Annotated in this window: 55 protein-coding genes and 1 riboswitch (1 of these 56 only partly in view); of the genes, 44 read left to right on the top strand and 11 right to left on the bottom strand. The window is 39.9% G+C overall.

Annotated features, from left to right (window positions below):
* The first annotated feature begins 86 nt into the window (after positions 1 to 86).
* From OMU_RS23820 to OMU_RS01720, 8 genes are all read left to right on the top strand, one after another.
* Positions 87 to 209: a hypothetical protein gene (locus OMU_RS23820; RefSeq protein ID WP_016178252.1), complete on the top strand. Its 123-nt coding sequence runs from the start codon at positions 87 to 89 to the stop codon at positions 207 to 209.
* 68 nt (positions 210 to 277) lie between these two features.
* Complete coding sequence (gene ltrA / locus OMU_RS01690) at positions 278 to 1,522, top strand: group II intron reverse transcriptase/maturase (protein WP_016178253.1); 1,245 nt, start codon at positions 278 to 280, stop codon at positions 1,520 to 1,522.
* A 118-nt stretch (positions 1,523 to 1,640) separates the two neighbouring features.
* Positions 1,641 to 2,195 (top strand): group II intron maturase-specific domain-containing protein, encoded by a 555-nt coding sequence (locus OMU_RS01695; RefSeq protein ID WP_016178254.1) that lies wholly within the window; start codon positions 1,641 to 1,643, stop codon positions 2,193 to 2,195.
* A 217-nt stretch (positions 2,196 to 2,412) separates the two neighbouring features.
* Positions 2,413 to 2,581, top strand: a riboswitch (M-box (ykoK) riboswitch).
* A gap of 112 nt (positions 2,582 to 2,693) precedes the next feature.
* Positions 2,694 to 3,842: an FtsW/RodA/SpoVE family cell cycle protein gene (locus tag OMU_RS01700; RefSeq protein WP_016178255.1), complete on the top strand. Its 1,149-nt coding sequence runs from the start codon at positions 2,694 to 2,696 to the stop codon at positions 3,840 to 3,842.
* Entirely contained in the window at positions 3,814 to 4,953 is a 1,140-nt protein-coding gene (locus OMU_RS01705) for an FtsW/RodA/SpoVE family cell cycle protein (protein WP_016178256.1), read from the top strand. The genes OMU_RS01700 and OMU_RS01705 overlap by 29 nt, the downstream gene beginning before the upstream one ends.
* A 14-nt stretch (positions 4,954 to 4,967) precedes the next feature.
* Positions 4,968 to 6,545, top strand: coding sequence for a phosphatase PAP2/LCP family protein (locus tag OMU_RS01710; RefSeq protein WP_016178257.1), 1,578 nt, complete (start codon positions 4,968 to 4,970; stop codon positions 6,543 to 6,545).
* 103 nt (positions 6,546 to 6,648) lie between these two features.
* Positions 6,649 to 7,497 (top strand): sulfite exporter TauE/SafE family protein, encoded by an 849-nt coding sequence (locus OMU_RS01715; RefSeq protein WP_016178258.1) that lies wholly within the window; start codon positions 6,649 to 6,651, stop codon positions 7,495 to 7,497.
* On the top strand, positions 7,497 to 7,853 hold the full coding sequence (locus tag OMU_RS01720) for a DUF1634 domain-containing protein (RefSeq protein WP_016178259.1): 357 nt from the start codon (positions 7,497 to 7,499) through the stop codon (positions 7,851 to 7,853). The genes OMU_RS01715 and OMU_RS01720 overlap by 1 nt, the downstream gene beginning before the upstream one ends.
* Positions 7,854 to 7,895: 42 nt before the next feature.
* Here the strand turns inward: OMU_RS01720 and OMU_RS01725 are convergent, their stop codons facing one another.
* From OMU_RS01725 to OMU_RS01740, 4 genes are all read right to left on the bottom strand, one after another.
* The gene (locus OMU_RS01725) at positions 7,896 to 8,882 is read right to left on the bottom strand and encodes a polyprenyl synthetase family protein (RefSeq protein ID WP_016178260.1); all 987 of its coding nucleotides are present in this window, start codon (positions 8,880 to 8,882) and stop codon (positions 7,896 to 7,898) included.
* Positions 8,883 to 8,895: 13 nt separating this feature from the next.
* Positions 8,896 to 9,444 carry a Gx transporter family protein gene (locus tag OMU_RS01730; RefSeq protein WP_016178261.1) on the bottom strand — a complete coding sequence of 183 codons (549 nt, stop codon included), beginning with the start codon at positions 9,442 to 9,444 and terminating at the stop codon, positions 8,896 to 8,898.
* Between the two features lie 11 nt (positions 9,445 to 9,455).
* On the bottom strand, positions 9,456 to 9,869 hold the full coding sequence (locus OMU_RS01735) for a NusG domain II-containing protein (protein ID WP_034875886.1): 414 nt from the start codon (positions 9,867 to 9,869) through the stop codon (positions 9,456 to 9,458).
* 139 nt (positions 9,870 to 10,008) lie between these two features.
* Positions 10,009 to 11,955 (bottom strand): FAD-dependent oxidoreductase, encoded by a 1,947-nt coding sequence (locus OMU_RS01740; RefSeq protein WP_016178263.1) that lies wholly within the window; start codon positions 11,953 to 11,955, stop codon positions 10,009 to 10,011.
* Between the two features lie 255 nt (positions 11,956 to 12,210).
* On the opposite strand from OMU_RS01740, the gene pplA reads away from it, so the two are divergent.
* The 4 genes from pplA to menA (OMU_RS01760) all read left to right on the top strand — a co-directional run bounded on the left by pplA (position 12,211) and on the right by menA (OMU_RS01760) (position 16,537).
* Entirely contained in the window at positions 12,211 to 13,107 is an 897-nt protein-coding gene (gene pplA, locus OMU_RS01745) for an extracellular electron transfer flavoprotein PplA (RefSeq protein WP_016178264.1), read from the top strand.
* 394 nt (positions 13,108 to 13,501) lie between these two features.
* Positions 13,502 to 14,527: an FAD:protein FMN transferase gene (locus tag OMU_RS01750; RefSeq protein WP_369906299.1), complete on the top strand. Its 1,026-nt coding sequence runs from the start codon at positions 13,502 to 13,504 to the stop codon at positions 14,525 to 14,527.
* A gap of 1 nt (position 14,528) precedes the next feature.
* Complete coding sequence (gene menA / locus OMU_RS01755) at positions 14,529 to 15,476, top strand: 1,4-dihydroxy-2-naphthoate polyprenyltransferase (RefSeq protein ID WP_016178266.1); 948 nt, start codon at positions 14,529 to 14,531, stop codon at positions 15,474 to 15,476.
* Positions 15,477 to 15,550: 74 nt separating this feature from the next.
* Positions 15,551 to 16,537, top strand: coding sequence for a 1,4-dihydroxy-2-naphthoate polyprenyltransferase (menA, locus tag OMU_RS01760; RefSeq protein ID WP_016178267.1), 987 nt, complete (start codon positions 15,551 to 15,553; stop codon positions 16,535 to 16,537).
* Positions 16,538 to 16,574: 37 nt separating this feature from the next.
* Here the strand turns inward: menA (OMU_RS01760) and OMU_RS01765 are convergent, their stop codons facing one another.
* Positions 16,575 to 18,005 (bottom strand): basic amino acid/polyamine antiporter, encoded by a 1,431-nt coding sequence (locus OMU_RS01765; protein ID WP_016178268.1) that lies wholly within the window; start codon positions 18,003 to 18,005, stop codon positions 16,575 to 16,577.
* Between the two features lie 435 nt (positions 18,006 to 18,440).
* On the opposite strand from OMU_RS01765, the gene OMU_RS01770 reads away from it, so the two are divergent.
* Positions 18,441 to 18,977: a GNAT family N-acetyltransferase gene (locus tag OMU_RS01770; RefSeq protein ID WP_016178269.1), complete on the top strand. Its 537-nt coding sequence runs from the start codon at positions 18,441 to 18,443 to the stop codon at positions 18,975 to 18,977.
* A gap of 101 nt (positions 18,978 to 19,078) precedes the next feature.
* Positions 19,079 to 20,779 carry a hypothetical protein gene (locus OMU_RS01775; protein ID WP_248620880.1) on the top strand — a complete coding sequence of 567 codons (1,701 nt, stop codon included), beginning with the start codon at positions 19,079 to 19,081 and terminating at the stop codon, positions 20,777 to 20,779.
* A gap of 346 nt (positions 20,780 to 21,125) precedes the next feature.
* Here OMU_RS01775 and OMU_RS01780 read toward each other — a convergent pair whose 3' ends face one another.
* Entirely contained in the window at positions 21,126 to 22,208 is a 1,083-nt protein-coding gene (locus OMU_RS01780; protein WP_016178271.1) for an iron-containing alcohol dehydrogenase family protein, read from the bottom strand.
* A gap of 140 nt (positions 22,209 to 22,348) precedes the next feature.
* Between OMU_RS01780 and OMU_RS01785 the strand changes: the two genes are divergently transcribed.
* The 10 genes from OMU_RS01785 (at position 22,349) to OMU_RS01830 (ending at position 31,191) form a co-directional block, all read left to right on the top strand.
* Positions 22,349 to 23,800, top strand: coding sequence for an ABC transporter substrate-binding protein/permease (locus OMU_RS01785; RefSeq protein WP_016178272.1), 1,452 nt, complete (start codon positions 22,349 to 22,351; stop codon positions 23,798 to 23,800).
* Complete coding sequence (locus tag OMU_RS01790) at positions 23,793 to 24,515, top strand: amino acid ABC transporter ATP-binding protein (protein WP_016178273.1); 723 nt, start codon at positions 23,793 to 23,795, stop codon at positions 24,513 to 24,515. The genes OMU_RS01785 and OMU_RS01790 overlap by 8 nt, the downstream gene beginning before the upstream one ends.
* Positions 24,516 to 24,535: 20 nt before the next feature.
* The gene (locus OMU_RS01795; RefSeq protein WP_016178274.1) at positions 24,536 to 25,687 is read left to right on the top strand and encodes a pyridoxal phosphate-dependent aminotransferase; all 1,152 of its coding nucleotides are present in this window, start codon (positions 24,536 to 24,538) and stop codon (positions 25,685 to 25,687) included.
* A gap of 73 nt (positions 25,688 to 25,760) precedes the next feature.
* Positions 25,761 to 26,612, top strand: coding sequence for an AraC family transcriptional regulator (locus tag OMU_RS01800; protein ID WP_016178275.1), 852 nt, complete (start codon positions 25,761 to 25,763; stop codon positions 26,610 to 26,612).
* Between the two features lie 84 nt (positions 26,613 to 26,696).
* Entirely contained in the window at positions 26,697 to 27,263 is a 567-nt protein-coding gene (locus OMU_RS01805) for an NUDIX hydrolase (protein ID WP_016178276.1), read from the top strand.
* 72 nt (positions 27,264 to 27,335) lie between these two features.
* Positions 27,336 to 28,220 carry a LysR family transcriptional regulator gene (locus tag OMU_RS01810; RefSeq protein WP_016178277.1) on the top strand — a complete coding sequence of 295 codons (885 nt, stop codon included), beginning with the start codon at positions 27,336 to 27,338 and terminating at the stop codon, positions 28,218 to 28,220.
* An 85-nt stretch (positions 28,221 to 28,305) separates the two neighbouring features.
* Positions 28,306 to 29,778 carry a UbiD family decarboxylase gene (locus OMU_RS01815; RefSeq protein WP_016178278.1) on the top strand — a complete coding sequence of 491 codons (1,473 nt, stop codon included), beginning with the start codon at positions 28,306 to 28,308 and terminating at the stop codon, positions 29,776 to 29,778.
* A 9-nt stretch (positions 29,779 to 29,787) separates the two neighbouring features.
* Positions 29,788 to 30,357: a UbiX family flavin prenyltransferase gene (locus tag OMU_RS01820; protein ID WP_016178279.1), complete on the top strand. Its 570-nt coding sequence runs from the start codon at positions 29,788 to 29,790 to the stop codon at positions 30,355 to 30,357.
* A complete protein-coding gene (gene lpdD / locus OMU_RS01825; protein WP_016178280.1) occupies positions 30,350 to 30,733 on the top strand; it encodes a prenylated flavin chaperone LpdD in 384 nt (127 codons plus the stop codon). The genes OMU_RS01820 and lpdD overlap by 8 nt, the downstream gene beginning before the upstream one ends.
* Positions 30,734 to 30,981: 248 nt before the next feature.
* Complete coding sequence (locus OMU_RS01830) at positions 30,982 to 31,191, top strand: hypothetical protein (protein WP_016178281.1); 210 nt, start codon at positions 30,982 to 30,984, stop codon at positions 31,189 to 31,191.
* A 2-nt stretch (positions 31,192 to 31,193) separates the two neighbouring features.
* Here OMU_RS01830 and OMU_RS01835 read toward each other — a convergent pair whose 3' ends face one another.
* Entirely contained in the window at positions 31,194 to 31,856 is a 663-nt protein-coding gene (locus OMU_RS01835; protein WP_016178282.1) for a Crp/Fnr family transcriptional regulator, read from the bottom strand.
* A gap of 154 nt (positions 31,857 to 32,010) precedes the next feature.
* On the opposite strand from OMU_RS01835, the gene OMU_RS01840 reads away from it, so the two are divergent.
* From OMU_RS01840 to yjeM, 5 genes are all read left to right on the top strand, one after another.
* Positions 32,011 to 32,484 (top strand): GyrI-like domain-containing protein, encoded by a 474-nt coding sequence (locus OMU_RS01840; RefSeq protein WP_016178283.1) that lies wholly within the window; start codon positions 32,011 to 32,013, stop codon positions 32,482 to 32,484.
* 100 nt (positions 32,485 to 32,584) lie between these two features.
* Entirely contained in the window at positions 32,585 to 33,073 is a 489-nt protein-coding gene (locus OMU_RS01845) for a prolyl-tRNA synthetase associated domain-containing protein (protein WP_016178284.1), read from the top strand.
* A 213-nt stretch (positions 33,074 to 33,286) separates the two neighbouring features.
* Positions 33,287 to 34,045, top strand: a complete 759-nt coding sequence (locus tag OMU_RS01850) for an ABC transporter ATP-binding protein (protein ID WP_016178285.1) — start codon at positions 33,287 to 33,289, stop codon at positions 34,043 to 34,045.
* Complete coding sequence (locus OMU_RS01855) at positions 34,038 to 35,636, top strand: hypothetical protein (protein WP_016178286.1); 1,599 nt, start codon at positions 34,038 to 34,040, stop codon at positions 35,634 to 35,636. The genes OMU_RS01850 and OMU_RS01855 overlap by 8 nt, the downstream gene beginning before the upstream one ends.
* A 651-nt stretch (positions 35,637 to 36,287) precedes the next feature.
* On the top strand, positions 36,288 to 37,775 hold the full coding sequence (gene yjeM / locus OMU_RS01860) for a glutamate/gamma-aminobutyrate family transporter YjeM (protein WP_016178287.1): 1,488 nt from the start codon (positions 36,288 to 36,290) through the stop codon (positions 37,773 to 37,775).
* 43 nt (positions 37,776 to 37,818) lie between these two features.
* On the opposite strand, the gene OMU_RS01865 is transcribed toward yjeM, so the two are convergent.
* Positions 37,819 to 40,071 (bottom strand): FtsX-like permease family protein, encoded by a 2,253-nt coding sequence (locus tag OMU_RS01865; protein WP_016178288.1) that lies wholly within the window; start codon positions 40,069 to 40,071, stop codon positions 37,819 to 37,821.
* Positions 40,071 to 40,772, bottom strand: a complete 702-nt coding sequence (locus OMU_RS01870; protein WP_016178289.1) for an ABC transporter ATP-binding protein — start codon at positions 40,770 to 40,772, stop codon at positions 40,071 to 40,073. The genes OMU_RS01865 and OMU_RS01870 overlap by 1 nt, the downstream gene beginning before the upstream one ends.
* A gap of 167 nt (positions 40,773 to 40,939) precedes the next feature.
* Here OMU_RS01870 and OMU_RS01875 point away from each other — a divergent pair, with 167 nt between their 5' ends.
* From OMU_RS01875 to OMU_RS01930, 14 genes are all read left to right on the top strand, one after another.
* On the top strand, positions 40,940 to 41,566 hold the full coding sequence (locus OMU_RS01875; RefSeq protein ID WP_016178290.1) for a TetR/AcrR family transcriptional regulator: 627 nt from the start codon (positions 40,940 to 40,942) through the stop codon (positions 41,564 to 41,566).
* Positions 41,567 to 41,710: 144 nt separating this feature from the next.
* A complete protein-coding gene (locus OMU_RS23515; RefSeq protein ID WP_208855694.1) occupies positions 41,711 to 41,884 on the top strand; it encodes a hypothetical protein in 174 nt (57 codons plus the stop codon).
* Between the two features lie 211 nt (positions 41,885 to 42,095).
* Entirely contained in the window at positions 42,096 to 42,332 is a 237-nt protein-coding gene (locus tag OMU_RS23520; protein WP_081638464.1) for a CPBP family intramembrane glutamic endopeptidase, read from the top strand.
* A gap of 142 nt (positions 42,333 to 42,474) precedes the next feature.
* On the top strand, positions 42,475 to 43,047 hold the full coding sequence (locus OMU_RS01880; RefSeq protein WP_016178291.1) for a helix-turn-helix domain-containing protein: 573 nt from the start codon (positions 42,475 to 42,477) through the stop codon (positions 43,045 to 43,047).
* Between the two features lie 374 nt (positions 43,048 to 43,421).
* Positions 43,422 to 44,357: a hypothetical protein gene (locus tag OMU_RS01885; RefSeq protein ID WP_016178292.1), complete on the top strand. Its 936-nt coding sequence runs from the start codon at positions 43,422 to 43,424 to the stop codon at positions 44,355 to 44,357.
* Positions 44,358 to 45,042: 685 nt separating this feature from the next.
* Positions 45,043 to 46,125 carry a 3-phosphoserine/phosphohydroxythreonine transaminase gene (serC, locus tag OMU_RS01890; RefSeq protein ID WP_016178293.1) on the top strand — a complete coding sequence of 361 codons (1,083 nt, stop codon included), beginning with the start codon at positions 45,043 to 45,045 and terminating at the stop codon, positions 46,123 to 46,125.
* Positions 46,126 to 47,313, top strand: coding sequence for a 3-phosphoglycerate dehydrogenase family protein (locus OMU_RS01895; protein WP_016178294.1), 1,188 nt, complete (start codon positions 46,126 to 46,128; stop codon positions 47,311 to 47,313).
* A complete protein-coding gene (locus tag OMU_RS01900; protein WP_016178295.1) occupies positions 47,313 to 48,539 on the top strand; it encodes a DUF1015 domain-containing protein in 1,227 nt (408 codons plus the stop codon). The genes OMU_RS01895 and OMU_RS01900 overlap by 1 nt, the downstream gene beginning before the upstream one ends.
* A 107-nt stretch (positions 48,540 to 48,646) precedes the next feature.
* A complete protein-coding gene (locus OMU_RS01905) occupies positions 48,647 to 48,982 on the top strand; it encodes a PadR family transcriptional regulator (RefSeq protein WP_016178296.1) in 336 nt (111 codons plus the stop codon).
* A gap of 2 nt (positions 48,983 to 48,984) precedes the next feature.
* The gene (locus tag OMU_RS01910) at positions 48,985 to 50,028 is read left to right on the top strand and encodes an HAAS signaling domain-containing protein (RefSeq protein ID WP_016178297.1); all 1,044 of its coding nucleotides are present in this window, start codon (positions 48,985 to 48,987) and stop codon (positions 50,026 to 50,028) included.
* Between the two features lie 278 nt (positions 50,029 to 50,306).
* Positions 50,307 to 51,446, top strand: a complete 1,140-nt coding sequence (gene tnpB / locus OMU_RS01915) for an IS200/IS605 family element RNA-guided endonuclease TnpB (protein ID WP_016178298.1) — start codon at positions 50,307 to 50,309, stop codon at positions 51,444 to 51,446.
* Between the two features lie 239 nt (positions 51,447 to 51,685).
* The gene (locus tag OMU_RS01920; RefSeq protein ID WP_016178299.1) at positions 51,686 to 52,786 is read left to right on the top strand and encodes an SLC13 family permease; all 1,101 of its coding nucleotides are present in this window, start codon (positions 51,686 to 51,688) and stop codon (positions 52,784 to 52,786) included.
* Positions 52,787 to 52,907: 121 nt separating this feature from the next.
* Positions 52,908 to 54,062, top strand: a complete 1,155-nt coding sequence (locus OMU_RS01925; protein WP_016178300.1) for a trans-sulfuration enzyme family protein — start codon at positions 52,908 to 52,910, stop codon at positions 54,060 to 54,062.
* 153 nt (positions 54,063 to 54,215) lie between these two features.
* Positions 54,216 to 54,674 carry a hypothetical protein gene (locus OMU_RS01930; protein WP_016178301.1) on the top strand — a complete coding sequence of 153 codons (459 nt, stop codon included), beginning with the start codon at positions 54,216 to 54,218 and terminating at the stop codon, positions 54,672 to 54,674.
* A 92-nt stretch (positions 54,675 to 54,766) separates the two neighbouring features.
* Here OMU_RS01930 and OMU_RS01935 read toward each other — a convergent pair whose 3' ends face one another.
* Both OMU_RS01935 and OMU_RS01940 read right to left on the bottom strand, forming a co-directional pair.
* Entirely contained in the window at positions 54,767 to 56,536 is a 1,770-nt protein-coding gene (locus tag OMU_RS01935) for a putative polysaccharide biosynthesis protein (RefSeq protein ID WP_016178302.1), read from the bottom strand.
* A gap of 77 nt (positions 56,537 to 56,613) precedes the next feature.
* On the bottom strand, positions 56,614 to 57,309 hold the full coding sequence (locus OMU_RS01940) for a TIGR00266 family protein (protein ID WP_016178303.1): 696 nt from the start codon (positions 57,307 to 57,309) through the stop codon (positions 56,614 to 56,616).
* A 105-nt stretch (positions 57,310 to 57,414) separates the two neighbouring features.
* On the opposite strand from OMU_RS01940, the gene OMU_RS01945 reads away from it, so the two are divergent.
* Positions 57,415 to 57,671: the beginning of an ABC transporter ATP-binding protein gene (locus OMU_RS01945; protein WP_016178304.1), read on the top strand. Its footprint extends 523 nt past the window's final position; 257 of the gene's 780 nt are visible here — the first part of the coding sequence; it begins with the start codon at positions 57,415 to 57,417; its stop codon lies beyond the right edge, outside the window.

A 57,671-nucleotide genomic window follows, 5' to 3' on the forward strand; every position in this document is an offset into this window, starting at 1 on the left:
GACCTAGGATGAGCTTGGAGGAAACCTGTTTACTGATCAGGCGGCGGGCGGCATAAAGGTGGCATGAACATAACATAGGCGTCTATATGGAACGTGGGAACCCACGGGCTGATGTCAAGGGAGTATTTCAAGCGGAAGCCCCGCAAGAAAAGAGTACCGATGCAGTCATGGGGGCAGATTGGGTTGTAGTAGTGAAGAAGCTCTTGTAACGAGAGTGGAGCGAAGAACCTGAGTTATCCAGTTTCAAGGATAAGTCAACTTTAAGGAGGAGGAACTTATGCAAGAAACAAAGTCATACAATATTTCAAAACAAGCAGTTTACCAAGCATTTCTAAAAGTAAAAGCCAATAAAGGAACTTTTGGAGTAGATGAAGAATCAATTGAGGCTTATGAATATAAGCTGAAAGATAATCTATACAAACTGTGGAATCGATTATCATCGGGAAGTTATTTCCCAAAACCGGTAAAGGCAGTATCCATTCCTAAAAAGAGTGGTGGGCTGAGAGTACTTGGGATTCCAACAGTTGAAGATAGGATTGCACAGATGGTAGCGAAGATGTATTTTGAACCTGTAGTAGAACGATTGTTTTATGAGGATTCTTATGGCTATCGGCCGAATAAGTCGGCAATCCAGGCAATAGAGAAAACAAGAGTTAGATGCTGGAAAAGAGATTGGGTACTGGAATTTGATATTAAAGGACTATTTGACAATATCAGACATGACTATCTAATTGAAATGGTAAAAAGGTACACTCAAGAGAAGTGGATTATCCTATATGTGGAAAGATGGTTAAAAGCACCTTTCCAGAGGGAAGATGGTTCGACTGTTTCGAGAAAAGCCGGGACACCGCAAGGTGGTGTAATCAGTCCAGTTCTAGCGAACTTGTTTCTTCATTATACGTTTGATGACTTCATGGAAAAAGAATTTCCTAATATACAGTGGGCTAGATATGCCGATGATGGTATTACTCATTGTGTATCCCTAAAGCAAGCGAAATATCTGAAGAAAAGATTGGAAGAACGGTTTAGAATCTTTGGTTTGGAGTTACATCCTGATAAGACAAAGATTGTTTACTGCAGAGATAGTGATAGGATGGGGAACTATCCGATAACGACATTCGATTTCCTGGGCTTTACGTTTAGACCTAGAGGCGCCAAGAATAAATATGGAAAATGCTTCACAAATTTTCTTCCGGCTGTATCAGATAAAGCGAAAAAGGCGATTCGCAAAGAGGTAAGGAATTGGCGATTACAATTAAAAGCGGACAAAAAGCTAGAGGATTTAGCGAATATGTTCAATAGTAAAATTCAAGGATGGATGAACTATTACATGAAATTCTATAAATCAGAAATGTACAGTCTACTGCGCTACATCAACCAATGTCTCGTGAAGTGGGTTCGTCGTAAATATAAAAAGCGACAAGCACGAAGAAAAGCGGAACATTGGTTAGGGGAAATCGCCAAGCGAGAAAGAAATTTATTCGCGCATTGGAAAATTGGAATATTACCATCGGCTGGATAATGGGAGCCGGATGAGCTGAGAGGTTCACGTCCGGTTCTGAGAGGGCCTAAGGGGGAGGTTCCCTTGGGCTACTTACTGCAATATCTATGTTAGAAGCAAACGAGCAGGACAGCGTGTGATGAAGAAATCCATTCAATTTCTCGAAGAACAACTAAAGTTGACGGTAAATCGAGAAAAGAGTGCGGTAGGAAGCCCATTGAAACGAAAGTTTCTTGGATTCTGCATTCTGCCAACAAAGAAAGGTATTAAAATTCGCCCTCACACAAAAGCAAAACAGCGTGTGAAAAGCAAGCTCAAACAACTCACTAAAAGAAACCGTGGAAGAAGTATCCAACTTATTTTAAAAGAAATCAAGCAACTAATGACTGGTTGGATCAACTACTATGGAATTGGTGAGATGAAAGAATTCATGAGGGAGTTAAACGGTTGGTTGAAGCGAAGAATCAGACAATATATTTGGAAACAATGGAAGAATCCAAGAACCAAAAGGAAAAATCTGATTCGTTTAGGGATCGATAAAGCGAAAGCGTATGAATGGTCAAATACAAGAAAAGGTATTTGGTCAATCTCCAAAAGTCATATTCTTCATCGATCATTAACAGACAAAGAACTGGCCCGCCAAGGATATGAGGACATCTCCTTGAAGTACCAGTTCGTACACTCAACTTATTGAACCGCCGTATATGGGTCCGTACGTACGGTGGTGTGAGAGGGGCGGAAGGTCAGTTGGCTTTCCCCTCTACTCGATTTGAATATCATAAAAAGAATATTTTTCCTAGTAAATTTTTAGTAAAGGATTTCATAAGCGATTTTAAAGATGACGTAAGGTATGACGATTTTTTTTGCTATTTACGTATAAAAAAAGTAGTATTCTTTGTGAAAGTAAATATAAGTAAACTTGTTAGGTGAGGCTCCTAAACAAATATAAGCTATTGCGCAGAAACGTCGAAAGACGCCAATGTGTAAAACAGGAATTGTCGGATTAAGGCTTTTCATAAAATAGCTAAGAAGGAATTCTTTACGTTGTTTAGTGCTAAAACTCAGACGATGAGATTGATTGTGTGAGACACCAGACTTGTTAGTTTTTTTGCTAACGTTTGGTGTTTTTTTTAGGTTATTTACTGTGGACTCTCTCGTCTCAAACAATTACTTGATGAAGGGAGAGCTATACATGATAAAAAAAAGAAAGATCGATTGGCTATTGTTGCTACCTTATTTGGGAGTTAGTCTAATCGGTCTTTTAATTGTCTTCAGTGCGAGTTCCTATCGCCTGATGGCTGAAGGAGAAAACCCGTTAACATTATTTAGTAAGCAAGCAATTTTTATTGGGCTGAGTTGGTTACTAATTGCGTTCATTTTTCATGTGAAAAGCAATGTTTTGACAAATGGAATACTAGCAAAAGGATTGCTAGTGATCGGGTTGGTTAGTCTGCTGCTGGCAAAAATAGCGGGCGTCAGCATTAATGGTGCACAGAGATGGGTGTCTATATTAGGAATCCAATTCCAGCCATCGGAAGTGACAAATGTGGCATTAATTCTTTATTTAGCTTACTTTTTCCGAGTGAAACGGACACGACATGAAATGTTGGTTCCTTGTGGCCTTGTCTTACTTAGTGGATTATTGATTTTACTCCAACCAAAGGTAACGGGTGCAATTATTATTTGGGGGATCGCATTAATAATCATAACTACTGCGCAATTACCGTATCAGTTATCGGTGATTCTCTTTCTAACGATTTTTATGGGGATTGTTGTGACAGGCGGCATGATTCTTTTTCTGGGTAGTCATCATCTATTGCCTGAATTGTTCGCTCATACTTATGATCGTATTCGATTAGTCAGAGATCCATTTTTAGATCCTTATGGAAAAGGATTTCAAATGAGCAATTCCTATTATGCTCTTTATAATGGCGGCTTCTTTGGTCGAGGTCTAGGAAATAGTATCACCAAAAAGGGCTACCTTCCAGTTGCCGAAACGGATTTTGTGTATTCGATTTTGGTTGAAGAGTTAGGCGTGATTGTTGGGTTATTCGTATTGGCGTTGCTTTTTTTGATTGCGCTTCGTCTATTTGTATTGGCATCGAAGGAAGGCAACCAGCAAGTTAGTTTGATTTATTTCGGTGTGGGAAGTTTGTTATTGTTCCAAACAAGCATCAATATCGCAAGTATTTTAGGCTTGATACCCATGACGGGTGTGCCTCTGCCTTTTATTAGTTATGGCGGAACTAGCTATTTGATTCTTTCTGCAGCTCTTGGTATCTGCTTAAAATTATCTTCGGAGGTCCAAACACATGATGAAACGTTTGAGCAACGAATTTAATTATTCTCTATTTTTACCGCTTTTCTTGTTTTATCTAATTAGTATCGGTATTCAATCATTGGCAGCTGAGCTGGATGGTGTCGATGTGAAAAGTGTAATGATGAAACAGATTCTTTTTTGCTTGCTTTCATTAGCGGCAATGGGGATAGTGAGTCGCATTACAACGTCTCATTTATTGAAATATGCCCCGCTTTTTTATGTTCTTTCATTGGGCTTGATGGCTCTTTTATATTGGTTTCATGACCCGGCTATGTTTGCGGTGACAAATACGAAACGGTGGCTGCGAATCGGTGGATTTTCTTTTCAGCCTTCAGAATTAATGAAGCTTAGTTTTATTCTTTTTATGGTTCGACTAACATTGATCGACGAAATGAACCAGCCGCAACGAAGCTTGAGAAATGATCTTGGCTATATAGGGAAAATCTTACTATATAGTTTACCGACGTTTTTACTGATGTTTATGCAGCGAGATTTTGGCACAAGTTTGGTCTTTATTGCGATCTTAGGGGCGTTATTTGTTATTTCTGGTGTTCACTGGAAAATTCTTGTTACGATCACTGGCGCAGCTGCAGCTTTAGGAAGTACGTTACTGATTTTAGTATTTAGCGAGTGGGGAAATAAACTGCTTTATTGGCTGCATTTTAAGACGTATCAATTAGACCGGGTTCGAGCGTGGGTCGATCCCTTTCAATATCGCGATTCCATCGCGTATCAACAAGTACAGAGTCTTTATGCGATTGGCTCTGGCGGATTATTTGGACGAGGGGAAGGACAAGCGTCAGTTTATGTTCCTGTTCGGGAATCGGATATGATTTTTACAGTCGTTGGAGAGAGCTTCGGCTTTATTGGAGGAACCTTGGTTATTTTTCTCTATTTCTATTTGTTTTATCAAATCCTTTACGCAGCAATCAATACGAATAATAAAGCGAACTTATATATTGCCGCCGCTTTTGTTTTTAGTTTACTGTTCCAAATTTTTGAAAATATCGGAGCGGCAATCGGCATACTGCCGTTAACGGGTATCCCATTGCCGATTTTGAGTCAAGGGGGAACATCCTTAATTGTTCTAGGTATAGGTTTTGGGATCATGATGGGGTTTAAGAAAAATTGAATGGAGAGACAAACATGAATATGCGAAAAACCTTTTTGCTAAGTAGCGTGAGTGCGTTGCTCATAGTATTTCTTTTTACCATGGCAGTTGTACTGAATGCGCAATGGCTGACTCATTTAGATCAGCTATTCATTCAATATCGATTGCCTGATATTTTGGCAGTAACAACTTTTGTGGGTGTGATTGCTAAATTCGCTACGATTGGTCCAATGCTTGTAGTTTTTAGCCTCATTAGTATTTTTTTACTGCGAAGCAATTTTAAAGCGTTGACTATTTGGTGTCTTGGAAATCTGATCCTTATAAGTGGAATAGGATACTTGCTGAAACAGCTCATTCAACGATCGCGGCCTGATCAAATACAATATATCTCACGCTCTTCGTATAGTTTTCCTAGTGGGCATTCGCTTTTGGTCATGACGTTCGTGTGTTCCGTATTACTGATTTATTTTTTTATAGAAAAGAAGCCGCCGTTAATAATAAAATCGTTATTAATCTTTTTACTGATAACTATTACAGGCGGCAGAATTTATTTGGGCGTACATTTCTTTAGCGATATTATTGCTGGACTCTTTCTTGGTGGAGGAATTACTTTTGGCACAGCCAGTCTTTTTTACCCCTATTTACGACAAAAGAGTTCAGTGGATCACAAAGCTAAATTTTTACCATGGCAAAAGGTGCTGTTAAGCATCTTGGCAATGTTAGTTGTACTTGCTGCGGGTGTAAGTGTTTTTGCTTTAAAAGTTTACCATGGTTCACAAAAAATGGCGGATTCAATGTATTCTCCGATTGAACGAGAGAAAAAGCAAAAGTCACTAGCAGCTTCCGAACCGATAAGCATTTTAATTTTAGGAATTGCAAACGATGCGAAGAGAAAGACAGATTTTCGAGCGAACACAATCATGGTAGCTACTCTGAGCAATCAACTGAATAAAGCAACGCTTGTGAGTATTCCGCGAGATTCCTTTGTTGAAATTGTGGGTGCGGACTATGAGGACAAAATCAATCATGCGCATTCGATTGGAGGACCAGAAATGATGATGGATACAGTAGAAAAATTTTTGGACATTCCGATTCATCATTATGTCGCGGTAAATATGGATGGTCTGCAGACATTGGTAGATGCAGTCGGAGGTGTTACTGTAGATAATGATTTTGCTTTTTCAGCTGAAGGAATTGACTATCCCAAAGGAAAACAACATTTGAACGGTTGGGAAGCCTTGCAGTATTCACGGATGCGATACGAAGACCCAACCGGAGATTATGGTCGCCAAGGAAGGCAACGCGAAGTAATGGAATTATTGATCAATAAGCTGCTTTCGGCGAAAAGTATTTTTAGTTATCAGAAAATTTTAGATGGAATTGGAGAAAACGGAAAGACGGATCTAACCTTTCATCAAATGCAGACTATTTTGACTGGTTATCATTCTTGTCTGACGGAGATTGATAGTCAGCAGGTACAAGGAGAAGGCTTTATCGGTGATGGATTCACAGGTGAAGAGGGTATTTCTTATCAAAAGATTCCACAAGAAGAATCGGATCGGGTAAAGAAGCTCTTGCATAAGCAATTAGCTTTAGAAGAAAGTAAACAATGATTCATTTTAGTGATTTCATCTATTTGAATTTTAAATTTATTGATCTAAATTTTCTAATTAAAAAATAATTTGCGCTATAATAGCAACAGGAAGGCGGGAAATTATGCTTAGTCAAATAGGTTTATTACTTGTAGTTGGAGTGTTGGCAGGAATATTAGGGTCAATCTTGGGAATCGGCGGAGGAATTATTTTAACGCCTTTTTTGACGTTAGTCATGGGCTTGGACATTCAGTATGCGATCGCTGCTAGCATTGTCTGTGTGATTGCAACAAGTTCTGGTGCAACGATCGCTTATCTGAAGGATGACATGCTGAATTTACGAGTCGCGATGTTTTTAGAGATTGCGACAACGATCGGAGCCATTGTTGGCGCCTTGCTTTCGGGAGTGGTTCCGACGGGGTTTCTATTTATTTTGTTTGGTGGCTTTTTATTGTTTTCCGTATTGAATATGATTCAAAAATTACGCGGTAAAACAGATAAAACGATCAATAAATCGGCAGGCGATTCGCTGGCTGAAAAGTTAAAGCTGAATGGTTCATACTATGATAAGGTGCTGGATAAACAAATTAATTATCAAGTAGAGAAGGTGCCAGGAGGCTTTGCTATGATGTTTGGAGCTGGAATTGCTTCAGGATTATTGGGTATCGGAAGCGGTGTTTTTAAGGTAACGGCAATGGATACCATCATGAAAATGCCCTTAAAGCCATCAAGTGCCACCAGTAATTTGATGATGGGTGTGACAGCGGCGGCTTCTGCGATGGTTTATTTTTTCAGTGGGGCCATCTTGCCACAAATTGCGGCGCCGTTAGCCTTGGGTGTGTTAGTTGGAGCAACGGTAGGCTCTAGGATTATGACACGACTTAAACCAATTGTGATTCGAATGATTTTTATCCCAATTCTATTGTTTATGGGACTTCAAATGGTTCTGCGAGGATTCGGGGTGATTCAGTAATGGAAAACAAAGAGGAAATGTTGAAAATCGAACGTTCTATCGGTTATATTCTGAGAATTGGAGTAATTGTTTCTGCTACGATTATTCTGATTGGCATGATTTTATTATTCTTTCAACCGGCTACCGGTCAAGCGCCACTGAATAGTTTGACACTGATTATGCATGAATTGGTTCAATTAAACGGAGAAGCGTTTGTTATGTTGGGGCTTTTTTGCTTGATTTTAACACCCGTCTTACGAGTAGTGGTATCAATCTTTGCATTTGCGAAGGAAAAGGATTATTTGTATGTTTTCATTACGATCATTGTGCTGATTGTCTTAGTTATCGGTATGAGTTTTGGTTTAGTCGAAAAATAAAAGTAAAAATCCGACGAACAATACATGTTGGTCGGATTTTTACTAGCTTTTCCGTGATAAAATTTGGCTGGTCAGACGTTCTAATTTTTCTTTTGTGTTGAAATAGTTGTCTGGTAGTTTTCGGATATCCTTTAGTGCTTGTTCAGTATACTCGGTTGCCAGCTGCTGTGCGTAGTCTACGCCACCTAATTCTTGAACCAAACGCTGTACCTGCAAGCTATCTTCAACAGTCATCTGCTTTTGTTTTTCTAAGTAAGGACGTAATTGACTGTTATCTTGATTGAGCGCATAAATCAACGGCAGGGAATAAACGCCTTGACGTACATCTTCTAGGACGGGTTTACCTAATGTGGCAGCGTCTGCTTGATAGTCCAATAAATCGTCCATAATTTGAAAGGCGATTCCGATGTTATGACCAATCATGCCAGCCTTTTTAGCAAAGCGTTCACTATTGCCGCTTTCAAAGGCACCAACTGAACAGCTTAAGGCAAAAAGCTCTGCTGTTTTTCCTGAAATATTCTCCAAATACTCTTCAACAGTTTGATCAAGTTTGTAGCGATCATCCATTTGTCCTAACTCGCCATCGAGAATTTTTTCCATACTGCGAGAGTTCAGCTGCAGACTCTTTAGTGAGGTTGAGTAGTCGGATAATAATTTAAAACAGCAGATAAATAAATAATCTCCAGCGTAAACGGCGGTATCGTTACCAAAGGTGGAACGAATCGTCGGTAATCCGCGGCGTAATTCAGATTCATCCACGATATCGTCATGAATCAGGGTGGCCGTATGGAGCATTTCGATGGAAGCCGCTAAAGAGGTGGCTTTCTTTTCATCTTGTTCTGGACCAAATTGAGCAAACAGCAGCTGGTAAGCAGGGCGCAAAAGCTTGCCACCAGCATGGATCATATCCAACACAGCCGATTCGACTTTTTTATTTTTTAATTTCACCACATCCTCCATTAATTGGAGGGTCGTGGTTAACTGCTTAGCAAGATCAGGATAATCTTGCCACATGGGATGAAGTTTCATTTTGGCTATCCTTCTAATCCTTTTTCAGATTTTTTTTCGATTCATAATCTAATTGGAATTTTTGCAATGCACGTACGTGAACTAATAAATAATTACCGGCGATACCAATGACGATACCGGCAAGAATGCCAAGTAGGGACATAACTGGCAAATAAAGCATAACGGTCCAAGATTGCGCGATCCAGCTGGCGACGAAGAGCTGGCCAACGTTATGAAGAAAACCGCCGGCAGCGCTGATTCCGATGATGCTAACACGTTTAGGTCCAAGACTCTTCACTAGAAGCATACCGAAGTAGCTCAACAATGATCCGCTCATGCTATATAAAAAGGTTGAGATGGTTCCGCCTAAAAGGGTTGTTAGAATCAGACGCATCCAAATCAAACGAAAACTGTCTCTTTTGGGCATCGTAAAAATCGCAACGATGGTGATTAAATTGGCGAGTCCTAGTTTTGCCCCAGGCGCGAAGGCGAAGGGGGAAGGAAACATATTTTCAATCAACCCCAAGATGACACCCTGGGCTACTAGGAGTGCTATGTAAATTAATTTTTGTGTTTTATTCATAGTAAAAGCAGCTAATAGATGACACTGCCGGGTTCCCCTCCGTCTGAGGATTTGATTTCAATTAATAATTTGTGAGGCAAACAAACAATCGTTTCACCTGATTGGTCGATCCAGCCGCGACGTACACAGATTTGGTCACCGCAGTTCGCTTCTTTAATCCGAATTCGACCTTCTTTGATTTCAATCAAATTATAGTCGCCATCCTTATCTTCGTAGCGATAAGTGTAGCTCTGTGACTTATCTGAAAGATCAAAGGTCTTGATTTCTTGTCCATCAACAGAAAGAACCGCCTCTTGCATTGGACTGGCAGTGCGATTGAGACTAAAGACCACAACGGGAGCAAAAGAGAGCACGACTAGAATGAGAACGATGATGCCGTCCCAAGGCCGCAGCAAACTATTTTTTGCAAAATCCTTCAGCTTCAAATTATACACCTCATTTATCCTCACTTGAGCATTTCATACTAATGTTTGCTTCTTTTTCTTATCATAACATAAAGAAAGTTCTAAAGAGAAAATCAAGCCCTTTAGAACTTTCCTTCACTATTCGTCAAATAAATTTGACTTATTTTTTTCCGTAGATTGATCTTGGTGTTCCATACCACCATTTTCCGACAGTTCGTTGAATCCAAGGAATCACCCAGCGATCAAGACCAAGCGCTCGACCAGATCCGTTCATCAAAGCAAACGCTACGAAGATAAACCAAATGTTTACCCAGAAGAACATACCAGATAGACAGAAAACTACGGTTAAACCAATCGTTGCAGCACTTGCTAACCAAGTGAATAGTCCGAAGATTAAGGCTAATGCAATACCAATCTCAACAAAAGTCATAAATTTTTGCATAAATAATGCAACGTCTCTATTTGGCATCATGAATTCCATGATATTTGAAAACCAGTGAGGCATTTTTTCAAAAACCGGCATTGGATTTTCACCAAAAGCATAACTGAAACCAAAATGTGTCGCAGCAGTAGCAGCCGCGTCAGTCGCGCCGCCAGCCGCTCCAGTTGCTGCGGTCGTTGCTTCAGCTGCGTGTGATCCAGCTGCGGATGCACCCGTTGTTACTTGCTCTTGCAACCAAGGGAAGGGGAAGACAACATTGTCAGTAAACCATGAGCCGCTTCCAAACCAAGAGCTTGGATTCAAATAGCTGCCGTCGCCGACAACTTTTTTTGAGGCTTCGATTAGCCACATAGAGCCATAGAAGACCCGTAATGGAACACTCCACAATACGTTTCCGTAACGAGAAGAATGTCCGCGAGTTACGTTGCGGTCGTTCTTGATGTGGAAAAATTCGTGCATCATGTATTGGAACATGTAGTAGCCTGAACGAATCGTAAAGAAGTACAGCAGATTGACTAAATGTTTAACCACGATCGCTAAGAAGCCTGATAGATGGATTTTATCCATCAAATTAGCAACGCCCCATTTAGAGCCAATTGAAACCATAAATCCTTGATAATTACTCTTAAATTCGTGTTTCGGTGTGTTCTTGATTTTCGCTACAATATTAGCAGCTGCTGTATGTCCAGTTTGTTCAGCAGCTTGAACTATTTGCGGGGTTGGCTTGCCATCGTTGTTTTCTTCGTAATGAACCAAGTCACCGATGATATAGATATCTTTGTCCTCATAACCCTTTGCTTGCATGTATTCATTGGCGTACAAGCGTTGACCGCGGGCAGTTTCCAAACCGAAATCTGCCGCATCGGAGGTTCCCTTGACACCAGCAGTCCAAATCAAAGTGTTTGTTGGAATTTGCGAACCATCTTTTAGGACGATGTAATCAGCAGTTACCTCAGTGATTGGAGCACCTTTCTTCAGTTGAATACCTTTTTTCATCATGAAACGCTCTGCTTTTTCCGCGTCTTTACGGTCTAGCATATTTAGGATAGTAGGAAGGGCTTCAACAACCATCAGAGTAAACTCTTCAGGGCGTAATTTGTGCTCCTTAGCTAAAACATTCTTCCATTCCATTAATTCGCCGATCATTTCGATTCCGGTAAAACCAGAACCACAAACCACAAAAGTGAGCATAGCACGGCGTGTAGCTTCATAGGGCTCCGAGGCAGCTTTTGCTACGGTATCTTCAATGTGTTTTCTGATCTTGATCGCATCTTCCATTGACCATAAGGTAAAGCCGTGTTCTTTAACACCAGGTGTACCAAAATCATTTGGTTCGCCGCCCATACCGATGATTAATTGATCAAAAGGGTATTTACCTAATTTGGTTTTGACGATTTTTTTCTCTTTATCGATACCAATAACAGTATCTGTAACTAATGAAACATTTTTCTGACGAGCAAATAACCGCTGTAAATCGTATTGGACTGCGTCTGGTTCTACGCGTCCGCCAGCTACTTCATGTAATTCGGTCATCATTGTATGGTAAGAGTGACGATCGATCAAGGTGATCTCAACATCATCTTTTTTTAGCTTTTTGGCCATGAACTTCGTTGCTGAAACACCTGCATACCCTGCACCCACAACAACAATTTTCTGTTTTGCCATTGATAATCCGCTCCTTCTAAATGATAATGACTGCACAATTATAATAAATTGATAATACCTGAACAATCGACTACATTATACATATAGTTCATTTTTTTGTCTATAAGAACTATTCTAAAGTAATATTAACGGTTTTCTGATAATATGATTAAAAAACAATAGTTATATATAGTATTTAATGTACAAAAACGTAGGGATGTTTTAGAATGATTTTGTTTAAAGAATCACAAAAAAATAAAAAGGTGGAGTTTAATCATGAAAATGAAAAAAATCGTATCTGGATTTGCAGTGGTAGCTTTTTCTACACTAGCGTTAGCTGCTTGTGGCGGAAATGATGATAAAGATACAGCAGCTAGTTCTTCAACAAGCTCTTCTGAGGCAGTTAAACCAGCGGAAAAAGTAGCAGGTGGGGATTTAAAAGATGGTACCTACAAGCTTGAAGAAAAGAATTATGCAAACGGCTACCGTGTTGTTTTTGATATGACCGTTAAGGATGGAAAGATCACGAAATCTAACTACGATTATCTAAATGAAGACGGGAAATCTAAAAAAGATGACGCGGATTACGAAAAGAACATGAAAGAAAAAACAAAAACAGGTCCTAAGGAATACATTCCAGAATTGAACAAATCTTTAGAACAAACACAAAATCCAGATGCAGTTGAAGTAGTAACAGGTGCCACTCATTCAAGTGAAAACTTCAAAAACTATTCTCAACAATTAGTCCAAGCAGCTCAAGCTGGCGATACGAAAACAATTGAAATCGACAATGGCGCTGATCTGAAAGACGGCACTTACAAGTTAGAAGAAAAGAATTACTCAAATGGCTACCGTACAATCTTCAGCATGACTGTAGCTGGCGGAAAAATTACTGAATCTAACTTTGATATGGTAGACAAAGACGGCAAATCTAAAAAAGATGATGCGGACTACGAAAAGAATATGAAAGCTAAAAGCGGTGTTGGTCCAAAAGAATATATCGAACAATTAAACAAAGGTTTAGTTGAAAAAGGTGCTCCTGCAGACGTTGAAGTGGTAACAGGCGCGACACATTCTTCACACGCATTCCAAACATACGCTGCACAATTAGTAAACGCAGCTGAAAAAGGCGACACAACTGCAATTCAAGTTGATAACATCGTCACTAAATAATAATTCCTTTATTTTAGGGAATCTTAGAAGAGCTGGGGTTTCCCCAGCTCTTTTTTGCTAGTTTTGTTTTTGGCAGTTTATGTGAATCAAGGTCAGGTTAACAGAGGATAGTAAAAAAACGGTTGAACTGTTTAGCAAAATAGTATGCGTGCCGAAAATCCGACTCATTTTTCAAGGGTTTGGAAAAATGATTTCATTCAAATGAGGTAGCTTTCAGTCCAACTTTTCGCAGTTATTCATAAATAATCGATAGTAATCAGGAATTTAGCTGTTTTTAAATAAATCAACATAGAAAATTTGTCTCAAACACGCTATGATAAGGTGATAAAATTTTGAATACAAAGGAAGTAGCGAAGTGAAGAAAAGAATAGTGATCATGGTTTTCGGGTTATTGATGGTTCTGCTGACAGCTTGCGGCAGCAACAAACCAAAAATAAATGAAAAGCCATATGAGGATAAGCAATTTTTAATGGGTACATATGTCCAAATGCGTATTTATGATGATGGAAAGGAAGCTGCTCTGAAACCGGCTTTCAAGCGAGTGAAGGAGCTGGCAGATAAGATTACGGTTAATCAAGAGGGGTCAGAGATTGACGCAGTCAATAAAGAGGCTGGGGTAAAGCCAGTCAAAGTAACAGATGACATGTTCTTTCTATTAAAGGAAGCTTATAAATATAGCCAAGATTCAAAAGGCGGATTCGACATGGCAATTGGTCCGATTACATCGATGTGGCGGATTGGTTTCCCTGATGCGCGTAAGCCGGCTCAAAATGAGATTGATCAAGCCTTGAAGTTGGTTAATTATCATGAGGTCGAATTCAACGATGAGAATAAGACTGTCTTTTTGAAAGAAAAAGGTATGAAATTAGACTTAGGGGCAATTGCAAAAGGCTATATCACTGATGAAGTCGTCAAGGTTTTGAAAGAAAACGACGTAACGACGGCGATTATTGATCTTGGAGGCAATGTTTATGTTATGGGTCATAGTCCGCGGGGAAATCAAAAAGAAGATTGGACAGTCGGAATTCAAGATCCGAATCAAGCACGGAATGTTGTATTAGGAAGTGTGCCAGAAAGTAATATGTCACTGGTAACATCTGGGATATATGAACGCTATCTAGAGGCGGATGGGAAAACTTATCATCATTTGTTCAATCCAAAGACTGGCTATCCTTTTGACAACGATATCGCCGGTGTAACTATTGTTTCGAAAAAATCAATCGATGGCGATGGCTTATCTACTGCGGTCTTTTCGATGGGGGTCAAAGAAGGCCTGAAATATGTAGAGGGCTTAAAGGATACAGAAGCGATCTTTGTTACGCGAGACGATAAGGTTTATGTCACAGCTGGATTGAAGGATATTTTTGAATTAAATAAAGAGGCTGGCTATAAAATGGGCAATGATAAGGATCTGAAATAATATGACAAGAAAGATTTTTTTTGATCTAGTAGAAATTCGAACGAAATTGGCAAGCTTCTTTCCTTTTTTAATTGCTGTGCTGTTTACGAATACGTATTTCCATTCGTTTCATTGGGGAAAGACGCTCTGTTTCTTCTTTGGCATGATTGCTTTTGATATGGCGACGACGGCGATTAATAACTATATGGATTTCCGCAAAGCCCATTCAGAAGAGTATAAATATCAAGAAAATATTATCGGAAAAGCTCAACTTTCGGAGCGAACGGTTGTAATGATTATTTTTGGATTGATTGGGTTTTCGGCCATTGTTGGGATCACATTAGCGATTCAAACTGGCTGGCTGTTGCTGGTGATGGGCTGTGCCTGCTGTTTTATCGGAGTCTTTTATACCTTTGGTCCGATCCCATTGTCTCGCATGCCGCTGGGCGAAGTCTTTAGCGGTGTGACGATGGGGCTGGGAATCTTTGCTATCACGGTTTATTTGAACACGTATGATAAGAAGCTTTTTTTCATGGAGCTGGATTTGCAACATTTTGCGATTACTGGGAGTACAACGGCGGCGTTGGCGGTTGTCTGGGCGTCAATTCCATTAATAGCCACAATCGCAAACATTATGTTGGCGAACAATCTTTGTGATCTGGAACAGGATATTGAAAATCATCGCTATACATTACCTTTTTATTTAGGCAAAAAGAATGCGGTGATCTTGTTTAATCTCTTAATGTATGGTTCTTATCTGGCGATCGTGATCGGTCTAATCACGGGTATCTATCAATGGCCGATTCTGATAACGTTCTTGAGTTTGCTAAAGGTCTATCCACAAACCAAAGCGTTTACTAAAGAGCAAATTAAACACAAGACCTTTGCAATGTCGATTAAAAATTTAGTCGCCTTTAATGGCAGCTATGCATTAGGACTATTGGTCACATTGTTGTGGCAGCTTATCTGATAAATCGGATGTCCCGCCCCTATAATTATGAGGTGGGTTTGCTTGTTGAAAAAATAATGAACGAGGGATTATTTATGGATAATACGAAGAAGCTAAAAGCTACGCAGCAAAAAATGACCAAAGAACATTTCTTTGAACTTGTGCAAATTCGTACAAAGTTTGCCGGAATCTTTCCTTTTGTGATTGCTATTTTATTTACTAACACGTATTTTCATTCCTTCCATCCGGGAAAGACTCTTTTTTTCTTTTTCGGGATGTTTGCGTTTGACTTGGCAATCACTGCAATCAATAACTATATGGATTTTAAAAAAGCTCATTCGGAGATTTACAAATATGAAGAAAATCTGATTGGACGAGAAAATTTGTCGGAAAAACAGATACAGCGTTTGATTATAGGACTAGTGGGTTTTGCGGCAATTGTTGGATTGATCTTAGTCGTTCAAACTGGCTGGATGCTGTTGCCAATGGGAGCAGCATGTTTTTTTGTCGGCGTGTTTTATACGTATGGTCCGATCCCGCTTTCGCGCATGCCTTTAGGTGAGATTTTTAGCGGAGTTACTGAAGGGTTGGGAATTTTTGCTATTACGATTTATCTAAATACCTATGATCAACGCCTTTTTTACATGGAACTGGATTTCAATCATTTTGCGATCACTGGCAATACTATGGCGGTACTGGCAGTGATTTGGGCAGCATTACCGCTAATCTTGACAATCGCCAATATCATGCTGGCAAATAATATCAGTGATCTAGCGCAGGATATCGAAAATCATCGGTATACATTGCCCTTTTATATTGGGCGAGAGTGGAGTGTGAGGCTGTTCAATATTTTGATGTACAGCTGCTACGGAGCAATCCTTGTTGGTTTGATCATTGGTATTTATCAATGGCCGATTCTACTGATATTTATCAGTCTGTTTAAAGTAGTACCACAAACTCAAATTTTTACTAAGGAACAAATCAAGTACAAAACATTTCCGATGGCGGTGGAAAATCTGATCGTATTTAATAGCTGTTACGCGTTGGGACTATTAGTAACGATGATTTTACAGTTTGTATAGAAGAAAAAACCGGTGATCCGAAATCACCGGTTTATTTTTATCCTAATTGAATCAGAAAAACGATTAAACTAATCAGACCTAACCCTGTCACGATTGCAAAAAGCAGCTTATCTCGTTTGGTGGTAAAAACTGGTCGATGATAGGTATGGCTGTTCCACAGCCAAAAGACCATGCCCAATGCGTAAATGCCAATACAGTAAAGCAGGTTTAGCGCTCCTGAGGAATACAGCATATAAATTCCGTAAATGATCCCGCCAATGGCTAGAAATTGCTGCCCTTTATGTTTTTTTCCTTTGGCAATTTGCCATAAGAAAGCAGCAGACAAGACGTAAGGGACGAGTACCATCGTTGTGGCTGTATCTGTCACAGCCTGGAAGGCATCCATTGCCCAACGAGAGATCATGAAGACGATCTGCATGATAACACCATTTAATACTAAGGCGTTAACTGGCGCATTTTGTTTGTTGGCTTTTCCAAGGAAAGCTGGGAACATTTTGTCCTGTGCTGCATCAAAGGAAATCTCTGCAGCCAAAATTGTCCAAGAAATCCATGCGCCTAAAACGGAAATAATGACACCAATATCAATCATACTAGCTGCCCAAGCACCAGAAGAGGCTCGAAGGACACCGCTTAAAGAGGGACTTGGAAGATTAGCCAATTGCTCCTGCGGTAATGATCCAAAACTTAGCATTACGATTAATACGTAGATTGCTAAGGTTGTTGCATACCCAATCAAGGTTGCTCGCCCGACATCCCGTGCACGTTTTGCTCGCCCAGATAATACTACCGCGCCTTCGATCCCAACGAAAACCCACATAGTTTGCAGCATCGCATGTCGAACTTGAGTAGGGACAGAGCCTAATTGTTTACCGTTCAACATCATATTTTTAGCGAAGACATCGATTGAAAAGGTTTGATACTTAAAATGAACGAACAAAAGAAAAATCGCCATTAAAATCGGAATGACTTTTGCACTGGTAGCGATCGTATTCAAAATGCTGGCAGTCCGAATTCCGCGAGCGACTAAAAAGATTACACCCCAAATCATGAAGGTTCCTAAAAGCAATCCGATTTGTCCACCAGAGCCGCCGATGGAGGGGATGAATTTGCTTAACGCATCTAAAAATAAAATGACAAAGGAAACATTTCCGATAATATTGCTTAGCCAATAGCCCCAAGCGGAGTTAAAGCCAATATAATCGCCAAATCCGTCTTTGGCGTAATAGTAGATTCCGCCGATAATTTCAGGCTCTTCCTTTGAAAGGGTCTGAAAAACCTTAGCGATGAAGAAAACACCGACACCGGTAATCAGCCATGCAAGCAAAGATGCAACAACGCCAGCGGATTGTGAAATACTGCTAGGTAGATTGAAGACGCCGCCGCCAAGCATTGAACCGATAACGATCATACTTAAGCCCAATAAACTTAATTCTTTCGTATGCTTATCAGGTGGTTGATTCTGTTCCATAAATTTACCTCTGTTTTAGATTCGTGTTTTTTATCTCAATAAAAATATTTTCGCTAAACGTTTCAAGAAGGGGGAAAGCCGAAATTGAATTTTTTGAGACACACTTCTTCTATCTAAGCATACTCAGTTGAAAATAACCATTAGGAGGGAATAAAACTAACGGTTAACAGATTAAAGAATCGACATTTGTTTTTAATCTAAATCGAAGATAAATACGGCAGAAAACAGTCTGGTAGAACAAATTGCCGTTACTAGAGAAACTAGCTATGTTATTGTTAACAGTTTTGTATGATGCTCGAATGAAGTAAATGATTCATATAGGCGCAAGTTACTACAGAAACAGGAAGGATAATACCTGTCTAGCGGTAATTTTTTATAGAGAGGGTGTTTTTTATTTATCAGAGTGATAGAATTGAACCAGCGAGGAGGTCTAGGATGATTGAAATTCGATTAGCAACACCAGCAAACGCAACAGCAGTAGCAGCAATTTATGCGCCCTACGTGAAGGAAACAACGATCACATTTGATTATGCTGTCCCCAGTGAAGAAGATTTTGCCCAGCGAATAGCGGAAACGGTGACTACATATCCGTACTTTGTAGCCGAAGACAATGGCGTAATCTTAGGCTACGCTTATGCCCATGCGTATAAAGAACGCGCTGCCTATGATTGGGCAGTAGAGGTAAGTGTCTATGTTGATCGGCAAAAACGCGGTAATGGAGCGGGAAAGCTTTTGTACCGCTCATTAGAACAAACCTTGAAAAAGCAGAATGTCGCGATTTTAACAGCGTGTATTACTGGCGGCAATCAAGCCAGTATCGATTTCCATAAGAAGCTTGGCTACCAGCAAGTGGCTAATTTCCCTAAAATCGGATATAAATTTGATCAATGGCTGGATGTCATTTGGTTGCAAAAATTTTTAACGGAGGTAAAAGGGGAGATGCCGCCTTTTATCCCTTTCTCTAAATTATGAGCAGAAAGAACCAATTCACACTGAATACACTAGCAAAAGGAAGACTATTTGCCTTTCTCATTATTGTTGCTATAATCGTGCGTGTTGCGTTAGCCGTGGAAATGCCAGTCAAAATTTATATGCAGGCAGGGTATGACGATGCCCTTTCTATCAATCAAGCATTAACTATTTTAGCGGGAAAATGGTTAGGTCCTTATGGTACGGGGACTTTGACTAAAGGGTTGTCTTTTACTTTCTTCCTTATTGTGAATCATTTTTCAAAATTGTCTTATCCGCTGTTTTTGTGTTTAGTGAATATGGCAGCGGCCTTTGCGATTGTGAAGGCTTTGGCGCCGTTGATCAAGAATCGATACTTAAGCGGACTAGGCTTTCTATTTTTCAGCTATTCACCGGCTACATTTACCTCAGATTTTTCATTAAGGGTTTATCGAAATAGTTTGGTTTTTGCGGTTGTGTTGTTCGTATTAGCCGGAATACTTGGTCATTTCTTACGAAGAAAAGAAGCACTCAGAAAACGTCTCCCATGGGCCATCATACTGATGGCGGCTTTTCCTTTCTTTTGGTTTTTGCGTGAGGATTCTATTTGGCTAGTGCCCTTATATGCTGTCGCGACCGTTTGTACGTTATTTGGAATTACTGTAAAGCATTCCTCGCTTGGCTCTTCATTCAAAGAGGGCTTTAGAAATTTTTGGATACTGCTTAAAGAAACGAGTAAAACGAGATTAATTGGGAATATCCTACTTTTACTAGCACCTGTGCTGTTAACCGCAGGCGAATCTTTGGTCATTTCAAAAATTAATTATGAGCATTATGGAATCTTTACCACCAATGATCGGACAAAGACCTCATTTGCCAGAATGACAGAAAATCTGATTCAAATTGACAATAGCAGCTTTGATTCTGAAGTGGTTGCTGAAGACAGTGGAATTTGGGTGTCAAAAAAGACGTTTGATAAGGCACAAAAAGTGTCCCCAACATTTGCCAAATACAAAAAGGGAATCAATTGGATCTATAGTGAATCAATTTGGCCGCATTCTTGGCCAGTAAAAAATGGTGAGCTGCCTGGTGATATGTTTGTTTGGGGCTTACGTGAAATGTTTCAGCGAGAAGGTCTCTACAAGGACGGCAAAGCAAATGAAAAAGTCTTTAAAAAAATCTCCCAGGAGCTGGAAGAGGGTTTTGAGTCAGGCAAGTTAAATAGGAAAAATATGTTCTTTGTCTCGAAACAAAGCAATGGGAAAAAGCTTGAAGATATGGGAAAGGTATGTAACTATATTGGGGTAGGTGTTATTGAAACCACATTTTATCGAAGCTATCAAACGAGCTATGGCGGATCAATCTTTGTAGAAAATCAACCAGCTGAAGTTGTTCTAGACTTAATTAATGTCAAATCTATTTCTACTTTAAAAGAGGGAATGGAGGCAGAGGAGCGGCGAACAAAACCGTTTGTATTTGTGATAAACGGGATTATCTGGATTTATCGGATTATTTCACCAATACTATTGCTTGCGAGCTTAGGCGCTATCTTGTTGTTCACAATTGCTTATTTTAAAAAGAAAAGAAATCGGCCGGTTTTAGCGGATTATTTGATTATTTTCCTTGGTTTATTGTTGACCTATACCGTGTATCTCTTTGGCGTTTCATGGTTTGCGACCTGGGCACCCGGCGGAAGAGGCTTATTTATGTTTTTCTACACAGGTGCAGGGGTACCGCTGATGCAAATAATTGAACTACTAAGCGTAACGTTGATTTTCAGAAACGCAAAAGGAAAATTGTTCGAAAATAAAGTCGAATCGGATTAGGTTTCGTTAATGATATTCTAATGAAATTCATTATGAATTGTTACGCGCCTATACCAATGGTTTGCTATCCTTGCATTGTAAAAATAAGGAGGCCCCTAATAGCGCAATGAAACGAGAGAAGAACACTTCGAAAAACGAAGTAAAAACCACCGACTTTCTACTAGAGATGTTGGCGTTGTTCATCCTGATTTCCTTAACTATTTATGCTATACGAACGGGAAAGATATTTTAATAAGGATATTTCGGCAAGTATTGATAAAAGACATTCTAACCGACCAGACGAGTCGTTTAGAATGTCTTTTTTGTCTATGCTTTGATCGATGTTTTAACTTGCAGTAGATTTTATTTAGCTGCTGGTTAACGTCTCTAATTCTTTCATTTTGCAAATAATTCGTTCTGGTGTGATTGTTTCTTTCATTAGATGAATCATTTCGCCAGGAGTGCTGGCCCGTTCAGCTACAGCTTGATAGTCCTTCTCGGTTAATTGTAGGTGCATATCGGTTAAGCTTGTCGGAAGAGCTAATTGACGATAAAAAGGAAGCAAACGTTCAATCTCCGTTAGATTATTTTCAATCATCAGCTGTACTAGAATGCCATAGGCGACTTTGTTTCCGTGAAGCTGCTGATGACTGTCCGGTAGTACCGTCAGTGCATCATGAATCGAATGGGCACCAGCTGTTCGTCCATATTCATCACCAAAACCACCCACCATTCCAGCTAATAAAATATTGGCTTCAACTACATCGACAAAAGCTTGATTGAGTCGCTTCTGATCCATCGCTGCTAATGCCTCCATGCTCTTTGTTAAAAGAATTTCACGACATTTCTGCGCCGCAAACTCAGCCACTTGGACTTCAACAGGTTTGATTGTTAATTGTGAAATAATCGTATGGGATTCATACCATTTCGCTAACGTATCCCCAATACCGGCGATCATCAATTCACGGGGAGAGAGTAAGATAATCTCTGGATCAATCAATACTAGATCGCTGGCTTTAGGAAAAATATCGTAGCGCAGCATCACACCTTCTTCATTATAGACCACACTTAACGGGGTATAGGCAGCACAGGTTGCGGCTAGGGTTGGCAAAATAATAATCGGCAGATTCACCTTATATGCCACGAATTTGCCTAGATCGGCGACCTTTCCACCACCAACAGCGATAATCCCGTCAAATTGTTCCTTTTTGCATAAAGACGCAAAATCCTCAGCAGCTGAATCAGTACATTGTCCGCCATAATATTGGAAAGTTTTTGTTATTGATAAATCTGGGAAATAGTCTTTTACAGCCTGCCAGGATACTTTGCCGTGGAGAATCAAGACATTCTCAATGTTTCTACTATTGAGATGAGATTCAAGTGAATCCCAAGCATTTTCTTTCAGTTCATATTCTTGCGGGGCGCCTCGCACGATCAATTGTTTTGTCATAGAAAAACTTCTTTCATCATTTTTTTAGATTAATCTTTTTTTATTATAATAGTTATGGTAGTATGAGAGCAAGTTATTTTTGAATATTTATTCTCTTATTATTCATATACTTATATTATTATTCAAAAGGAGCGAAATGGATGAAAAAGAAAGTTGGAGCATTACTCACAGTGCTATTAATGCTGCTGAATTTATTACCGGCAAAAGCACAAGGAGCAGAGAAGGATGAAATCTATGAACGAATTCAACAAAGCGGGGAGTTAGTTGTTGGATTATCCGCAGATTATGCACCCTATGAGTTCCATGCGGATGTGGATGGCAAGGATAAAATTGTTGGTTTTGATGTCTCGATTGCAGAAAAAATCGCAAAGGATATGGGCGTAAAATTAAAAATTGAAGAGCTTGGTTTTGATGCACTATTAGGAGCATTGAAAACCGGCAAGATCGATTTAGTTATTTCTGGTATGTCTATTACTGAGGAACGCCTAAAAGAAGTAGATTTTTCTGATCCGTACTTTGTCGTACAACAAAAAGTACTGGTTCGTAAAGATGACAAGAATAAATTTAAAACGACTGCTGATTTTGATGGTTTAGCAGTCGGTGCACAAAAACAAACGACGCAAGAAGATCTAGTGAAAAATGAAATGACTGGTGCCGAACCGACTTCACTTCAGAAGGTTCCTGACTTGATCAATAATTTATTGAATAAAAAAGTCGAAGCGGTAGTGCTGGAGCAGCCTGTCGCGGAGGCTTATGTCCAGCAAAGCGACAACGTAGCTTTAGCTCCTGTCAAGTTTGAACAGGGTGAAAAGGTCACTGCCATTGCGATGTCGAAAAATACACCAGAATTGAAAAAGCATGTCAACGAATCCATCAAAACAATCAATGACAAGGATCTGTTGAAGGGCTATCAAAAGGAAGCCAATGAATTGATGTTCCAAGATGAGCAATCCTTCCTGCAAAAGTATGGCCCTTATTATCTAAATGGCGCGAAATATACGATCTTATTAGCTTTTGTAGGTGTCTTGTTCGGTTTGATTTTTGGTAGCTTGCTGGCGTTGATGAAGCTAAGCAAGAGCAAGCTTTTAAAGGCTCTTGCAGTGGTTTACATCGAGTACGTCCGCGGCACCCCGCTATTGGTTCAAATTTTTATCGTGTACTTCGGTACTGGTGTTTTAGGCTTAGATTTGTCGAAATTACTAGCTGGTTGTATCGCTGTATCTTTGAATAGCGCGGCTTATGTTGCTGAGATTGTCCGAGCTGGGATCAATGCGGTCAATAAAGGACAGATGGAGGCAGCACGTTCTTTAGGAATGAATCAAAAAGAAGCGATGCGCTTCATCATCTTCCCGCAGGCGATTAAGAATATTTTGCCAGCATTGGGAAATGAGTTCGTTACGATCATCAAGGAATCCTCTGTCGTTTCCGTTATCGGAGTGTCGGAGCTGATCTTCCAAACAGGTGTAGTACAAGGTGCCAGCTTCAAGCCATTCCTGCCATATGTGCTGGTCTCGCTGATTTATTTTGTACTGACCTTCTGCACTTCTCGTCTATTAGGTTTTGCTGAAAGGAGAATGGGTCTGAATGATTAATGTAAAGCAACTGTCAAAAAGCTTTGGCGATAACGAGGTATTAAAGTCGATTGATCTGACGGTCAAAGAAGGCGAAGTGGTGGTCATCATCGGGCCTTCAGGAAGCGGGAAGAGTACGATCCTGCGTTGTTTGAACTTGCTGGAGGAGCCGACTTCTGGTGAAATCTTTTTTGAAGGGCAAAATATTACGGCTCCAGACAGTAATATTGATCAGATTCGTCAGAAAATGGGGATGGTGTTCCAAAGCTTTAATCTCTTTCCCCATATGAGTGTGTTAGAAAATTTAACGATTACACCAGTAAAAATAAAAAAAGAAGACCCTGAAAAAGCCAAAGAACAAGCTTTAGCCTTGTTAGATCAAGTTGGTTTGAAGGAAAAGGCTACTAGTTATCCTGCTAGTTTATCTGGCGGGCAGCAGCAGCGGGTGGCGATCGCTCGTGCATTGGCGATGAGTCCTGATGTGATGCTCTTTGATGAACCAACTTCAGCGCTTGATCCGGAAATGGTCGGAGAGGTGCTGTCAGTTATGCAGGATTTGGCTAAAAAAGGCATGACCATGGTAGTGGTAACTCATGAAATGGGCTTTGCCAAGGAAGTGGCGGATCGTGTGATCTTCATGGCAGACGGCATCATTCAAGAAGAGGGTACCCCTGAGGAGATCTTTGAGCGCCCGCAAAACAGTCGGACACAAGATTTCTTAAATAAAGTATTGTAAACAGAAGCGGAGGACACAGGATGGACAAAAGTAAACTCGCGCGACGCTTCCAGCAGCCGGCAGAAAATTTGCTGATGAAGATCGCCGTTTTAGCTAAAGAAAAGGAAAATATTATTGATTTGTCAATTGGCGATCCGGATTTGATTACTGATCCGGCAATTATCGAAGCAGCTTATGCCGACGTGAAAAAGGGGGCAACCAACTACACAGCACCAGATGGCAGCAAAGAATTTCTGATGACGGTCGTTGATTTTTATCAAAAAAAATACGGGTTGCACGTCCAACTCAATCAAGTTCGGGCGACTGTTGGCGCATTGCATGCCATGTATTTAGTCATGCAGGTGCTCCTTGATCCTGGTGATGAAGTGATTATTCATGAACCCTATTTTTCACCTTATCGTGAACAGGTTGTATTATCAGGAGGTAAACCTGTTTTTGTTCCTACCTATGAAGAAAATGGCTTTCAGTTAGACGTTGAGGACTTAAAAGCGGCTATCACTGATCGGACCAAGGCGATTATTATTAATTCACCAAACAATCCAACGGGAGCGGTTTTTTCAGAGAATACCTTAAAACAAATCGCTGAAGTTGCGATTGAAAAGGAGCTCTTTATTATTTCAGATGAAATCTACGAGGATTTTGCTTTCAAAGAAAAATTCGTACCCATGGCTCGTCTGGCTCCAGAAAACACCATCACTATCAGCGGTGTATCGAAGGGCTTTGCGATGACGGGTTGGCGCTTAGGCTATATGATCGCGCCAGCTTACATCAATCAAATTGCTGGAATGATCAATGAGAGTATTACGTATTCTGCACCAACAGCTTCACAGCGCGGTGCAATCTATGCGTTGAAACATTATGAGGAACTCGTACCGCCAACCGTTGAAGTGTTCAAGGAACGTTTGGCTTATATTGAAAAAAGGGTTGCTGAAATTCCTTATTTATCCTTGCCTTCTGTTGCTGGAAGCATGTATGCTTTTATTAATATCAGTAAAAGCGGCCTAGATTCAGTGACGTTCGTTGAACAGGTCTTGGAAAAAAGCGGTGTGCTCTTCGTACCGGGAAAAGCCTTTGGAGAAACCGTTGGCGACAATTATATCCGATTGGCCGCAACTCAGTCGTTGGAAGTTTTAGCCGAAGCCTTTGATCGCTTAGAAAAATTAAACTTTTAGCTCGCAAAAGCGGGCACGTTCTAAGAGGTATTCCTTTACTGGTCAGACTATAGTAGAAACAGGAGGAAGATGGATGGAATGGTTAGATCATTTCAATAATAGTATTGCTTATGTGGAGGAGAATTTAGCTGCTGAGATCAACTTGGACAGTGCAGCACAATTAGCTCAATGCTCCAGCTATCACTATCAGCGGATGTTTTCTTATATTGCTGGTGTAACGTTGGGAGAATACATTCGCCGCCGGAGGATGAGTCTGGCAGGAGTAGATTTGCAGCGAGGTGAAAAGGTCATTGATGTTGCTGCGAAATATGGCTACGATTCTCCAACTTCCTTTAATCGTGTGTTTAAAGGCGTGCACGGAATCACACCTAAGGAAGCCAAGCAATCAGGCGTAAAATTGACTAGCTATCCAATGTTGACCTTCAAATTGACTGTAAAGGGTGTGCAAGCAATGGAGTATCAACTAATCGACAAAGAAGCTTTTCATGTGACTGGATTTGGTTTGAAAATCGAGCAGGACATGGAGGTAGCGCAAAAGCGTATTCCGGAATTTTGGAATGAAGTCAGTGCCAGCGGAGATCTGCAAAAGCTGCTGCCGCTGATGGATCAAGAAACGCCAGGAGTTTTAGGTGTTAGCTTGATGACCTCAGAGGTTCAGGACGCTTGGGAATATGTGATTGGCGTTGTCAATGAAGAAGCGACCGAGGAATTCGCGCAATATGAAATTCCGGCCGCAAAATGGGCTGTTTTCTCAGGGACCGGGCCAATGCCAGGAGCGATTCAAGAGTTGCAGCAGCAAGTATTTCAAGAATGGCTGCCAACTTCTGGGTTCGAATACGATGAGTTGCCGGATATTGAATTGTATTTGGATGCCAATCCAGAAAATGCGCAATTTCAGGTTTGGTTGCCGGTTCGACCAAAATAGAATGTAATAAAGGGCTGTGGCTAATTGTAGTCACAGCTTTTTACTTGTTATAATTAGTTGAATGACTATGGAAGGAAGAGGAAAATGAAAGAAATCATTGAGACAATCAAAGCATATGAACCGTATACAGAGGAAGAAGCAGCGGACAAAAAGCTGTTTATGGAAAAACTGCAATTTCAAGAGCAGTTGTTGACGCGGGAAAATCCAGACTATCATTTTTCCTCTTCAGCTTGGGTAGTTAATTCGACTTATGACAAGGTATTGATGGTCTATCATAATATTTATCAATCTTATTCTTGGACAGGCGGACATGCGGATGGCTGCGCAAATCTGTTGTTGGTAGCTCAAAAGGAATTAGAAGAGGAGACTGGAATCAAGGAGTATCATTTACTGCATGATGGCTTGTTCGCCTTTAATATCTTACCAGTTCCGGCGCATTATAAAAATGGTCAGTATATTAAGGAACATAATCATATTAATACGACTTATCTTTTTATGGCGCAGGAAGATCAAACCTTCAAAATCAAAGAAGATGAAAACAGTGATGTGAGATGGATCGCTGTTACAGATATTGACCAGAAAGTTACTGAAGAGGCGATGAAGGTTTATTATCATCAGATGGTGGCAAAGGCTCTATCGCTCAAAAAATAATCCTTTTGCCCAGCCATTTGGCTTAGGCGATTGTCTGCGTTAAAATATTCCTGAATGGAATGGAGTGACGAAATGGATCAGCAAAAATTAACGCTCTTTCTTGATTTAACTGAGACCTTGAACTATACGGAAACAGCAGAGCGCAATTTTATGACACAGGGCAATGTCTCAAAAAAGATCAACGCATTGGAAAAGGAACTGGGAATCCAGCTTTTTGATCGCAGCAATCGCCAGATTAAGCTGACAGAAGACGGACAATTGATCTTGGAGGATGTCAAAAGGATCGTGACTGATTATCAGATTTTAGAAGCGAATTTAACTAAACATCGAGAGAAAAAGGAGCGGGTCTTAACAATTCACACAATTCCGACGATGCCGAACTATTTGGGCTTTGATCTATTAACGAGCTTTTTGCGGCAGCATCCCGAGGTTCACTTGAACTTGCAGGAATCTGAAGCAATGGCGATGGATCGTATCCCGCTGGAAGAAAAGAATAGTGTGTATTTCTTTCGTTCATTAGATAAATTAAATGCTCAGAACTACATCACAACAGAAGAGGATCATTTTGTGGCGGTCTTGCCGAAAGCACACCCTTTAGCAAAAAATTCGACAATCACTCTTTCTGATTTGCAGGCTGAAAACTTTTTGCTGCTGGGCCAAGCATCTAAAGCTTATTATTCGGTGATGGAGTTGTGTCACAGCGTCGGGTTTGAACCGCAAGTTACTTATCAGGGAACCCGGATCGATTTGATTTTGAAAATGATCGAGCAAGGATTGGGCATCTCCTTAATCATGGAAAAATCATTAGGTAATTCGCTGTCAGATCAATTAGTTCTACGCGAAATCGCACCGACGCAGGAAAGTTACCTGTATTTTTATCTCTCAGAAGAAGCCGATGCTCCGGCACCTAAATTATTTTTAAAGTATTTGCAAGATAAATATTCCAATGTGGAATAATAAAACCAAAAAGCTGAATTGTATTGTGTCTTTGATGAGCCTAAACTTAGCTTATTGAATCAAACAATACAAGGAGGCTTTTTTTATGTCGACACCTTATGATTTACGAAAGGTTTTAGCTGAATTACAGGAAATGCCAGGAGAGTATCACGAAACGAATGTAGAGGTCAATCCTCATGCAGAGCTTTCCGGGGTTTATCGTTATATCGGAGCGGGCGGCACGGTCAAACGCCCGACGCAAGAAGGACCAACTATGATGTTCAACAATGTCAAGGGGTTCCCAGATACCCGAGTGTTGATCGGCATTATCGCCAGCCGCGACCGTGTCGGTAAGATCCTGCATCACGATCCGAAACATCTAGGGCGTTTGTTGAAGGATTCTGTTCAAAATCCAGTTAAGCCAGTAAAAGTGACCAAAGCTGAAGCACCGGCTCAAGAAGTTGTACATTTAGCCAGTGATGAAGGCTTTGACATTCGCAAAATTTTAGCAGCACCCACCAATACAGAATATGATGCTGGACCCTATATTACAATGGGCGTTGTTTTTGGCTCTGATCCGGATAAAAGTATGAGCGATGTTACGATTCATCGGATGGTGTTGGAGGATGAAGACACGATCGGGATGTATATCATGCCCGGCGGCCGTCACATCGGACATTTTCAAAAACAGTATGAAGCATTGAACAAGCCGATGCCGATCACGATCAATATTGGATTAGATCCAGCAATCTCCATCGGCACGACCTTCGAGCCGCCAACCACACCGCTGGGCTACAACGAATTGTGGATCGCTGGCGCATTGCGTCAGGAGCCTGTTCAGTTAGTGGATGGCGTTGCAGTGGATGAAGTTGGGATCGCCCGTTCGGAATTTATTATCGAAGCAGAGATTTTACCTCACGAAACGATCCAAGAGGATATCAATACGAATACTGGCAAGGCGATGCCGGAATTTCCTGGTTATAACGGCGATGCTAATCCTGCTGTCAATGTCGTGAAAGTCAAAGCGATCACGCATCGCAAAGATCGACCAATCATGCAGACGACGATTGGACCATCCGAAGAACATGTATCGATGGCGGGAATTCCTACTGAAGCCAGTATTTTGGATTTAGTTGACAAGGCGATTCCCGGGAAAGTAACGAACGTCTATAATCCTCCAGCAGGCGGAGGCAAGCTAATGTCGATTTTACAGATCCATAAAGAAACAGAAGCCGATGAAGGAATCCAACGCCAAGCGGCGATTTTAGCTCTTTCAGCTTTTAAAGAATTAAAAACCGTCATTTTGGTTGATGACGATGTCGATATTTTCGACATGAACGATGTGATGTGGACTTTGAATACTCGTTTCCAAGGTGACAAGGACATTATCGTGCTGCCGGGAATGCGCAATCATCCGTTAGATCCTTCAGAACGGCCAGAGTATAATCCGGCGTCGATTCGTTTCCGCGGTATGAGCAGTAAAACGATCTTGGACGGTACGGTGCCATTTGATTTGAAGAATGATTTTATTCGGGCGGAATTCAAAAAAGTCACGGATTGGAAAAAATATTTGGAGTAGGTGAAGCAGATGAAAAAAAGAATCGTGATTGGAGTTACCGGTGCATCTGGCATTATCTACGCCATTGATTTGATCAAACGTCTAAAAGCTGATCCAACGATCGAGACGCATGGGATTATTAGTGATTGGGCAAAGCAAAATCTGAAGTTGGAATCCGATGTTAGCTTGAAAGAATTTGAAGAGATGCTGGATTATCATTATAGCAATCGTGATTTAGGTGCTGCGGTCGCCAGTGGCTCCTTTTTAACGGATGGAATGGTGATCGTGCCAGCCAGTATGAAAACTGTCGCAGGTATTTCGATGGGGTTTGGCGATAACTTGATCTCGCGAGCTGCTGACGTGACGTTGAAGGAACAAAGAAAATTGGTCATAGTGCCGCGAGAAACACCGCTGAATGCGATCTATCTTGAAAACCTGACCAAATTAGCCCGATTAGGAGTTCAAATCATCCCGCCAATCCCAGCATTTTACAGCCAGCCAAAAACAATCGATGATCTCGTGGCCCATCAATCAATGAAGCTGATGGACGCTTTAGGCATCGAAAACCACGTTTCGAGGCGGTGGAAAGACAGTGAGTAAACTCTTTACTATCAAAAAAGCCGACTACGAAATCACACTTAAAGCCGAATGGATTGGGAATGATCTGCTGCTGTGTCTTTATGGCGGTGATACGCCGCATATCGGTACGGTAACGACTTTTTCAGGAGATACACAGCTTCAGCGTTTTCCCAGTCATGATGGCCGATTTCACAAAGATGATGTTCTGGCGAAGATATTATTGGGAAGGATTCAATCAATAATTCCGGGAAATTGTGTCATTACAGCGGGCGTACATGTGGATCATATCTCAAAAGAACAGATCGAAGCATCGTTTCCGATGACAGAAGAGCTTGCGGACGAACTCGTTCTTTGGATCAGTGACCACGAGCTAACCAAAGAACCGTTATATAAATAATCTCAAACTGCCTAGCTGTTGTTAGGCAGTTTTTTGCGAGGTCTGCTTTTCCCAGTTTGTTAGGCTTGAGCTCTAATTATTGATTTTCTTGAATATAGTGAACAGACTCTTCAGCAGAATCGTATGCATGATTCTTCTGATTTTAAAAAAAGATTTCCATCAAGTTTAAAAAATCCTGCAAAATGTGACATATGTCCTAATTGGTTTCCGCCAAAAGCCATAAAATAAGGGTATAGGAGGTGCTGAAAATGATAATTCTTATACTATTGATTCTTATTGCTGCTGGGCTTATGGCTGTTAGAAAGCAACAAAAAGCCCGAGCAAAAGTAAACTATTGGGCACATATCAATGAACTTGAAGCACAACGGAAAGAACAAATCTTAGCGACTGCCATCAAAATGCAGCAACAAGAAAATACTGACTCTAAAGCTGATTGCAAATGGAAGCAGGCTAGTTAACACTACCTAGCCTGTATACCTTCAGCCGAGCGAGCTTTCAATTGCGTCATATCAATAATCTGAAAGCCGCCATTTTCCTTTTTTAAAATGTTATCCTCAGCTAATTTTTTTAATAAACGCATTAAATGCCGATAACTGATTCCCACCGTCGCGGCGACATCTGTTAAACGATCAAAGAAAAAATCCTTATAAGCCCCTTGAGCAATATAGGAGCATAGTCGCTGCTCGCCGCTAAATAAAACGTTCGAAGTAAAGTTGTAGGAATCTCGGATCATATTCAACGCTAAATCCTCGGTCATTCTCGTCATGAAGGTCAGATTTTTAAAGAGATTGTCCTGTTTACTCTGAAAAGGGATCAGGATACATTCAAAAGGCGAGAGCGTCATGACGGAGGCGGTCGCATACTTCATCCCAGTCATTAATTCCGCGTGTCCGATCAACCCTCTAGAAAGATAATGAGCTAAAATCAAGTCTTTGCCATTCGGAGCACTGACGCAAACTTTGGCTTTTCCTGAAACTACGATCGTCAGATGCTTGTATTCCACACCTTGACTATATATTTCTTCTCCCGTACCAAAATGCCGAATTTCACAAATCGATTCATGCTCCAATAAACCATAATAATCGAGTATTTCGCGGTGCAGCTTTTCCACTTTTCCTACCATTTCATCACCCTTTTTTTCTATAATGGTCTTCACTTAATATTTTACTATGAATCAAGTTTGAAAGGCGCTTTAAGATCTATTTTTACTTTTCGCGATTTCTTTTCTCGGATCTTTCAGTTAAACTAATTGAAAACGATTAAAGGATTGTCGTGATATGATCAAGTATAAGCTAAAAGAATTAGCGTCCTTTTCTGTTACTGGACTAGAACTGGCGCTGACAAATCAAAAAAGCAAGAATCTTGAACGCAGTCTATCATTTTGGCCGCGTTTTAATTATCAGCTTAAAAGCAATGGATTAAACCAACAAACTGGAAATTGGACTAAGTATGCGTTTATGGAACGGCGAGATGGGCAGCTTTATTATTATTGTGCGATCCCAAAAATGAAGGCGAATCCAACAAAATTCATTTTGAAGGATATTCCTGCGGGGAAATATTTGGTTGTGGAGCATCAAGGTGCGATGGACCAAATCTACGCTACATATGAAGAGATTTACCAGAAGCTGATTCCCAAGCTTGGTTTGAACTTGGAACAAACGAACTTTTTACATTTTGAAAAATATGACGAAAGATTTCATTGGAATCGAAGCAGTTCAATTATTGAGCTTTGGATTCCATTAAAAGACTAAAGGGTCTAATTAAAACTGTATTTATAAATATTCATTTTTTATCTGTATTTGGATGTGATATACTTTAACTATTCATAACTGATCGTTAGGAGGAAGCATTGTGAATAAAAATGAGATTTTGGATTATCTTAGCAAAAAGGATATTTGGTTTGAAGTGACAGAACATCAGGCTGTATACAACATGGAGGAACTTTCCGAGGTTGCGTTGCCATACCCAGAAGCTGATGCGAAGAATCTTTTTGTCCGTGATGATAAAAAAAGAAATTTTTATCTAATTACTGTTAAAGGCGACAAAAGGGTCGATCTTAAAGAATTCAAAAAGGAAAACAACACGCGACGATTATCTTTTTCATCGGAGAATGATTTAATGGAAGTGATGGGATTAATTCCAGGCGCGGTGAGCCCTTTTGGAATTTTAAATGATTCAGAACACAAAGTACACTTCTTTATTGATGCTGATTTCTTTGAAGAACCAGGACTTATTGGTGTTCATCCGAACGATAATACAGCAACTGTATGGTTAAAAACAGAGGATTTAGTCGCGATTGTTAAAGAGCATGAAAATCAAGTAACGGTTGTTCACCTTTAGATTTCATGTCCTTCATAGTAACGTGACTCAAATGAACTTGGGTGTTTTAAAATTAGCTTCTCAGATTTTTTTGCGTTAAATTACGCATAGATGTATCTATTTTTTAAAGATATTAGGTCGCAGCTTAAAGCACTCTTTTGAGTGTTTTTTTCTTTTCGTTTATTGTCATGGCGAAGCTTTTCTCGTATAGTGAATGAATAAGGGGGCGACAAAATGATTGAATTAAAAGGTGTAACAAAAATATATGATCAGAAAAAAGCGTTAGATAATTTAAGTTTAACGATTAAGGCCGGTGAGATTTTCGGCTTTTTAGGCCATAATGGGGCAGGAAAATCGACAACGATCAAAAGTTTAGTGAGTATTATTGAGCCTACGAGTGGTGAGATTTTGTTTGATGGAAAGAATTTGAAGACGGATCGATTAGCAATTAAGAAGAAGATCGCGTATGTACCGGATTCGCCAGATATGTTTTTACAATTAACAGCCAATGAGTATTGGGATTTAATCTCAGCTGCTTATGATCTGAAGGGGCAGGAGCATCGCCGACAAGAGCTGATCAATTTATTTGATTTAGTTGGTCACGAAGATGAAACATTGGAAAGCTTTTCTCATGGCATGCGGCAAAAAACGATCATTATTGGAGCCTTACTGCCAGATCCCGATATTTGGATCTTAGATGAACCGTTGCAGGGCTTAGATCCGCAGGCTGCATTTGATTTGAAGGAAATGATTAAACGCCATGCCGAAAAGGGCAATACAGTGATTTTTTCGACGCATGTCTTAGACACTGCACAGCAATTGTGTGATGAACTGGCAATTTTGAAAAAAGGTGAGCTGATCTATAACGGTTCCGTGGACAATTTATTGCAGGATTATCCAAATGAATCGCTAGAAAGAGTCTACCTCAAAATGGCTGGACGCCAAGCTGATGGGGACTTGATTACTGAAATTGAGGAGCCTGCCCATGAATAGTCAAATCATCAAACGCTTGATTGCAGTCAACATGCTGTATGTCAATCCATCTTCCACCAATCAAATTCGAAAAAAAGGGCATAAGGGCAAGAAAGTCATTCGTAGTATCGTTCAACAGTATTTAATGTCTGGGGTAATCTTTCTGTTGATTTATGGAGCAACTATGGTGATGATTGATTTTTCAAAATTGCCTGGCTTTTTTACTTATTATATGATGCTATTTGCTTTGATTGGTTTCTCCCAATCACTTTCAGCGATTTTTAATGTCTTTTTTGAAAGTAAAGATTTGCAGGATTATTTGCCTTTGCCAATCAAGCAAGGGGAGGTCTTTGTCGCCAAGTTTTTGGCAGTTGGGATGACAATTGTACCGTTTCTATTGCCGTTGTTAATTTTATTTTTCCTGACGTCCTATAAAAGCGGCTATTCCATCGTAATCGCGGTAGTGGGAGCTATTCTGCTATTCATTATTTTCTTTACATTATTATTTAGTCTATGTAGCTTAATTGTTTTTGGAATGACAAAAACAAAGCTGTTTCGGCGACATAAAAAGCTGTTTACCAGCTTAATGCTGGGCTTTTCCATGATTGTTTCTGTTGGCGGGGTTTTAGCAATCAATTTCACCCAAAATTCTGTCGATCATTCCAGCACGGGTATAGCCGATAGACATGCGTTTTCGGTTTTTCTACCGTTCTACCGGGTTATGCACGAGCTGTTTTCGGTAACTGGACTTATTACTTTGCTTGTATTGTTGGCTGTGACGGGATTACTTTTGCTGGCATTGAAATTTTTCGTAATTCCTAGCTTATACGAACAATTCAGCGATGAGGCTTCCCATACTGCGGCAACAAAACGCAAACGAAAAACCGATCAATCGTTGAAGCAGCTGTTGGCAAGCTACAATCGTCAATTACTGAAAAATCCTAACTTGATTATGCAGGTCTTGACCTCATCATTAATTATGCCAATTGTGATGATTGGGACAATAGTAACTACGAGTCCGATCAATTTACAAACCTTAACGCCAAAGTTTATGGGGGTATTCTTTGTGGCGGGGATTGTTTTTGCGACGATTATGCTTAATCAAACCTCTTTTGTCAGTAATCTGATCTCATTGGATCGTGAGAATTTTTCTTTTATTCAATCTCTTCCGTTGTCGCTAGAGAAATATCTTCGTCAAAAATTCTGGGTTGGCTGTAAAATCCAGATGCTGATTGCTGGCGGAGTAGGTATATTGATAGCTGTTGTGTTGCGGTTTCCGATATTCTTATCACTGCCTTTTATAGCAGGGATATTATGGGGAACATATCTGTTATCACTTCACTTTTTTAGCCGAGATTATCGTTTGTTGAATGTGACATGGACCAATATCAGCCAACTTTTCACACGAGGGGTGGGAAACTATGGTCTGATGATTTGGATGTTTGGCTCGCTTTTTGTTGGTGCGATTCTGATCGTTTTATATGTAGTCGCTGTCATGATGAACGTTAATCCTGTGTTGCTAAATGGCGGTGTCATGATTTGGTTGGCGATCCTGTCCGTGGCATGGCTATTAATCAACCGAAATAATTTTTGGAAGAAGTTAAATGACTGATTATAAAGGTAAAGAAAGAACCTTAACGCAAGGTTCTTTTTTTATGGATAAAAGTTTACATAAATAAATTATCGAAATAGAAATGCGGATTTAAAATTAAAGTATATTTAGGTTTAGACGGATTAACGCTGAGTATAAAATGGTATTTAGATAAAATAATTCAAATCTAATTATCATAAAAAGACGATGAAAATAATCCTTTCAAAATTAATCCTCATTTAAATAAAGATTCAGAAGAGAGTACACAAACCTTTAGCTGTATTTTTTTAATTTTAAATAAAAATTTACAGATCAATAGGTAGCGCTTTCTAATTTTTGAATATTGATATTAAGTTTGATATAACGTGCTTTAGAAGGAAAAGTAAAATACAATAAAAAAACAAGTTAAAATCACTCATTTCAATTGTTCTTAATCTAGTTATTTTATCATTTAATTTGTTGCGTAGATTTTCAGCTTTCGTAATTGTTTTGATGCAATTTGTCAGAATATTCAATGACTTTCACCATTCTTGCACTCTGTCTTTTTTCATTGTAAAGTATCATTTAGGGATTTCTTATATTTACAGTGTTCTTGTTCAATTAATAACTAATTTCAAGATTGAAACACAAACGTAATAAAGACCCTAGAAAAATTGAATAGGAGTGGTTTCAATGGCCAAATCAGAGAAAGGCATGACATTGGTTGCGTTAGTCATGATGATCTTTACCTCGGTATTTGGGTTTGCTAACGGACCAGTAGCCTTTTACTTAATGGGCTATGGATCAATCGTCTTTTACGTTATCGCAGCAATTCTATTTTTTATTCCATTTGCATTGATGATGGCGGAATTCGGTTCAACGATCAAAGGCGAAAATAGTGGGATGTACAAATGGCTGGAGGTCAGCGTAGGACCACGTTTTGCATTTATCGGAACGTTTATGTGGTTTGCTTCTTACGTTGTCTGGATGGTTTCTACATCATCTAAAGTTTGGATTCCTTTTACCACAGCATTTGCTGGGAGCGATCAAACGCAAAAATTACATATGTTGGGTATGAACTCGACTCAAGTAGTTGGTTTGCTGGCATGTGTTTGGATGATCATCGTAACGTTGGTCTCAATTAAAGGGGTCAAGGGAATCGTTAAAATCACTAGCTTAGGTGGGATTGCGGTAACAAGTTTAAACGTTGTTTTAATCGTAATTTCTGGTATTATTTTGGTATTAAATGGGGGGCATTTAGCGCAACCATTTAACCACATTTTACATTCACCAAATCCTAGCTATCAAAGCCCAATCGGCTTGTTAGGATTCGCGGTATTCGCAATCTTTGCTTATGGTGGTTTGGAAGCTGTTGGGGGCATGGTTGATAAAACTAAGAACCCTGAAAAAACTTTCCCTAAAGGTGTCGTACTTTCTGCATTGATCATCTCTGTTGGTTATGCATTAGGGATCTTCTTATGGGGTGTAAGTACCAATTGGCAAGATGTTTTATCTGGTGATTCAACCAACTTAGGAAATATTTCTTATGTAATGATGAATAACTTAGGTTACGTTTTAGGTGATGCGATGGGTCTAGGACACGGCGCTGCCATCAGTATGGGTAATTGGTTTGCTCGTTATACTGGTCTAGGTATGTTCTTAGCATATAGCGGTGCGTTCTTTACATTGACGTATTCACCATTGAAGACGTTGATTATGGGAACACCGAAAAAATTATGGCCTAAGAAATTTACTGAATTGAATGAAAATGGAATGCCAAGCTTTGCTATGTGGGTTCAATGTGCGATCGTTGTTGCGATTATTTTGATCGCTTCATTCGCTACACCAGATCCATCAGCATTCTACAATATTTTGACATTGATGGCGAACGTTTCAATGACATTGCCTTACTTGTTCTTGATTTATGCGTTCCCTAAATTCAAGCAAAAACAAGGTTTGGATCGTCCGTTTGAAGTGTACAAGTCTAAGAGCATGACAATGATCATCAGTGTTGTCGTCTTCTTATTAGTATTGGGTGCGAATGTCTTCACGATTTTCCAACCAATCATCGAAGGTGCTGGCGCTCGCGATACATTATGGATGATCGCAGGTCCAGTTGGATTTACTGTAGTTGGTATTATCCTTTACCAAAACTATGTACGCCGTTCAAAAGCTGAATAAAATAAAAATCTCCTAGCGTAAAATGATACGCTAGGAGATTTTTTTATTCGGCTGGTTTCAAAGCGGTAGCAAAATCGATTCGATTGATTCGGCGATTTAAATACAGTTGAACCAACAACATACAGATAAATAAGACAAGACTAGCAATCATCATACTTTGAAATGTAATATGCGGCAAGTACTGCTGCTGGTCAGTCGAAACCATTGCTACATAAGCATTGAGAAACAGCCGTCCGGCAGGGACACCTAACAACCAGCCCAATAGTGTTAATAAGGAGGTCTCTAAAAACGACAATGAAAGGATTTCCTGTTTTGTAAAGCCTAACACTTTTAGCGTAGCAAATTCAATAAAACGTTCGGAAAAAATCAGCAAATGACAGTTCATCATAATCGTAATTCCTAAGGTCAATGCTGCTAAAATCAATAAAGAAACAATCATAAGAATGCCGTCAATCAGCTTTTGAGAGTCCTTGAATTGTTGAAGCTTTTCGTTTCTGCTGGTAATCAAAGGGGATTCGATCACCGTTTTGTTCTTCGGCAGTAAAAGGCTTTGAGGTTCGAAGGGCTGCTGCAAATTTTCCCAGGTTTTTTGAGAAAAAAATAGTCCTTGTGGCGATGAAATGGGTATCAATCTTTTGATAAACACTGGAATAATCTGCTGCTGCAATTTGATATAAATTGTCGCTTTTGCTTGAATATTCAGCCTTTTTGCTAATGCTTCAGAAAGAAAAACCTGGTTGCCCGTCAAATCCTTCAAATCAACTTCAGGTAAGTTCAGCTGGTTGCCATTGGAAACAATCGTAGCTTGTACGGTCTGTTCTTTTGAATCATTCAATAGCTTTACTGACTGCTTTTCTAGCCATTGATAATCGGTTGAGAGAGACTGAACTGTCGATTTTCTTTCTTGAACAGTCAAAGGCTTTTTGAAACTGACTTTTTCCTCGTAGTGATAAGTATCATTAAAAACAGAGTCTAGAGAGAAATTAATGGAGTCCTTGATTCCAAAAGCGGCAATAAGTAAAAGCATACAGCCCAGTGCACCAAAAACCCCTAATACGGCCCGGCGAATATTTCTTTGAATATCTCGCAGCGTCCATTGCAGAGAAAAAGGCAGGTAAGACCAAACATTGGTTTGTTCCAGCCAAACCCGTTTAAATCGTTGATTTGACTGCTTTTGCATAATGAACGCCGGAAGCTGTCTTACAAGCGGCAAAACGGGAATTAAGGTAATCAGTATGCTAAGCAAAGTAATCAGTGCAATGCCTGCATAACCCAAAGTTGTTTGTACCTCTAACCAGTCAGGGACAGAGAATTGATTGCCAATTGCGGATAATAAAACAGGCGAGAGCAGCTTTGGTCCCAAACAACAGCCGATGCTTGACCCTAATAAAGTTACGATCACACCAAAGGATAAATAATGAAACAGAATTGTCCAGCGACTAAATCCCTGAGCCTTCAAAACGGCGATTTGTAATTGCTGCTGTTTAACGAACCGTCGCATTGTCGCTTCTACAGTGATTAGCGTCAATAATAAAAACAGACTTGAAAAAAGAAAAGCTAAACGTTGAATCTGAGTCACACGGTCAAAAAAGATGGAAAGACCGGTCCCGTCATGTGTCTGGTTCAATTGCTGGTAATTATTTCCCCAAATATCTGATAGCTCATTTTCCAGCCAAGGGGTGTTGTTGTCTCCAGTTGTTTTCAATAAAAGCTGACGGGTAGGAATTATTTGCAAGTGATTAAAACTTTGTTCCGACAAATACGCATACCCGCTCTTTTTATGATTTGGTAGCGGCTGGTCCTCATTCTCCGTGTGATAGATAAATTCAGGCTGCCGAATGGTTCCTAATATTTTGTACTGCTGCTTTTCAATTGAGAAATCATCACCAAGCTGGTAATTATTCGCTTGGAAAAAGTCCTCGTCCAACCAAATCCCAGTCCGCTGCGAAAGCTTTGCTCCGCGAATCACCTGTGGTTTGCTGATGGAAGAGTGATTGAAGGTTAGGATAGATAAGGAAAAATGATTGTTTTGATAGTATCCGATTGATCTGCGGGTCACTTGCGAAACATTGGTCAATTTCTTCGTTTGTTGTTCCTTTGGATTGCTGAAACTTGTAATGGTTAATGCACTGTCAGCTAAATGACTATTTTTTGAGAACTGCTTTCCAGTTGCGTCCATTTGCTGACTCAGATGGAAAATACCCGTAAAAATGAATAGACAAATAAAGCTCATTAAAAAGACGGAGAGAAAGCTGATCCAGTTTTTGCGAAGATCACGAAAGGTTTTACGAACCATTACCACTTCACCTCATCAATCTCTAGCGGATGTTCTTGACGAGTATTTTGAATGATTTTGCCATCCTTTAAATGGATGACGCGATCTGCAATTTGTGCGATCGAGGCATTATGGGTGACCACGATAATGGTGTGACCATGCTTGACGGCCATTTCCTTTAGTAAATGCAGGACTTGCTTTCCTGTTTCACTATCTAATGCACCCGTGGGCTCATCGCACAAAATCAACTGAGGATTTTTACAGACAGCACGCGCGATTGAGACACGCTGCTGCTCACCTCCAGAAAGCTCTTGCGGAAAGTTCGTTAATCGATGGGAGAGCTGAACCTTTTCCAAGATATCCTTTGCCTGAAAGGAGTCTTTGGCAAGTTTTTGAGCGATAGCGACATTCTCTAATGCCGTTAACGTGGGAATCAGATTATAAAATTGAAAAATAAATCCGACATTTTTCCGCCGGTAATTTGATAGTTCTTTTTCCATGTAACGATGAATCGGCTCCTGCTGAACGAATAGTTCACCGCTGGTGGGCTGATCCATCCCGCCTAAAAGATTTAATAAAGTAGTTTTACCAGAACCACTGGGCCCCAGAATAACTGTAAAATCGCCTTTATCGAGCGAAAAGGAAAGATCTATCAACGCGGGAATTTCTGCTGTCGCTGTTTGATAGTTCTTTTTTAGCTTTACTGCTTGAATATAATTCATAAGAATCCTCCTAATTGAACACTGTGTTGATTTTTCTTGATTCATAGTTTAAGCTGAAATAAGGCGTTGGACAATGAACAATAAAGAAAGGTATGTTCAAAAGTTAATCACTTTTTGAATCAGTGTTCAAAAAATCAACAAATCAAGTCAAATTGTTGGGGGAAAAAATGTCGAATAAAACGGATAGAACGAAGTTACACATCATCGAGACTTTCTTTTCAATGATGGATGAAATCGGCTTTGAAAAAATCACTGTAGCGAATCTGTCAAAACAAGCCAAAATCAATCGCGGAACGTTTTATCATCATTTTCCAGACAAGTATGCGGTTTTGGAAGAAGTGGAAGAGGAGATCTACGCCAATTTTGCGCAGGTACTGAATGATCACGTTGGTTGGGCGGTGACAGAAAAAATCGATGTTTATGGACGGATGCACGTAGAGCGATTTTTCAAGGAAGCGTGTCTGGTTGTGATGAATTTCTTATACGAACGAAAAGAGACGGCTCAAACCTTGCTTGGAGAGCATGGGCGTCCACATTTTATTGAAAAATTGGAAGAAGCCTATATTTCCGCTGTTCAGAAAAAAATTCGCTTAAATCCTCATGAATTTACAGAATTGGAAAAACTACAGCAGGAATTTATTTATCATGGAGCGATTGCGATTGTTAAACGCTGGATAAGAAATGGTGCGAAAGAATCCCCAGAGGAAATCGCTCAAGTGATCTCTAAATGCATGGTTACACCACCGATTACAATTTTTGAATCCATCGAACGTGGTGAAGATAAGTTCTCATAAGAAGGAATCTTAATTGAATGATGATTTTTAATATGAGGATGAAATAGTTGTATTCAACATGGATAAAGGTTGAATATCTCATCATAATGATTATTGATCGTTTACTGTTGTGCTGCTGCTTTGATAGTGATAAAGGAAGAATAAATGAAAATAAGAACGATTTTAAAAATAATTGCTGCTTTAATAAGTATTCAATTACTAAGTCTTGGTATCAAGCAGCTTTGCTTTCTGTTTGTGCCACCAACAGATTTCTCGGATCGACTAATTTCCATGAGCGCCATGGTTCTTTTGACGGGACTCTTTCTAGTACTTTTTTAGAACCATAAAGATTGATCTGAGTATTTTTCCAACTAATTTCAGCCGATCTTATCTTGTAGGAACTCTAGTCTTCTGACTTTTGTTTTTAACAGCACCATCAAATTTCACGGAAGGATTTCGGGCAATTATTCTTTTAGTCTATAGCAGCATTATTACCCCGATTTTTGAAGAGTCGATCTTCCGCGGTTATGTTTGAGAACAGTTATCTGTTATTTTTAACCGAGAATCAGCGGTTTATTTAGTGTCGTCAGTATTATTTGGAATCTGGCATTTAGGCTATTTTGATTCTATTGCTTTGTGGGTGGATTCGAATTTAATAGAGGCATTATTCTGGAAAGTCACTACCGGGTTATGCTACGGGTTGGTTCTAGGATTGCTACGCTGGCGAACGAAAAATTGCTATTCAACCATGCTACTGCATGGTGCGATGAATATCTTTGGACGGTAAGTTTTTTAAGTATAAATACTGTTAAATAAGGGATTAGAAGAGTGATAAAGACTTTTGACAAGGGAAAAAGGGCCTATGATAAAGAGTTTTGCTAGTGGGAAACCACAATAGGTCTTATGGTGAGGATGAAGGAGCGGATGAGATGAATTTAAGCAAACAGATTAAACGATTGAGGGAAGAAGCAAGATTTTCCCAAGAAGAATTATCAGAGAAAATTTACGTTTCTCGTCAAACAATTTCAAATTGGGAAAATGAACGAAGCTATCCAGATATTCATAATCTGTTATTGCTGAGTGTTCTTTTTGACGTAACTTTAGATGAACTTGTCAAAGGAGACGTGGAAACTATGAAAAATGTGATTAAAAAAGACGAGATGAACAGGTACAGCTATATCATGTTGGGAACAATTGGGGCAGCAGCGATTTTATTCGGACCTGTTTGGAAGTTATTTGGGAATATAGGACTTTTGATCCCGTTCGTCTTGTGGCTAGTTGGCATGTGGGCGGCGCTTAAAATCGAGAAAATAAAAAAAGAGAAAAATATCAAAACTTATAAAGAGATTGTCGCTTATATGGAATGTGAAGATGTAGAGGAGAGAAGAAAAGAGCGAAGCTTCGGAAAAGATTTTCTTTCTCAAACAGTGATCGTTATTGTATTTACAATAACTGTAATGGCAGTAGTATTAGCTAGTTTGTGGCTTAGTGGGATGTTTTAAGTAAATCAAAAGTAGTGTCTGAAGCTTGATTTTATCAGGTTTCGGGCACTTTTTTATACCTTTTGCTTGATTGTATCGTTTTAAAAAAAATAAAAATTACGGATTGGGAATTTTTATCAAAAAGCGGTAAAATTTTTATGTAAACAGACAATCAGAATGGATGAAGAGGAGCGTGCAAGCATGACTGTAAAATCAACTATTAAGCCATTAGGAAAACGCCAAATTTTTACCATGAAAAGGGCAAGCCTAGAAAAAAGGTCAATGAATACTATAACAACACCCATGATGCAACGAACATTATAGAAAGTATTGTAGCGATTTTAGTTAGGAATGCGCTGGTCTTTAGTGACTTTTCTTTTATCTGCCAGGAATTAGTGACAAATATTTATTTAACCGCCGAGCCAAATGATGTATTGCGTCGGTTCAGTAGTCTGTTTAAGCCTTATTTCAAAAAAAGTGGCGATTGGGATGCCGTAGTTCATCGCTTATTTAATAATAAAAAGGAGTACTATCAATCCAGTGAGTGTTATCGTTCAGCCGTTAAATACTTATATGCCGTAACTACATCGCAAGCTGAGGATTGTTTAGACAGCTACAATCTGATCTCGATTTTTAAAGATGCAAACGGAAGAAAGCATAAATGGACATTGAAGGATGTAGATCCGCAAAGAAAAGAGGAGGAAATAGCCGTTTTGCTCAAGCTATTGACTGAACTGACTATCTTCAAAAATAAAGAAGTCCGTCAATTTTCCCAATTTATGACCTTTGACTGCTTTAAAACGACAAATGTCAAACATTATGAAGAACCACAGAATGAGAAGCTAGAAGAACCAGTGGAACAAAGTACTGAAGTAGACAGAGAAGAACTGAAAATTATGGTACCACATGGATTCGATCCGCGAACTTTAAGTGAGACAGAATTAGTGGTTTTAGTTCAAGCATACCTGCCAAAGGGTAAAACTATCGAGGATGTCCATGTCTTATTTGTTGAGCGTTCGGCTGAAGCACAAGAAATGATAGATGCTCAAGTATCTCGGCAAAATACGTCCAATGATTACTTAGAAGATTCCGCTGGGCCGGGACTGTTGACTAAAAATCTAGCGGTGGAAGAAAAAGCTGTTTTGCAAGAAAAAATACCCAGAAAGAAATCCTCAAACAACATTGGACACTTGAGCGGGCAGCAATTGTCAGCAATGAGTTTGATAAACCGATTCAAAAATAGACAAACTCAAACTACAAGTGTAGGTAAGAGTAGCAAAAAAACTAAATCGGCCACCGGCAATAACAAGCGAAAAAAGAAAAGAAAATAGACTTTTCGTTTCATTAGGATAGTCTTCTTTGTCATGCCCTCAAGTGTTTAAAATAAGAACTTCAAACAGGGTTATCCTCGCTTTCTCTTCGATTTGATTGGGTGGCTAGTTTTTTTCAGGCTGGTTTCTCTAAGAATACCGGTATAAGGTGGAAACCCATATTGCAGACTTCCATTAAAATATTTCCTCCTGTGTATTATAGCCGTTCGCGTTACGCAGATTCTTCAATTTATTTCCTATTTTCAAAAAATCCCACCTTCCTTTAAACTCCTTTACGATAAAATTAGTGTACAAAATTTTCTTTCAGGCCTCATAAAGCTACTTTTTGTAGCAACTGTCAGTTTACAGTTTGTGACAATATGTAGCACAAAGAACAAATAGACGCTTTTGCTCTGTGTAGATTACGGAGTGAGAGCTTTTTTAATATGCTATTTCTGGTGAACGTTTCATTTTTTTCAAGTCTTTCTGTAAGCAAACCTCATGTAAAGAAACGTGGGAATTTCTGAAAACCCATCAAATTACAGTGTAATTAATTTAAAATTAGGCTTTTATCATTTAGTTACATCTGTTATAATTGTCATCACATCTTAAAGCAAGTTATCATTGTGACTTTAGGCTTTAAAGGTCAATGGTAAAGGGCTGATGGATAAATATTTTTCATAATAGGAAAAAGGAGAGAATAAGTATGACGATTTACAATTTTTCTGCAGGTCCCGCGGTACTACCAAAAGCTGTGTTGGAGATCGCACAGTCCGAAATGCTTGATTACAAAAATAGCGGCATGTCGGTGATGGAGCTGAGTCATCGTTCCTCCTTATTTGAAGAGATCATCCAAGAGGCTGAAACCTTAATGAGAGAACTCATGGCTATTCCAGAAAACTATAAAGTTCTGTTCTTACAAGGCGGTGCGAGCTTGCAATTTACTATGCTGCCGTTGAATCTGGCACAAGGAAAGAAAGCTTTATACGTAAATACAGGTTCATGGTCGAAAAAAGCTATTAGTGCTGCAAAAGCACTGGATAATGTTGAGGTAGAAGTAATTGCTTCAAGTGAAGATAAGAATTTTACCTACATTCCTGAACTGCCAGAAACGGTGGATCAAGATGCCGCTTATGTGCATATTACAACAAATAATACGATAGAAGGAACAGCGTTTGCGCAGATTCCGAATTTTGGCAAAGTCCCAGTAGTTGCGGACATGTCTTCAAATATTTTAGCCAACGATTATAAAGTCGAAGATTTCGGTGTCATTTATGCAGGTGCACAGAAAAATATTGGTCCAGCTGGGCTTACGGTCGTGATCATTCGTGAAGACCTGCTCAATCAAGAAGCAATTTTCGCACCAATGTTGGACTATGCGCTGCAAGCAAAGAATAACTCTCTTTATAATACACCGCCGACTTATGCAATCTATATCGCGAAGCTTGTTTTTGAATGGGTGAAGGAGCAAGGAGGCGTTGCGGGAATTACAGCGAAGGATCAAACAAAAGCACAATTACTATACACCGCGATTGAACAATCAAGTTTGTTTAAAAGTCCAGTGGAAAAAGACAGCCGCTCAATCACTAATATTCCATTTGTGACAGGGGATGAAGCGTTGGACAAAGCCTTCAATAAGGCCGCTTTGGCTCAAGGTTTTGAAAACTTAAAGGGACACCGTTCTGTTGGCGGAATGCGTGCGAGTCTTTATAATGCCTTTCCAATCGAAGGAGTGGAAGCCTTGGTTGCGTTCATGGCAGAGTTTGAGAAGGAAAATGGAGGGAAATAGATGTTTCAGATTAAAACATTCAACGCGATTGCTCCGGAAGGAATGGCGCGGTTAGATAATGAAAATTACCGTATTAATGAAAGCGAAGAACCAGATGGTATTATTTTACGCAGTCAAAAACTGCATGATTATGATTTTCCTGAATCAGTTTTAGCAGTTGCTCGTGCGGGGGCTGGTACGAATAACATTCCTGTAAAAGAATGTACGGAAAAAGGAATCGTGGTGTTTAATACACCGGGGGCGAATGCTAATGCGGTAAAAGAATTGGTGATTGCGAGCTTATTATTATCTGTCCGACCAATGGTTCAAGGGATCAGTTGGGTGCAGACATTAGAAGGAGCCAATGTTGATGAACAAGCAGAGGCTCAAAAATCGCAGTTTGCTGGAACGGAATTAGAAGGCAAGAAGCTTGGTGTTATCGGACTTGGATCGATCGGAGCGATGGTAGCCAATGATGCTTATCGTTTGGGAATGGAAGTTACAGGTTACGATCCTTATGTATCAGTGGATACGGCGTGGAGTATTTCTCGCCGAGTAAAACGGGCAAAAGATTTGAAGGAAGTTTTGACCAATTGTGATTTCGTCACGATTCATGTTCCGTTGACTGAGCAAACACATCATTTAATCAGCACGGAAGAGTTGATGCAAATGAAACAAACCGCTCGCTTATTAAATTTCGCACGGGGAGAGATCGTCGATACGGATGCAGTGGTAAAAGCAGTCAATGAAGATCGTATCGCTGGTTTTACCACTGACTTTGCGGAAGAAAAATTACTTCATAACGATAAGATTACTGTTTTGCCGCATTTAGGCGCATCAACTGAAGAAGCAGAAGTCAACTGTGCCAAAATGGCTGCTCGCGGTTTAAAGCGTTTCTTAGAAACAGGAGTCATTAAGCGTTCGGTTAATTTTCCAAATGTTGAAATGGCCTTTGAATCACCTTATCGAATCACGATTATCAATCGTAATGTACCGAATATGCTGGGGTTGATTGCTTCTGAAATTGCCTCTTTAGATGTTAATATTGATAATATGGTGAATCGCGGAAAAGATGACCATGCGTATACTTTAGTAGATGTTTCAGAGACAAATCCTGATAAAATCGCGGCGATTGTAGAGCAATTAAGTAAAAATGAAGGCATTGTTCGTGTTCGCGCAATCAAGCGGGATGAGGAGAGTGAATTTTAATGGTTCAGGTTCATCCTTTTAAAGGCGTACGTCCAGCAACAGACTTGGCTGATAAAGTAGCTGCCTTGCCCTATGATGTTGTTAATTCACAGGAAGCCAGAGACTTAGCAGCGGATAATCCCTACAGCTATTTTCATATCGATAAAGCGGAAATTGATCTGCCAACAGAGCTTTCACCCTATGATGAAAAGGTCTATCAAAAAGCAGCAGCAAATTTGGCGGAGTTTTTGGAAAAGGGCTGGCTATTCAAAGAGTCAGATGACTGTTTTTATCTCTATGAATTAGTGATGAATGGTCGCAGCCAAACTGGGATTGTTGCGTGTACTTCAATTAGTGATTACATTGATGAAAAAATTAAAAAACACGAATTTACTCGTCATGAAAAAGAAATTGACCGTATGAACCATATACGTACTTGTGATGCCAATACGAGCCCGATTTTCTTAAGTTATCGTCCACAGTCGGAAATCCAAACGATCATTAAAACCTGGCAAAAAGATCACCAGCCGGTATATGATTTTACCAGCTATCATGAGGTGATGCATCGTGTTTGGGTAATTGATCAAACTGAAACGATTGATCAATTGACGGAGCTATTTTCAGAAGTAGACGCCTTGTATATCGCTGACGGCCATCACCGGACAGAATCAGCAGTAAAAATCGGCTTAGAGAAACGCCAATCTGGCGAACAAAATCCTGAAACTGAGCAATTCCTGTCGATTATCTTTCCTGAGAACGAATTAGCCATCTGGGAATACAACCGTGTACTAAAGGTAGCCCCACCATCCGATTTCCTGGATCGTTTAGCAGAAAATTATCAAGTAACTAAAACGGGTATCAAAAAGCCTGAAAGAGCCGGCGAATGCCAGTTATATGATGGAACAGCTTGGTATACCTTAAGAATCAAACCGGAAAAAGTTCCGACTGATCCAGTAGAAAAATTAGATGTGGCCTTGCTGCAGAAATTTGTGTTGGAAGAGATTTTCGGGATTATGGATATTCGTACCGATAAACGAATTGATTTTGTTGGTGGGATTCGCGGGACGGAAGAGCTTGAAAAGCTTGTGGATTCAGGCGACTGGAAATTAGCCTTTTCAATGTACCCAACACAAATGACCGATCTTTTAGCGGTGGCAGATGCGAAAAAAATTATGCCGCCGAAGTCAACATGGTTCGAACCGAAGCTGTTGAGCGGATTGTTCTTACATGAGTTAGAAACTAAATAAGCGTGAACTCTCGAAAGTGATTTTTCGAGAGTTTTTCTATTTCACGACATTATTTTATTGACTATAATGTGCGTGGCACAGTATAATGGATGTGAAGAGGTGATCATATGCCGGATAAGGATATTGTTCAGAACTATGTGACAGAATTAAAAAGAGGAAATCTCGTTTTGGCTGTACTAGGCAGCTTGGATACGCCTCACTATGGATATGCACTTTTGCAGACATTGCAGGAGCGAGGAATGGAGATTGAGGCCAATACGCTTTATCCATTGCTGAGAAGGCTGGAAAAGCAGGAGCTGCTGGAAAGTGATTGGGATACCACTAAAAGCAGACCGCGGAAGTATTATACGATCAGCAAAAAAGGTCAAATGGTTAAGGATAAGTTGTTTGAAGCATGGAAGGAAATGCAAAAAAGTCTAATGGACATCTACTCGGGGGAGTGACTATGGAAAATTTAATTGAACGCTATATCGCGGCGGTTGTTCAGCAATTGCCGGAAAAGGAACGGGCAGAGGTCGCCCAAGAATTACGCAGCAATATTTATGATATGCTGTCAGATCAGCCAAATGATGCTGAGATCAAAGAGGTGCTGCAATCGATGGGTTCTCCGACAAAGCTGGCTGAACAATATCGGCAAAACCCTCGTTATCTCATTTCTCCGCAGGTGTATGATGAGTACATTCGCTTACTGAAGCTGTTGGTTCCGATTGTCGGGATTATTACAGTTATCGTTGGGGCAGTGACTGGGGTTTTTGAGACGCTGCAGCAAAATAGCAATCAGGTTAGCCGCATTCTTCAGGTGATGTTTCAATCTGGAATTCAAAGCGGTGTATCTGGAGTGATGCAGACACTTGTATGGACGACAGTGGGATTTGTGATCGCTGAGCGGACAGGTGCTTTAAATAGCAGGAAAAAGGATGATTGGAAGGTGACGGATTTGCCGCCGTTGACTACAGAAAAACTGATTCCTTTATCTGATCCAATAGCAGAAATTATTGCCGTCATTGTTTTTAGTGTCATTTTCATATTTGTATCGGTAAGTGGATTCTCTCACGTTTTCACCGAATCAGGGAATGTTAGTTTTAATGTTCCATTATTCAGTAACAGCTTTACAATGTTTTTGATTCCGGTGTTAATTATAGGAACCCTACTGACATTAATTGTTGGTGTGGTGAAATTGATTGATCGCCGTTGGACGAATCGTGTGTGCTTTTGGTCTATTATTGACACTGCCGTTTCGGCAGTTATGTGGGTCTTTTTATTGATGCACAATAATATTTTTAGCCAGGAATTAGTTGAACTGCTTCAAGAACAAACCTGGTCTAGAGGAGATGTCTTGCATTACATTTCTACAGGAAATACAGCTTCAATTCGTTTGATCATTAGCCTTATTATTGTTATCGTTTCTGTGATTCAAATTATTTCAGTTCTCTATAACCGAAGTAAACGAAGCCACTATTCAGGTTATGTGAATCAAGAACAAGCATGATGAAAAGATTGTTTAGACTCTCTATTTGAGGGTCTATTTTTTTCTGGATACACTTTTTTGTTTTACTCATGAGCTCGCTGTCCTTGGTTTTGCTTTTCGTAGTTTATGAGTTAGCCGAGAACACTCGCGACTTTATTCATGCAGATGAATCGGATTCGGTCGTGGCATAGCTTTAGCTATGTTAAACGACCGACATATTCAAATTTAGTATATACCTATGTTAAAATGATGGAAACGGATTCAATGCGAAAAAATTTCGACAGATTGAGGTGAATGCTATGCTGCGACACAAAGCCTATAAATTCAGAATCTACCCCAACGCCGACCAAGAGGTTTTGATCATTAAAACGATTGGGTGTGTTCGTTTTGTCTATAACTATTTCTTGGCTCTTTGGAACGAAGAATATTCTAAAAATGGCAAAGGTTTAACCTATAATTCCTGTTCTGCCATGTTGCCTCAGATGAAAAAGAATGAAGCAACGAGTTGGCTAAAAGAAGTCGATAGTATTGCGCTTCAATCCTCGGTAAAAAATCTTTCCGATTCATTTTCTCGATTTTTTAAAAAACAAAATAGGCGACCACAGTTTAAAAGCAAAAAGAATCCCGTCCAAAGCTATACCACGAAAAACGTCAATAAGAGCATTACGATTATTGAAAACATCATCAAATTACCTAAATTAGGGCAAGTGAAATTTGCGAAAAGTCGAGAGCTCAATGGACGGATTTTAAACGCAACCATTCGGAAAAATCCAAGTGGGAAATTTTTTGTCTCAATCCTTTGTGAAGAAGAAGTCCCAGAATTGCCTAAAACGGGCTTAGAAATTGGAATTGATTTAGGCATCACTGATTTTGCGATTCTTTCTAATGGTCAAAAAATCGATAATAATCGATTCACGTCCAAAATGGAGAAAACACTCAAACGGGAACAACGTAAATTGTCTCGCCGTGCGTTACTCGCTAAAAAAGCGGGGAAAGAACTTTTTGAGGCTAGAAACTATCAAAAACAAAAGAAAAAAGTCGCCCGATTGCACGAAAAAGTAATCAATCAACGCACGGACTTTCTGAATAAGTTGAGTACAGAGATTGTCAAAAATCACGATAGTATCTGTATCGAAGACTTAAATACGAAAGGTATGTTGCGTAATCATAAGCTAGCCAAAAGTATTTCGGATGTCTCTTGGTTTAGTTTTGTGAGTAAATTACAGTACAAAGCTGAATGGTACGGTCGTGAGATCATCAAAGTAGATAAATGGTTTCCGTCTAGTCAGCTTTGTTCAAAATGTGGACACAAGGACGGCAAGAAGTCACTCGAAATTAGAGAATGGACTTGTCCTGTTTGTCATGCGCATCATGATCGCGACATCAATGCGAGTAAAAATATTTTGGCTGAGGGTCTACAAATACAAGTAATAGTCTAGATACCTTAACCGTAGGAACTACGGGGATAGCTTGGTCAATAAGAGACACCGCTGCGGGCAAAGAAATCCGTTCGCAAGTCTGCTCTATTCCCAAGAATCTCGTGACTTTAGTCATGAGAGGTTCAAAATAGTTTGAGATCTAGTTCGATGGAATGTAATAGAAAGTTGCTGCGCAACGATTGAATTTTAAGGGTGTTTAACTGCCAGCAGCTTTTAAAAATGAGAGAAGATGAGCAAGTATGAATCGAATAATAGGGTATTTCAAAGCGAATCTCTTAATGAGTATTTCATTAGTCTTAGCTATTATCAGCTGTTTGATCGGCCGTTTTTCAAGTACATTTATTGACTATAAAGTAATTTTTAGTTTATTTGGTTTGATGTTGCTGATTCAAGGCTTTGAAGAAGTGGGGCTTTTGCGTTATATTGCCCAAAAGCTGCTGCATTTTTCCAAGAATAGTCGTCAATTAGTTCAATTGATGATTGTACTATCTTTAATAGGATCGATGTTTCTGACAAATGACGTGGCGATTTTGACTTTACTGCCGATTTATTTAAAGCTGTTGTCTATACTGCCGAAATTTAAAGGACGCTTTCTAGGCAGCGTGTTGATCATTGTTGCGGCTAATCTAGGAAGTAGTTTTTTTCCGTTTGGCAATCCGCAAAATTTATTTTTGTATGATTATTATCATGTACCGCTCGTTCAATTTTTGTCTTGGATGTCGCTAGTCCTTTTGGTTAGTGTGATCTCTCTGGGATTTTTGACTCTGCTGGTAGCGAAGGATTCCTTAGACGAAATTCAGCTAAAAGAAAATCAGATTAATCGAAAAGAAAGTCTGCTGCTGACAGGATTGATGCTGCTAATGATTTTTGTAGTTTTGGATATTCTACTATATCAGTGGGTGATTCCTTTAGTAGCACTAATCATTCTACTTTACCGACGTGAATTGTACAAAAAGGTAGATTACGGATTATTAGTAACCTTTGTCAGTTTCTTTATCATCGTTGGTAATATTGGAGATGCTGAGTTTATCAATACTTTTTTGAAGTCTTTGAACGGAAAAGAAATTTATTTGGCAGGATTAGGGTTAAGCCAAGTCATTTCTAATGTTCCGGCTGCCTTCTTGATTGCGCCGTTTACATCCAATCAACAGGCGGTCATTTTAGGCGTAAATATCGGCGGGTTAGGGACATTGATTGCCTCATTGGCTAATTTAATCGGCTATAATTTATTCCGAGTTTATTATCCTAGAAAGACGAAGAGGTTCCTTGGTTTGTTCTGTATGGTCAATTTTAGTCTGCTCCTGCTGTTGGGAACAATCTTCTATTTCATCATCCATTAGAAAGCGCCAAGAATTCCTGAAAATCGGCTAAGTTTCTTATGGGAATTCTTCCAAAAAACATGAAAACGCTTCGAACAGTGTTAAGCTAAACTTGTGAGAAATGAGTAGGGAGGATTTTGAGATGAACGATAAGACAAAAATGATTCATGGATACCATGCATTTGATGGAGAAACCGGCGCTTCTTCAATACCAATTTACCAATGTTCGACTTTTAAGCAAGACTCTATTAAGGAAGGACAGCCATATACCTATTCCCGTTTTGGCAATCCAACCCGTACCGCGTTAGAAGAAGCGATTGCGGCACTGGAAAATGGGGAATATGCGACCGCCTTCGCATCAGGAATGGGTGCGATTTCAGCGGTCTTGCTGAGTTTTAGTCAAGGCGATCATCTAGTTATGTGCAAGAGCATATACGGGGGCACATTCCAATTAGTCAATGAAGTTATGAAGCGCTTTGGGATCGAAGTGACCTTTGTCGATGAAACTGATTTAAATGAATGGGAGCATGCGATCCGCCCTAATACAAGAGGACTTTACTTAGAAACACCATCTAATCCATTATTATCAGTGACAGATATTGCTGGCGTTGTAGCGATCGCGAAGGCGCATCATCTAGTGACAATGATCGATAATACATTTATGACACCGCAATTTCAAAAACCATTGGCTCTAGGAGTCGATATTGTGATCCACAGTGCAACTAAGTTTATCAATGGCCATAGTGATGTGGTGGCCGGTTTAGTGATTACGAATGATGAAAAATGGCACGATCAAATCAAACTGCAGCAAAAGGTTCTTGGCGGGATTTTAGGAGTCGAAGATTGCTGGTTGACGATGCGAGGATTAAAAACGATGGCTTTGCGAATGGAGCAAAGTGCTCGCAGCGCTGAAAAAATCAGTCAAATGCTGGAGAATCATCCAGCTATACAGAAGGTTCACTATCCGGGCTTATCTAATCATCCCGGATATGACATTCACAAACGCCAGGCAACCTCTGGAGGAGCGGTCCTATCCTTTGAGTTAGTTAACCAAGAAGCAGTTTACACCTTCGCAGAGGCGTTGCAGATACCGATTGCGGCTGTTAGCCTTGGTGGTGTGGAATCGATCTTATCCTATCCAGTAACGATGAGCCACGCTTGTGTTCCAAGGGAAGAAAGAGAAAAGCAAGGGATAACAGATGGCTTGCTGCGTTTGTCTGTAGGAATCGAAGACACAGAAGACTTGCTAGCAGATTTGGAACAGGCATTGGCTAAGGTTCGTGTAACAGTAAAATAGTTAGAATCAACGCGTCGGGAATTTTCCCGACGTGTATTTTTATGTTTCAATATGCAAAAAAATAGTTGTCATTTTTCTTTTTTTAAGAAAAATGATCCCTTACTATGAACTAGTTCGGTATAATGGTATCATCTCTTGGAGGAAGTGAAAGTCATGCTTGAAAATTTTTTACGTCCAGAAGTCTTGCTTTCAAACGTCATTGTTTGTCTAGCAACTTTTTTGATTACGCGATGGGCGCTAAAACGAAAGAAAAAGCCGCAGCGCCAAAAAGAAACTGTTCAGATACCGAAGCAAACGGCAGACGGAGCAGCTGTCTTAGAGGCTTCATTGACAACGCTGCGATCGTATAAGAACAATCTCAACCAATATGGCTATGTGTACTTTCAAGAAACGACACCAATTGTAATCGAACAATTGAAGGCAGAGGCGAACAGTTTGATCCTTTCTGAAGGGACTCAGACAATTCACGATCTGCTGCAAAAAAATTACGAGAGGCTAATATCGTTTCAGCAACAGGAAGTCGCAGATACGAAAAAATTGGAATTAGAAGTATTGAATCATGTCAATAAAACGATCATTGATTGGCGCAATCTTCTGAAGCACAGCAAATAAATGCTAAGTATAAGCTCAAGGAAGCTTCATTTTTTAGCACATAAAAACACACCCCCGTTGCAGGATAATGATATACAGCAGGGGTGTGTTTTTTAAAGATGTAATCGACGGCGAATACCATCCACACGTGAGCCTAACAATTTGTCGGCCATTCGTGTTTTTAAGGCTAGAACCATGTAGGTAAATCCACCAAAGGCAGCTACGATGATAATAATGATCATTGATTGCATTTTAGAATCCGAGCTTAAGATGACTTCGCAGCCGAACTTAACGATGTAAGCGACAACGCCCATAACAATGGACATTACTGTGACTTTAGCGATAGAAATCATTGTTTCTTTAAATGGAAACTGCGAAATGACATGAATGCGATCCAACAAAAACATATTTGCCACTAAAAATCCTACAAAGGATGCAATAAGCGGCCCATACGCCTCGAACATAAAGATTAAAGGGAATTGCGCGACGATTTTTACAAATATCCCAATACATAAGAACCATACGGCCTGCATATTGCCATCAAGCCCCTGCAGCATTGTTGAACAGACCATGAATAAGCCCATCATGATCCCCACCACGCAGGAGGCTGCTAATAATTCTGAGCCAAGGGCATTCGGCCAGTAGAATAGAGTATTTAACGGATAAGCAAGGACAATCATTCCGACAGTTGCCGGCATCATCACAAAGAAAAGCAATTGGATATTATTCGTCACTAATTTTGCCAAGCCCTCGTGATCCTTTTTCGTAAAGCGCTCCGTAATCAACGGCAGACCAGCTGTAGCCATAGCGGTTCCTAGTGCGATCACGACCATTGTTAATTTATCTGGATTAGCAGAGATTAATGTAAAGAGATCAGCATTTTTCGCCGTAGAGTAATCTGTTACGATCGACATGATTTTTTCAAAGGAATATTGATCAATCAGTTTAAAAATACTAATGGCGCTCCCGACAATAATAAAAGGAATCGCCTGTTGAATCATTTGAAGAACAAGTTGTCCTCCAGAGAAAGTAATCTGGTTATTACTCTCTCGAATCAGCTCACGAAAGGCTGAGCGTTCCTTAAGTAATGAAAATAGCAGCACACCCATCGCAAAAGCTACACCAATGAAAGCCGCAAAGGTTGAGTGAACCACGGCAGTCTTATAGCTGCCATTGTTGATCTGCATGATAATGAAGGCCGAAGCCAGCATGTAGCAAACCCGCGCGATTTGTTCGATGATTTGAGACAATGCGTAGGGCTTCATGTTGTTGTTCCCTTGGAAGAAACCTCGAATCACACTCATCGCTGGAAAGATCAGCAACACAACACTTAAAGAGCGCATAACAGGAACTAAATCAGCGTTTCCTTGAGATAGGTATGGCGCGCCTAGATACATGATAGCTGCACAAAGGATTCCTCCGATGGTCATCAGCCGCATCGTATAAAATAGTAATTTTTTACTTAATCCATATTCATTCATGGAATTATAACGGGCGGTTTGTTTTGCCACTGCTGCAGGAATTCCTGCAGTAGAGATCATTAAAAACAACGCGTATACATTGTAGCCCTTCGTATATAAATAATTCGCTTCTAGACCGTGGGGTTGCATCCAGGCGATCCACGGAATTACATAGACAGCACCCAGCAGACGAGAGAAAATATTACCGATTGTCAGCCATGCTGTACTTTGAACCATTTTTTCCTGAGCGTTTGTCTGCTTGTTCGAAGCGGCAGATGGTGCTACAGTCGGTTTCTTCTCAGTAGCTTGAGGTGTCTTTTTTTTATATTCTTTCTTTTGCGGCGCAGCCGCTTCGCTATGATAACGAGCCACCCGTGAAGGCGTTTGATTCAGCCCGCCATCTTTTCTTGTATTTTCAGTCATATAAACCAGCTTTCTGCAACAGTATCCCCCATATTTTACCTGTTATTTCTCCTTGTTACAATGCTGAGAGCGAATCTTTAAGATTTAGGGATAAAGGGATCAATATGATTGGCGAAGCTTTCAAGGTTTCGTGTTTGGATATAAACAGTTCCACGGCCATGAAACTCATTCACGACGCCTTCGCCAGTCTTGAAACCAAAAGTGCCAGAAGCAACACGAATGTTGTAATCTAACGAATTTGTCCAAGCAATCACGTGCTGATTGTCGATAATGACTGGAGAGTGTCCATCTAATTCGATTTTTTCTACATCACCAAAAGCAGAAACCAAAATCTGTCCACGTCCAGTTGTTTCCATCACAAAAAGTCCTCCCGTACCGCCTAAAAGAGCACCTGAAAGCTTTTGTCTTTGCATTTGGTAGCTGACATTCTCCTCACTGGCAAGAAAAGCCCCCGTGTTCAAACGCCAATGTTCAGCTCCGACATCTAAGGCGAAGATTTTTCCAGGTACGGCAGGGGCGATAGCAATCATCGCTTCATTGGAGCGAGCAGTAGCTGTACTGATAAAGAAGCTTTCACCACTTGTTACTGAACGACCTAAAGCACTTAAGGCGCCACCAAGTCCTTTTTTTCCGTTTGTATTCATATGTCCCTCAAGCTCGATGTCTCCCAGCTGGTAAACCATCGCGCCTGGTTCAATTCTTAATTTTTCTCCTCGTTGTAAATGAACCTTCGCAGTAGGAGCGAAGGTACTGGCTGATAATTCATAGTTCATAGGTAAAACTCCCTTCTAAGTCATTTGATAAATTATATCATTTTACGTATCTTTTCTGTGAGATTTTGATAAGATTGTTAAAAGGGATAAGATGGAGGAAGAAATATGGAAATTTTAGCTTTTGAACAGGTTCAGTTTATTCGTCAACAAAATGCTTTGCTGCAGGATATTGATTGGCGTATCAAAGCTGGCGAAGATTGGGCGGTTTTAGGGTTGAACGGTGAAGGAAAGAGCTTATTGCTGAATATGATTTCAGGCAGCTTATGGCCCACTTCTGGTAAATTAACCGTTTTAGGTCAGCGGTTCGGAGAAACATCTATTCCTGATCTAACGAAACGAATCGGCTGGGTAAGTCAATCATT

The organism is Enterococcus avium ATCC 14025 (assembly GCF_000406965.1).
GTDB classification, from domain to species: Bacteria; Bacillota; Bacilli; order Lactobacillales; family Enterococcaceae; genus Enterococcus_A; species Enterococcus_A avium.

Bases quoted from the DNA above. Each gene is read 5' to 3' on its own strand.
- OMU_RS23820 (WP_016178252.1), top strand. From the start codon at position 87: ATGGAACGTGGGAACCCACGGGCTGATGTCAAGGGAGTATTTCAAGCG.
- ltrA (WP_016178253.1), top strand. From the start codon at position 278: ATGCAAGAAACAAAGTCATACAATATTTCAAAACAAGCAGTTTACCAA.
- OMU_RS01695 (WP_016178254.1), top strand. From the start codon at position 1,641: ATGAAGAAATCCATTCAATTTCTCGAAGAACAACTAAAGTTGACGGTA.
- OMU_RS01700 (WP_016178255.1), top strand. From the start codon at position 2,694: ATGATAAAAAAAAGAAAGATCGATTGGCTATTGTTGCTACCTTATTTG.
- OMU_RS01705 (WP_016178256.1), top strand. From the start codon at position 3,814: ATGATGAAACGTTTGAGCAACGAATTTAATTATTCTCTATTTTTACCG.
- OMU_RS01710 (WP_016178257.1), top strand. From the start codon at position 4,968: ATGAATATGCGAAAAACCTTTTTGCTAAGTAGCGTGAGTGCGTTGCTC.
- OMU_RS01715 (WP_016178258.1), top strand. From the start codon at position 6,649: ATGCTTAGTCAAATAGGTTTATTACTTGTAGTTGGAGTGTTGGCAGGA.
- OMU_RS01720 (WP_016178259.1), top strand. From the start codon at position 7,497: ATGGAAAACAAAGAGGAAATGTTGAAAATCGAACGTTCTATCGGTTAT.
- OMU_RS01725 (WP_016178260.1), bottom strand. From the start codon at position 8,882: ATGAAACTTCATCCCATGTGGCAAGATTATCCTGATCTTGCTAAGCAG.
- OMU_RS01730 (WP_016178261.1), bottom strand. From the start codon at position 9,444: ATGAATAAAACACAAAAATTAATTTACATAGCACTCCTAGTAGCCCAG.
- OMU_RS01740 (WP_016178263.1), bottom strand. From the start codon at position 11,955: ATGGCAAAACAGAAAATTGTTGTTGTGGGTGCAGGGTATGCAGGTGTT.
- pplA (WP_016178264.1), top strand. From the start codon at position 12,211: ATGAAAATGAAAAAAATCGTATCTGGATTTGCAGTGGTAGCTTTTTCT.
- OMU_RS01750 (WP_369906299.1), top strand. From the start codon at position 13,502: ATGGTTCTGCTGACAGCTTGCGGCAGCAACAAACCAAAAATAAATGAA.
- menA (WP_016178266.1), top strand. From the start codon at position 14,529: ATGACAAGAAAGATTTTTTTTGATCTAGTAGAAATTCGAACGAAATTG.
- menA (WP_016178267.1), top strand. From the start codon at position 15,551: ATGGATAATACGAAGAAGCTAAAAGCTACGCAGCAAAAAATGACCAAA.
- OMU_RS01765 (WP_016178268.1), bottom strand. From the start codon at position 18,005: ATGGAACAGAATCAACCACCTGATAAGCATACGAAAGAATTAAGTTTA.
- OMU_RS01770 (WP_016178269.1), top strand. From the start codon at position 18,441: ATGATTGAAATTCGATTAGCAACACCAGCAAACGCAACAGCAGTAGCA.
- OMU_RS01775 (WP_248620880.1), top strand. From the start codon at position 19,079: ATGCCAGTCAAAATTTATATGCAGGCAGGGTATGACGATGCCCTTTCT.
- OMU_RS01780 (WP_016178271.1), bottom strand. From the start codon at position 22,208: ATGACAAAACAATTGATCGTGCGAGGCGCCCCGCAAGAATATGAACTG.
- OMU_RS01785 (WP_016178272.1), top strand. From the start codon at position 22,349: ATGAAAAAGAAAGTTGGAGCATTACTCACAGTGCTATTAATGCTGCTG.
- OMU_RS01790 (WP_016178273.1), top strand. From the start codon at position 23,793: ATGATTAATGTAAAGCAACTGTCAAAAAGCTTTGGCGATAACGAGGTA.
- OMU_RS01795 (WP_016178274.1), top strand. From the start codon at position 24,536: ATGGACAAAAGTAAACTCGCGCGACGCTTCCAGCAGCCGGCAGAAAAT.
- OMU_RS01800 (WP_016178275.1), top strand. From the start codon at position 25,761: ATGGAATGGTTAGATCATTTCAATAATAGTATTGCTTATGTGGAGGAG.
- OMU_RS01805 (WP_016178276.1), top strand. From the start codon at position 26,697: ATGAAAGAAATCATTGAGACAATCAAAGCATATGAACCGTATACAGAG.
- OMU_RS01810 (WP_016178277.1), top strand. From the start codon at position 27,336: ATGGATCAGCAAAAATTAACGCTCTTTCTTGATTTAACTGAGACCTTG.
- OMU_RS01815 (WP_016178278.1), top strand. From the start codon at position 28,306: ATGTCGACACCTTATGATTTACGAAAGGTTTTAGCTGAATTACAGGAA.
- OMU_RS01820 (WP_016178279.1), top strand. From the start codon at position 29,788: ATGAAAAAAAGAATCGTGATTGGAGTTACCGGTGCATCTGGCATTATC.
- OMU_RS01830 (WP_016178281.1), top strand. From the start codon at position 30,982: ATGATAATTCTTATACTATTGATTCTTATTGCTGCTGGGCTTATGGCT.
- OMU_RS01835 (WP_016178282.1), bottom strand. From the start codon at position 31,856: ATGGTAGGAAAAGTGGAAAAGCTGCACCGCGAAATACTCGATTATTAT.
- OMU_RS01840 (WP_016178283.1), top strand. From the start codon at position 32,011: ATGATCAAGTATAAGCTAAAAGAATTAGCGTCCTTTTCTGTTACTGGA.
- OMU_RS01850 (WP_016178285.1), top strand. From the start codon at position 33,287: ATGATTGAATTAAAAGGTGTAACAAAAATATATGATCAGAAAAAAGCG.
- OMU_RS01855 (WP_016178286.1), top strand. From the start codon at position 34,038: ATGAATAGTCAAATCATCAAACGCTTGATTGCAGTCAACATGCTGTAT.
- yjeM (WP_016178287.1), top strand. From the start codon at position 36,288: ATGGCCAAATCAGAGAAAGGCATGACATTGGTTGCGTTAGTCATGATG.
- OMU_RS01865 (WP_016178288.1), bottom strand. From the start codon at position 40,071: ATGGTTCGTAAAACCTTTCGTGATCTTCGCAAAAACTGGATCAGCTTT.
- OMU_RS01870 (WP_016178289.1), bottom strand. From the start codon at position 40,772: ATGAATTATATTCAAGCAGTAAAGCTAAAAAAGAACTATCAAACAGCG.
- OMU_RS01875 (WP_016178290.1), top strand. From the start codon at position 40,940: ATGTCGAATAAAACGGATAGAACGAAGTTACACATCATCGAGACTTTC.
- OMU_RS23515 (WP_208855694.1), top strand. From the start codon at position 41,711: ATGAAAATAAGAACGATTTTAAAAATAATTGCTGCTTTAATAAGTATT.
- OMU_RS01880 (WP_016178291.1), top strand. From the start codon at position 42,475: ATGAATTTAAGCAAACAGATTAAACGATTGAGGGAAGAAGCAAGATTT.
- serC (WP_016178293.1), top strand. From the start codon at position 45,043: ATGACGATTTACAATTTTTCTGCAGGTCCCGCGGTACTACCAAAAGCT.
- OMU_RS01895 (WP_016178294.1), top strand. From the start codon at position 46,126: ATGTTTCAGATTAAAACATTCAACGCGATTGCTCCGGAAGGAATGGCG.
- OMU_RS01900 (WP_016178295.1), top strand. From the start codon at position 47,313: ATGGTTCAGGTTCATCCTTTTAAAGGCGTACGTCCAGCAACAGACTTG.
- OMU_RS01905 (WP_016178296.1), top strand. From the start codon at position 48,647: ATGCCGGATAAGGATATTGTTCAGAACTATGTGACAGAATTAAAAAGA.
- OMU_RS01910 (WP_016178297.1), top strand. From the start codon at position 48,985: ATGGAAAATTTAATTGAACGCTATATCGCGGCGGTTGTTCAGCAATTG.
- tnpB (WP_016178298.1), top strand. From the start codon at position 50,307: ATGCTGCGACACAAAGCCTATAAATTCAGAATCTACCCCAACGCCGAC.
- OMU_RS01920 (WP_016178299.1), top strand. From the start codon at position 51,686: ATGAATCGAATAATAGGGTATTTCAAAGCGAATCTCTTAATGAGTATT.
- OMU_RS01925 (WP_016178300.1), top strand. From the start codon at position 52,908: ATGAACGATAAGACAAAAATGATTCATGGATACCATGCATTTGATGGA.
- OMU_RS01930 (WP_016178301.1), top strand. From the start codon at position 54,216: ATGCTTGAAAATTTTTTACGTCCAGAAGTCTTGCTTTCAAACGTCATT.
- OMU_RS01935 (WP_016178302.1), bottom strand. From the start codon at position 56,536: ATGACTGAAAATACAAGAAAAGATGGCGGGCTGAATCAAACGCCTTCA.
- OMU_RS01940 (WP_016178303.1), bottom strand. From the start codon at position 57,309: ATGAACTATGAATTATCAGCCAGTACCTTCGCTCCTACTGCGAAGGTT.